The organism is Rhizobium sp. 01N424 (assembly GCF_056399485.1).
In genome coordinates, this window is sequence record NZ_JBFTRK010000002.1 from 334,848 (window position 1) to 390,009 (window position 55,162).

Annotated in this window: 55 protein-coding genes (1 of these 55 running past the window's edge); 31 read left to right on the forward strand and 24 right to left on the reverse strand. The window is 61.1% G+C overall.

What is annotated here, in order from left to right:
• Positions 1-1,506, reverse strand: partial view of a DNA primase gene (dnaG, locus tag AC1DNK_RS07355; protein ID WP_477940232.1) — the 5' portion only. The gene continues 492 nt to the left of window position 1, outside the view; only the first 1,506 of its 1,998 coding nucleotides appear in the window; it begins with the start codon at positions 1,504-1,506; its stop codon lies beyond the left edge, outside the window.
• Between the two features lie 130 nt (positions 1,507-1,636).
• On the opposite strand from dnaG, the gene AC1DNK_RS07360 reads away from it, so the two are divergent.
• The 3 genes from AC1DNK_RS07360 to AC1DNK_RS07370 all read left to right on the forward strand — a co-directional run bounded on the left by AC1DNK_RS07360 (position 1,637) and on the right by AC1DNK_RS07370 (position 3,701).
• Positions 1,637-1,963: a BrnT family toxin gene (locus AC1DNK_RS07360; RefSeq protein WP_477940233.1), complete on the forward strand. Its 327-nt coding sequence runs from the start codon at positions 1,637-1,639 to the stop codon at positions 1,961-1,963.
• Between the two features lie 13 nt (positions 1,964-1,976).
• Positions 1,977-2,270, forward strand: a complete 294-nt coding sequence (locus AC1DNK_RS07365) for a BrnA antitoxin family protein (protein ID WP_477940234.1) — start codon at positions 1,977-1,979, stop codon at positions 2,268-2,270.
• A 573-nt stretch (positions 2,271-2,843) separates the two neighbouring features.
• Positions 2,844-3,701 (forward strand): hypothetical protein, encoded by an 858-nt coding sequence (locus tag AC1DNK_RS07370; RefSeq protein WP_477940235.1) that lies wholly within the window; start codon positions 2,844-2,846, stop codon positions 3,699-3,701.
• 1 nt (position 3,702) lies between these two features.
• Here the strand turns inward: AC1DNK_RS07370 and AC1DNK_RS07375 are convergent, their stop codons facing one another.
• On the reverse strand, positions 3,703-4,155 hold the full coding sequence (locus AC1DNK_RS07375; protein ID WP_112537821.1) for a GatB/YqeY domain-containing protein: 453 nt from the start codon (positions 4,153-4,155) through the stop codon (positions 3,703-3,705).
• Between the two features lie 273 nt (positions 4,156-4,428).
• Between AC1DNK_RS07375 and carA the strand changes: the two genes are divergently transcribed.
• Positions 4,429-5,634, forward strand: coding sequence for a glutamine-hydrolyzing carbamoyl-phosphate synthase small subunit (gene carA, locus AC1DNK_RS07380; protein ID WP_477940902.1), 1,206 nt, complete (start codon positions 4,429-4,431; stop codon positions 5,632-5,634).
• An 80-nt stretch (positions 5,635-5,714) separates the two neighbouring features.
• Positions 5,715-6,746, forward strand: coding sequence for an acyltransferase family protein (locus tag AC1DNK_RS07385; protein ID WP_477940236.1), 1,032 nt, complete (start codon positions 5,715-5,717; stop codon positions 6,744-6,746).
• 86 nt (positions 6,747-6,832) lie between these two features.
• Here the strand turns inward: AC1DNK_RS07385 and AC1DNK_RS07390 are convergent, their stop codons facing one another.
• From AC1DNK_RS07390 to AC1DNK_RS07400, 3 genes are all read right to left on the reverse strand, one after another.
• Complete coding sequence (locus AC1DNK_RS07390) at positions 6,833-8,236, reverse strand: MATE family efflux transporter (protein ID WP_477940237.1); 1,404 nt, start codon at positions 8,234-8,236, stop codon at positions 6,833-6,835.
• Positions 8,237-8,380: 144 nt separating this feature from the next.
• On the reverse strand, positions 8,381-9,625 hold the full coding sequence (locus tag AC1DNK_RS07395) for a TCR/Tet family MFS transporter (protein WP_477940238.1): 1,245 nt from the start codon (positions 9,623-9,625) through the stop codon (positions 8,381-8,383).
• A gap of 155 nt (positions 9,626-9,780) precedes the next feature.
• Entirely contained in the window at positions 9,781-10,686 is a 906-nt protein-coding gene (locus AC1DNK_RS07400) for a LysR family transcriptional regulator (protein WP_477940239.1), read from the reverse strand.
• A gap of 98 nt (positions 10,687-10,784) precedes the next feature.
• Here AC1DNK_RS07400 and AC1DNK_RS07405 point away from each other — a divergent pair, with 98 nt between their 5' ends.
• Positions 10,785-11,780 carry an aldo/keto reductase gene (locus AC1DNK_RS07405; protein ID WP_477940240.1) on the forward strand — a complete coding sequence of 332 codons (996 nt, stop codon included), beginning with the start codon at positions 10,785-10,787 and terminating at the stop codon, positions 11,778-11,780.
• Positions 11,781-11,816: 36 nt separating this feature from the next.
• Here AC1DNK_RS07405 and ypfJ read toward each other — a convergent pair whose 3' ends face one another.
• Positions 11,817-12,740: a KPN_02809 family neutral zinc metallopeptidase gene (gene ypfJ, locus AC1DNK_RS07410; protein WP_112515789.1), complete on the reverse strand. Its 924-nt coding sequence runs from the start codon at positions 12,738-12,740 to the stop codon at positions 11,817-11,819.
• An 80-nt stretch (positions 12,741-12,820) separates the two neighbouring features.
• Positions 12,821-13,306, reverse strand: coding sequence for a DUF2306 domain-containing protein (locus tag AC1DNK_RS07415; protein WP_477940241.1), 486 nt, complete (start codon positions 13,304-13,306; stop codon positions 12,821-12,823).
• A 157-nt stretch (positions 13,307-13,463) separates the two neighbouring features.
• Between AC1DNK_RS07415 and AC1DNK_RS07420 the strand changes: the two genes are divergently transcribed.
• From AC1DNK_RS07420 to AC1DNK_RS07430, 3 genes are all read left to right on the forward strand, one after another.
• A complete protein-coding gene (locus AC1DNK_RS07420) occupies positions 13,464-14,489 on the forward strand; it encodes a zinc-dependent alcohol dehydrogenase family protein (RefSeq protein WP_477940242.1) in 1,026 nt (341 codons plus the stop codon).
• A gap of 173 nt (positions 14,490-14,662) precedes the next feature.
• Positions 14,663-18,151 carry a carbamoyl-phosphate synthase large subunit gene (carB, locus tag AC1DNK_RS07425; RefSeq protein ID WP_477940243.1) on the forward strand — a complete coding sequence of 1,163 codons (3,489 nt, stop codon included), beginning with the start codon at positions 14,663-14,665 and terminating at the stop codon, positions 18,149-18,151.
• A gap of 66 nt (positions 18,152-18,217) precedes the next feature.
• On the forward strand, positions 18,218-19,246 hold the full coding sequence (locus AC1DNK_RS07430; RefSeq protein ID WP_477940245.1) for an alpha/beta fold hydrolase: 1,029 nt from the start codon (positions 18,218-18,220) through the stop codon (positions 19,244-19,246).
• 33 nt (positions 19,247-19,279) lie between these two features.
• Here AC1DNK_RS07430 and AC1DNK_RS07435 read toward each other — a convergent pair whose 3' ends face one another.
• The 3 genes from AC1DNK_RS07435 to AC1DNK_RS07445 all read right to left on the reverse strand — a co-directional run bounded on the left by AC1DNK_RS07435 (position 19,280) and on the right by AC1DNK_RS07445 (position 22,513).
• Positions 19,280-19,717, reverse strand: a complete 438-nt coding sequence (locus AC1DNK_RS07435; RefSeq protein WP_477940247.1) for a VOC family protein — start codon at positions 19,715-19,717, stop codon at positions 19,280-19,282.
• Between the two features lie 88 nt (positions 19,718-19,805).
• Positions 19,806-21,281: a UdgX family uracil-DNA binding protein gene (locus AC1DNK_RS07440; RefSeq protein WP_477940248.1), complete on the reverse strand. Its 1,476-nt coding sequence runs from the start codon at positions 21,279-21,281 to the stop codon at positions 19,806-19,808.
• Positions 21,281-22,513 (reverse strand): putative DNA modification/repair radical SAM protein, encoded by a 1,233-nt coding sequence (locus tag AC1DNK_RS07445; RefSeq protein WP_477940903.1) that lies wholly within the window; start codon positions 22,511-22,513, stop codon positions 21,281-21,283. The genes AC1DNK_RS07440 and AC1DNK_RS07445 overlap by 1 nt, the downstream gene beginning before the upstream one ends.
• Before the next feature lie 241 nt (positions 22,514-22,754).
• On the opposite strand from AC1DNK_RS07445, the gene greA reads away from it, so the two are divergent.
• The gene (gene greA, locus AC1DNK_RS07450) at positions 22,755-23,231 is read left to right on the forward strand and encodes a transcription elongation factor GreA (RefSeq protein ID WP_112515781.1); all 477 of its coding nucleotides are present in this window, start codon (positions 22,755-22,757) and stop codon (positions 23,229-23,231) included.
• 30 nt (positions 23,232-23,261) lie between these two features.
• A complete protein-coding gene (locus AC1DNK_RS07455) occupies positions 23,262-24,311 on the forward strand; it encodes a glycosyltransferase family 4 protein (protein ID WP_477940905.1) in 1,050 nt (349 codons plus the stop codon).
• Positions 24,312-24,402: 91 nt separating this feature from the next.
• Here AC1DNK_RS07455 and AC1DNK_RS07460 read toward each other — a convergent pair whose 3' ends face one another.
• Entirely contained in the window at positions 24,403-25,377 is a 975-nt protein-coding gene (locus AC1DNK_RS07460; RefSeq protein WP_112515780.1) for a glycosyl transferase, read from the reverse strand.
• 116 nt (positions 25,378-25,493) lie between these two features.
• Between AC1DNK_RS07460 and AC1DNK_RS07465 the strand changes: the two genes are divergently transcribed.
• Complete coding sequence (locus AC1DNK_RS07465; RefSeq protein WP_477940249.1) at positions 25,494-26,543, forward strand: polysaccharide pyruvyl transferase family protein; 1,050 nt, start codon at positions 25,494-25,496, stop codon at positions 26,541-26,543.
• A 29-nt stretch (positions 26,544-26,572) separates the two neighbouring features.
• Here AC1DNK_RS07465 and AC1DNK_RS07470 read toward each other — a convergent pair whose 3' ends face one another.
• The 3 genes from AC1DNK_RS07470 to AC1DNK_RS07480 are packed head-to-tail and all read right to left on the reverse strand — an operon-like array spanning position 26,573 to position 28,581.
• Positions 26,573-27,223, reverse strand: coding sequence for a glycosyltransferase family 29 protein (locus AC1DNK_RS07470; protein WP_162702684.1), 651 nt, complete (start codon positions 27,221-27,223; stop codon positions 26,573-26,575).
• Between the two features lie 37 nt (positions 27,224-27,260).
• A complete protein-coding gene (locus AC1DNK_RS07475; RefSeq protein WP_477940250.1) occupies positions 27,261-28,106 on the reverse strand; it encodes a hypothetical protein in 846 nt (281 codons plus the stop codon).
• A gap of 10 nt (positions 28,107-28,116) precedes the next feature.
• Complete coding sequence (locus tag AC1DNK_RS07480; protein WP_112386306.1) at positions 28,117-28,581, reverse strand: Lrp/AsnC family transcriptional regulator; 465 nt, start codon at positions 28,579-28,581, stop codon at positions 28,117-28,119.
• A 235-nt stretch (positions 28,582-28,816) separates the two neighbouring features.
• On the opposite strand from AC1DNK_RS07480, the gene trxB reads away from it, so the two are divergent.
• The 6 genes from trxB (at position 28,817) to AC1DNK_RS07510 (ending at position 34,928) form a co-directional block, all read left to right on the forward strand.
• The gene (trxB, locus tag AC1DNK_RS07485) at positions 28,817-29,791 is read left to right on the forward strand and encodes a thioredoxin-disulfide reductase (RefSeq protein ID WP_112386305.1); all 975 of its coding nucleotides are present in this window, start codon (positions 28,817-28,819) and stop codon (positions 29,789-29,791) included.
• Positions 29,792-29,814: 23 nt separating this feature from the next.
• Positions 29,815-30,711: a LysR family transcriptional regulator VtlR gene (locus AC1DNK_RS07490; protein WP_112386304.1), complete on the forward strand. Its 897-nt coding sequence runs from the start codon at positions 29,815-29,817 to the stop codon at positions 30,709-30,711.
• 550 nt (positions 30,712-31,261) lie between these two features.
• Positions 31,262-31,555: an ArsR/SmtB family transcription factor gene (locus AC1DNK_RS07495; protein ID WP_477940252.1), complete on the forward strand. Its 294-nt coding sequence runs from the start codon at positions 31,262-31,264 to the stop codon at positions 31,553-31,555.
• A 2-nt stretch (positions 31,556-31,557) separates the two neighbouring features.
• Entirely contained in the window at positions 31,558-32,724 is a 1,167-nt protein-coding gene (locus AC1DNK_RS07500; RefSeq protein ID WP_112515775.1) for an MFS transporter, read from the forward strand.
• 27 nt (positions 32,725-32,751) lie between these two features.
• A complete protein-coding gene (locus AC1DNK_RS07505) occupies positions 32,752-33,876 on the forward strand; it encodes an alkene reductase (protein WP_477940254.1) in 1,125 nt (374 codons plus the stop codon).
• A gap of 254 nt (positions 33,877-34,130) precedes the next feature.
• A complete protein-coding gene (locus tag AC1DNK_RS07510) occupies positions 34,131-34,928 on the forward strand; it encodes an aminoglycoside phosphotransferase family protein (RefSeq protein ID WP_477940906.1) in 798 nt (265 codons plus the stop codon).
• On the opposite strand, the gene AC1DNK_RS07515 is transcribed toward AC1DNK_RS07510, so the two are convergent.
• Positions 34,925-35,929 carry an NAD(P)H-binding protein gene (locus AC1DNK_RS07515; RefSeq protein WP_477940256.1) on the reverse strand — a complete coding sequence of 335 codons (1,005 nt, stop codon included), beginning with the start codon at positions 35,927-35,929 and terminating at the stop codon, positions 34,925-34,927. The two genes, AC1DNK_RS07510 and AC1DNK_RS07515, sit on opposite strands and share 4 nt — an antisense overlap.
• An 87-nt stretch (positions 35,930-36,016) precedes the next feature.
• Here AC1DNK_RS07515 and AC1DNK_RS07520 point away from each other — a divergent pair, with 87 nt between their 5' ends.
• Positions 36,017-36,925 (forward strand): LysR family transcriptional regulator, encoded by a 909-nt coding sequence (locus AC1DNK_RS07520; RefSeq protein ID WP_477940257.1) that lies wholly within the window; start codon positions 36,017-36,019, stop codon positions 36,923-36,925.
• Between the two features lie 33 nt (positions 36,926-36,958).
• Here the strand turns inward: AC1DNK_RS07520 and AC1DNK_RS07525 are convergent, their stop codons facing one another.
• A complete protein-coding gene (locus AC1DNK_RS07525; protein WP_112537843.1) occupies positions 36,959-37,243 on the reverse strand; it encodes a DUF2188 domain-containing protein in 285 nt (94 codons plus the stop codon).
• Between the two features lie 224 nt (positions 37,244-37,467).
• On the opposite strand from AC1DNK_RS07525, the gene AC1DNK_RS07530 reads away from it, so the two are divergent.
• Positions 37,468-38,565, forward strand: a complete 1,098-nt coding sequence (locus AC1DNK_RS07530) for a calcium:cation antiporter (RefSeq protein ID WP_477940258.1) — start codon at positions 37,468-37,470, stop codon at positions 38,563-38,565.
• 170 nt (positions 38,566-38,735) lie between these two features.
• Here the strand turns inward: AC1DNK_RS07530 and AC1DNK_RS07535 are convergent, their stop codons facing one another.
• The 3 genes from AC1DNK_RS07535 to AC1DNK_RS07545 all read right to left on the reverse strand — a co-directional run bounded on the left by AC1DNK_RS07535 (position 38,736) and on the right by AC1DNK_RS07545 (position 40,684).
• A complete protein-coding gene (locus AC1DNK_RS07535) occupies positions 38,736-39,080 on the reverse strand; it encodes a HepT-like ribonuclease domain-containing protein (RefSeq protein ID WP_477940259.1) in 345 nt (114 codons plus the stop codon).
• Complete coding sequence (locus AC1DNK_RS07540) at positions 39,080-39,376, reverse strand: nucleotidyltransferase family protein (RefSeq protein ID WP_477940261.1); 297 nt, start codon at positions 39,374-39,376, stop codon at positions 39,080-39,082. Before AC1DNK_RS07540 ends, AC1DNK_RS07535 begins: the two co-directional genes overlap by 1 nt.
• Positions 39,377-39,481: 105 nt before the next feature.
• A complete protein-coding gene (locus AC1DNK_RS07545) occupies positions 39,482-40,684 on the reverse strand; it encodes a pyridoxal phosphate-dependent aminotransferase (RefSeq protein WP_477940262.1) in 1,203 nt (400 codons plus the stop codon).
• 364 nt (positions 40,685-41,048) lie between these two features.
• Between AC1DNK_RS07545 and AC1DNK_RS07550 the strand changes: the two genes are divergently transcribed.
• From AC1DNK_RS07550 to AC1DNK_RS07560, 3 genes are all read left to right on the forward strand, one after another.
• Positions 41,049-43,388, forward strand: coding sequence for a marine proteobacterial sortase target protein (locus tag AC1DNK_RS07550; RefSeq protein ID WP_477940263.1), 2,340 nt, complete (start codon positions 41,049-41,051; stop codon positions 43,386-43,388).
• The gene (locus tag AC1DNK_RS07555) at positions 43,388-44,155 is read left to right on the forward strand and encodes a class GN sortase (protein ID WP_477940265.1); all 768 of its coding nucleotides are present in this window, start codon (positions 43,388-43,390) and stop codon (positions 44,153-44,155) included. Before AC1DNK_RS07550 ends, AC1DNK_RS07555 begins: the two co-directional genes overlap by 1 nt.
• 67 nt (positions 44,156-44,222) lie before the next feature.
• A complete protein-coding gene (locus AC1DNK_RS07560; protein WP_477940907.1) occupies positions 44,223-45,365 on the forward strand; it encodes a PQQ-dependent sugar dehydrogenase in 1,143 nt (380 codons plus the stop codon).
• Here AC1DNK_RS07560 and AC1DNK_RS07565 read toward each other — a convergent pair.
• Entirely contained in the window at positions 45,362-45,781 is a 420-nt protein-coding gene (locus tag AC1DNK_RS07565; protein WP_477940266.1) for a DUF3052 domain-containing protein, read from the reverse strand. The genes AC1DNK_RS07560 and AC1DNK_RS07565 overlap by 4 nt on opposite strands.
• A gap of 155 nt (positions 45,782-45,936) precedes the next feature.
• Here AC1DNK_RS07565 and AC1DNK_RS07570 point away from each other — a divergent pair, with 155 nt between their 5' ends.
• From AC1DNK_RS07570 to AC1DNK_RS07580, 3 genes are all read left to right on the forward strand, one after another.
• The gene (locus tag AC1DNK_RS07570; protein WP_477940268.1) at positions 45,937-46,827 is read left to right on the forward strand and encodes a DMT family transporter; all 891 of its coding nucleotides are present in this window, start codon (positions 45,937-45,939) and stop codon (positions 46,825-46,827) included.
• Between the two features lie 482 nt (positions 46,828-47,309).
• A complete protein-coding gene (locus AC1DNK_RS07575; protein ID WP_003581120.1) occupies positions 47,310-47,525 on the forward strand; it encodes a cold-shock protein in 216 nt (71 codons plus the stop codon).
• 178 nt (positions 47,526-47,703) lie between these two features.
• Positions 47,704-48,120 carry a BA14K family protein gene (locus tag AC1DNK_RS07580; RefSeq protein ID WP_112386286.1) on the forward strand — a complete coding sequence of 139 codons (417 nt, stop codon included), beginning with the start codon at positions 47,704-47,706 and terminating at the stop codon, positions 48,118-48,120.
• A gap of 57 nt (positions 48,121-48,177) precedes the next feature.
• On the opposite strand, the gene AC1DNK_RS07585 is transcribed toward AC1DNK_RS07580, so the two are convergent.
• The gene (locus AC1DNK_RS07585) at positions 48,178-48,822 is read right to left on the reverse strand and encodes an MBL fold metallo-hydrolase (RefSeq protein WP_477940272.1); all 645 of its coding nucleotides are present in this window, start codon (positions 48,820-48,822) and stop codon (positions 48,178-48,180) included.
• A 257-nt stretch (positions 48,823-49,079) separates the two neighbouring features.
• On the opposite strand from AC1DNK_RS07585, the gene AC1DNK_RS07590 reads away from it, so the two are divergent.
• From AC1DNK_RS07590 to AC1DNK_RS07610, 5 genes are all read left to right on the forward strand, one after another.
• Positions 49,080-49,706 carry a DUF1236 domain-containing protein gene (locus AC1DNK_RS07590; protein WP_477940274.1) on the forward strand — a complete coding sequence of 209 codons (627 nt, stop codon included), beginning with the start codon at positions 49,080-49,082 and terminating at the stop codon, positions 49,704-49,706.
• Between the two features lie 427 nt (positions 49,707-50,133).
• A complete protein-coding gene (locus tag AC1DNK_RS07595; RefSeq protein ID WP_112386341.1) occupies positions 50,134-50,577 on the forward strand; it encodes a MarR family winged helix-turn-helix transcriptional regulator in 444 nt (147 codons plus the stop codon).
• A complete protein-coding gene (locus AC1DNK_RS07600) occupies positions 50,578-51,276 on the forward strand; it encodes a response regulator (protein ID WP_477940275.1) in 699 nt (232 codons plus the stop codon).
• Between the two features lie 28 nt (positions 51,277-51,304).
• Positions 51,305-52,681, forward strand: coding sequence for an ATP-binding protein (locus tag AC1DNK_RS07605; RefSeq protein ID WP_477940277.1), 1,377 nt, complete (start codon positions 51,305-51,307; stop codon positions 52,679-52,681).
• Between the two features lie 10 nt (positions 52,682-52,691).
• Positions 52,692-53,270 carry a DUF1349 domain-containing protein gene (locus tag AC1DNK_RS07610; protein WP_477940279.1) on the forward strand — a complete coding sequence of 193 codons (579 nt, stop codon included), beginning with the start codon at positions 52,692-52,694 and terminating at the stop codon, positions 53,268-53,270.
• Here AC1DNK_RS07610 and AC1DNK_RS07615 read toward each other — a convergent pair whose 3' ends face one another.
• From AC1DNK_RS07615 to AC1DNK_RS07625, 3 genes are read right to left on the reverse strand one after another with little or no spacing between them, the layout of a single operon-like run.
• Positions 53,271-53,612 carry a tRNA-binding protein gene (locus AC1DNK_RS07615; protein ID WP_112537855.1) on the reverse strand — a complete coding sequence of 114 codons (342 nt, stop codon included), beginning with the start codon at positions 53,610-53,612 and terminating at the stop codon, positions 53,271-53,273.
• 6 nt (positions 53,613-53,618) lie between these two features.
• Complete coding sequence (gene proC / locus AC1DNK_RS07620; RefSeq protein WP_477940282.1) at positions 53,619-54,437, reverse strand: pyrroline-5-carboxylate reductase; 819 nt, start codon at positions 54,435-54,437, stop codon at positions 53,619-53,621.
• Between the two features lie 6 nt (positions 54,438-54,443).
• Positions 54,444-54,944, reverse strand: coding sequence for a type III secretion system chaperone family protein (locus AC1DNK_RS07625; protein WP_310294402.1), 501 nt, complete (start codon positions 54,942-54,944; stop codon positions 54,444-54,446).
• Positions 54,945-55,162: the final 218 nt, after the last annotated feature.

The window sequence follows — 55,162 nt, forward strand, 5'->3', positions numbered from 1 at the left end:
ATTGATGACGGTCAGCGCCAGCACGCTTTCGCGCAGCGCCGGAATTTCCTGGTGGCCGCGCACCAGACCTGATCGCGTCAACCGCTCGGAGACCAGATTGACAGTCCGCGCACCACCCGCCGGCGGGCGGCCCTGGCCGTCCTTGCCGCGGAAATTTCCACCACCGCCACCGCGTTCGAAATTGCGGCGGTCGTCGCCCCTGTTCTGGAACTGCGGCTGGAAGAACCTGTTCAGCCGATCGCGGATATCCTGCTGATAGTGGCGGCGGACGTTCTCGTCGCCGATGACAGCCACCATCTGCTTCAGCCGCGCTTCGAGCTCGGCGCGCGCCTCGGGCGTATCGAAATTGCCGCCGCCGGCTTCCCGGCCCCAGAGCATTTCCGCCAGCGGCTTCGCCTGGCTCATCACCTTGTCGAACGGCGCCCTGCCCTCGTTGCGCACGAGATCGTCAGGATCCTTGCCATCGGGCAGCAGCGCGAAGCGCACGGTGCGGCCGGGCTTCAGATGCGGCAGGGCTAGATCGGCCGCGCGGTTGGCAGCACGGATACCGGCGCCGTCGCCATCGAAGCAGAGCACCGGCTGCGACGTCATCTTCCAGAGCAGATCGAGCTGGTTTTCGGTGAGCGCGGTGCCGAGCGGCGCCACGGCATTTTCGATACCCGCCTGATGCAGCGCAATCACGTCCATATAGCCTTCGACGGCAATCACCGTCGGCTCGCCGTCGGCACCCTGCAGCGAGCGGCGGGCACGGGCAAAATTATAGAGCACCTGCCCCTTGTGGAAGAGCTCGGTCTCATTGGAATTCAGATATTTCGCCGGCGCATCGGGCGACATCGCCCGGCCGCCGAAGGCGATCACCTTTTCCCGCGACGAGAGAATCGGAAACATGATTCGATCGCGGAACCGGTCGTAGCTGACGGGAATGTCGGATCCATGCACCACGAGACCGCAGGCCTCGATCTGCTCCTTGCCCACGCCCTTGCCCGACAGAAATTCCTTCAGCGCATTGCGGCTGTCTGGCGCGAACCCGAGTCTAAAAGTCTCGATCGTCCGTCCCGTCAGCCCGCGGTCGCGCAGATAGGCGCGCGCACGGGCGCCATTGGCGGTCTGCAGCTGATCCTGGAAGAACTGCGTCGCAAGCTCCATGACGTCGAGCAGCGACGTCCGCTCCTTTTCACGCTTCTCCATCGCCGGATCGGCAACCGGCATCGGCACGCCCGCCATGTCGGCGATCTGCTGCACCGCTTCGGGAAAGCTCAAGCCTTCGAGCTCGGTCAGGAACCGGAAATGATCGCCCGTCACCCCGCAGCCGAAGCAATGATAACGGCCCTTGCGATCCTCGCAGTGAAAGCTCGGCGATTTCTCGCCGTGGAACGGGCAGCAGGCCCAGTAGTCCCCGCGCGGCACATTGGTCTTGCGCTTGTCCCAGCTGACACGGCGGCCGATCACGTCCGAAATCTGGACGCGGTCGCGTATGTCATCGAGAAAGGAATTGGAAAAGCGCATCAGGACCTCGTGGCTGAGCGATCATATAAGCAGGTTTCACCCCCGCCGCCACGAACTTCGAGGGAATTACGCGCTATTCACAGGCTTGACGCCGAGATGATTGTATATACAATTGCATATACAGCGGCGCATGGGTGCCTGGAAGCAATGGAACTTCGGGTGCAGCGTGGAACCTATAGCCAAGCACTTCTCGTCGTTCGAATGGGATGAGAATAAGCGGCAGGCAAATATCCTCAAACATGGAATCGATTTTCCGGCAGCGGCGGCCGCATTGAACAAGCCGCATCTGGAAAAGACGTCCGACCGGCATGGAGAAGTTCGCACACTGGCAGTTTGCCTCGATTCGCAGCGACTGATCGCGATCGTTTATACGATGCGCGGTGAATGCTGCCGGATCATTTCTGCCCGTGCGGCACGCAACAATGAGCAAAGAGCGTATCGTCAGATATTCGGCTGAAGCCATCGAGAAAATGATCGGCGAGGGCAAGGATCGAACTGATCACGCCCGGGTCGGGGCCATGAGCGATGCGGAAATTGAGCGCGCCATGCGCGACGATCCCGATTGGGCCAATACTCTCGATATCGATTGGTCGACCGCAGAGATCGTTCAGCCGCCGGCCAAAAAGCCTCTCTCGATCCGGCTGGATCAGGATGTCGTCGATTTCTTTCAATCGAGCGGCAAGGGATATCAGACTCGCATTAACACTGTGCTGCGCCATTACGTCGATCAGCAGAAGATGAAGCAAGAAAAGCGTCAAAAATGACGATCAATAAAGCGTGACGCCATGCGGCAGGAGGGTGCGACAATTGTGCACGCAGGGCCGCTGTCACGCCAGTTTTCAAGCATTTCCAAAAACATATGAAAATATTGATGTTTTCATTATTTCAATGACTTATTTCTATCTGCGGCGGTGAAAACGCCTGATGGGAAGCGTGCTAATGAAAAGCCTTGGCGGGCATTCAGACTATCCACAACCCAATTATTATATTTTTGTAATTTGAATACTCCGCTGCGGCGCAATACCGTCTTCTCATCAAAGCGATCCCCGAGCGAGGCACCATCCCTACCCCCGGCGCCGCCTCGCAAGGGTGCCTTTGCAAATACACCGCCAGTGTGGGCCTAGCCCAGCGTCGCTGTCGGCAGCAAAGAGCAAGAAGGCAGGAGCGCCCCCAGCTCCTGCCTTCTTTAATTTCAGGCACAGCTGTCCCGGATTTTTGCAATTTAACCTTGCCGGTTAACTCACCTAACCATTTTTGGGACACTCCGTTCAAAACGGACATTGACTCGGGACGCTGAGAAGGCAAATGGAATAGCCGTCGCCTTGCCGAGTTCCCAGATGTCCTTGACCGCCGAAACACTTGCTATAGACGATCGCTTTTTTGGAGCAGTATTGATCTGCGCCAACGAGATGCTGACGATCTATAAGGAAAGCCCGAGAATCGCGTCCATTTTTGCTGCGCAGCAACGGTGGCTGATGGCGCATTCAGGCTTTGCATTGCATTACGGATTGCCGGGCGAGGAGAAAAAAGGCCTGTATTCCGGGCGTTTCGTGGATTTCGTCGTCAGCAACAAGATCGCCAGCCGCAACACGGCCGCCGCCTTCCTCCAGGAAATGCTCGTCTACCGTTTCCTGCGCCCCTCAAGCGGCCAGGCCGACCGGCGCACGCGCCTCGTCGAGCCGACGGAGACTGCCGAGCAGCACTTCTTCAAGTGGCTGCAGACACATCTTTTCATTCTCGACAACCTGGACGGTGGCAAGCGCGCCGAAAAGCTCAGCACCGAGCCGGCGCTCATTGCTAAAATTCAACCCCTGATTGCTCAGGCCATCATCGCCACCAAGGCGGTGCGTGATCCCGGCGCCACCTACAATCTATTCAACTGGGCAAATTCCGGCGGTCTTGTCATGGACTATCTGATGTCCCGCCTGCCGGCATTCGATGGCGCGGCCGAACGGATATCCATTGGCCCGGTATCGCTAAGCGACCTGCGCACCCAGTTCATGATTTCCAACACCCATCTGAAGCGCCTCCTCAGCCAGGCGGCGGAGATGGGAAGCGTCGGCTGGGACGAGCCGCCGCGCAAGGGCGACCTGTGGCTTTCGCGCGGCTTCATTCTCGAATACCGCGATTACCAGGCAGCCAAGTTCGCGGTCGTCGATGCGGCGGCCGAGACTGTGCTCGGCCGCGCCATCTGATTTACTTCAAGAGTTCCTTGACGGCGCCTGAAGCCTTGGCGAAATCCATCTGCCCGGCATAGCGCTCCTTGAGAGCCGCCATCACCTTGCCCATGTCCTTCGGTCCTTCGGCGCCGGTTTCCGCAATGATCGCCGAGATATTGGCGCGCACTTCGGCATCCGAAAGCTGTTTCGGCAGGAAATCCTGGATCACTGTGATTTCCGCGCGTTCCTTCGCGGCCAGCTCCGGGCGCGAATTCTCTTCGTAAATCTTCGCCGATTCGTCGCGCTGCTTCACCATCTTGGCGAGGATCTGCAGAATCTCGTCGTCGCTGGCTTCTTCCTTGCCGGCGCCGCGATTGGCGATATCACGATCCTTGGTGGCGGCCTGAATGAGACGGATCGTCGAAAGGCGCTCGGCATTCTTGGCTTTCATCGCCTCTTTGAGGGCGGTGGCGAGTTGATCGCGCAGCATTATTTCACTCCTGTTGAATGGCGCTACATAAACCACGCAAATGGGGAGGATCAAATAAATTGCGATATCAGCGCCAGAAACCGCAGGAAAAGCGTGTCCCGATACGTTAGAAAAGATTGACGGCAGGCGAGAGCGTGGCTATCTACCGCCACCTGCACCAAAATTCGTGATCAGGCCTGAGACGCGCGGCGGCGAGCTGCGCCCATACGCTTGCGAACACAAATGGCAGCCTGACGGCCCAAGACGTCGAGAGCAGCCGGAAACGGGATGATGATGACCGCGACAGCCCCCTGGACCATTGAAAAGCCGACCGCCCTGCTCGTTCTCGCAGATGGCACCGTGATCGAAGGAAAGGGCATCGGCGCGACCGGCAAGGTCCAGGCCGAGGTGGTCTTCAACACCGCATTGACCGGCTACGAGGAAATCCTCACCGACCCCTCCTATCTCGGCCAGATCGTCACCTTCACCTTCCCGCATATCGGCAATATCGGCACCAACGAAGAAGACATCGAAGACCTGACGCCGGCAGCACGCCACGGCGCGGTCGGCGTCATCTTCAAGGCTGACATCACCGAACCGTCCAACTACCGCGCCGCCAAACATCTCGACGCCTGGCTGAAAGCCCGCGGCATCATCGGCCTCTGCGGCATTGACACACGCGCACTAACCGCCTGGATCCGCGAGAACGGCTCGCCGAACGCCGTCATCGCCCATGATCCGAATGGCGTCTTCGATGTCGACACGCTGAAGGCCGAAGCCAAGGCCTGGAGCGGCCTCGAAGGTCTCGACCTCGCCAAGATCGCCTCTTCGGGCCAGTCCTCGCAATGGACGCAGACGCCCTGGATCTGGAACGAAGGCTATGGCGAACTCGGCGCTGCCGATGCCAAGTATCACGTCGTCTGCCTCGACTACGGCGTGAAGCGCAACATTCTGCGCCTCTTCGCCGGCCTCGATTGCAAGGTCACCGTCATGCCGGCGACGGCGAGCGCCGAAGACGTGCTTGCGGTCAACCCCGATGGCATCTTCCTGTCGAACGGCCCGGGCGACCCGGCCGCAACGGGCGCCTATGCCGTCCCGGTCATCCAGACGCTGATCAAGACCGACATCCCGGTCTTCGGCATCTGCCTCGGCCACCAGATGCTGGGTCTCGCGCTCGGCGCCAAGACCGAAAAGATGCACCAGGGCCATCACGGCGCCAACCATCCGGTCAAGGATCACACGACGGGCAAGGTCGAGATCGTCTCGATGAACCACGGCTTCGCGGTTGACACGAAGTCGCTGCCCGAAGGCGTTGAGGAGACTCACGTTTCACTGTTCGACGGCACCAATTGCGGCCTGCGTGTTTCCGGCAAGCAGATCTTCTCGGTGCAGCACCACCCGGAAGCCTCTCCCGGCCCGCAGGACAGCCACTACCTCTTCCGCCGCTTCATCAACATGGTGCGCGCCAAGAAGGGTGAAGAGGCGCTTGCTGAACGGTAAGAGCAGCCGCTATTTCTTAACAGCACCTTAAGTGCGGCGGTGTTACTCATCAGTCAGTTTATGCGTTGACTGGACAATGAATGAGAGAGCGCCGCCACATTGCAAGCCTTGACGGATTGCGCGGCATCACCGCGCTCGCCGTCGTAATGGCGCATGTCTATCTGGTCTTTCCAGCGCTCGGTCCGCTGCCTCTGCCTGATATCGGGAGCGGCGCCGTGGCGATCTTCTTTGCCATCAGCGGCTTCCTGATGGCCTATCTCTATGGCGACAGGCCATTCTCCAGAAAGAATACCGCCGATTTCCTCGTCAACCGCTTCGCCCGCATCTATCCGGTCTATCTCGCCGCCGTGCTGCTGGTCGTTGTCCTCTCGGCCGTTCCCGGTCTCGGTTATATCGATCCGATAACGGGACCCTTCCAGATCGTCCGTCATATCGTCATGCTCGGCTCGACCGGCGTTCTCTGGACGATCCCGCCCGAGATCCAGTTCTATCTGGTCTTCCCGTTCATCTGGATGTTTCTGGCCAATCCGGTGCGCTACCAGTGGATCGCTGTGCTGATCGGCTGCCTGCTGGCGATCGACGGTCTCCTCGGCTTTCCGGGAAGCGGCATCCTCTTGATATCGAAGCTGCCCTATTTCCTGCTCGGCGTCCTGGCCGGCTACCTGCACCCGCGCCTGCAAAGTGCGGCCCGCGGCATAACAGTCGGCGTCATGGCGATCCTCTTGCCGGCCTTTCTGCTCAGCCATCGCGCCCTATCGATCGAGGTCTCCGACACTCTCTGGGGCATGTCGACCGCGCTTGCCGCTGCTCTTTCCGTCCTGCTCGTCGCCCGCGAGCATCCGATTTCCGCCGCGCTGTTCGCCTCCCGCCCCTTCCGCTTTCTCGGAACGATCAGCTTTTCGCTCTATCTCCTGCATGTGCCCTGCCTGTTCCTGACGGCCAAGCTGCTCGCAGGCATGCCGCTCTGGCTCGTCATCCCCCTCGGATGTGCCGTCGCGCTCGCAGTCGCCACCGCGAGCTACCACGTTATCGAGGCGCCATGCCGCATCTTCCTCGTCAATCGCTGGAAGCGCCGCAATCCGCACAAGGCGGAGCTCTTGACCTCAACTTGACTTGACGAATGACAGCCGTGCAGGCGCACGCATCGGCATTGCCAGCCACGGACCGGTAACGGCCTGACGTTGACGAATGGCCGGGCTCAGGCGCCGGCCATTCTCCCCTCGCGGCGCACGAGAATATAGAAGCGGGCGCAGAGCATGGTCGCCGCTGCCGCAAGCCCGACCAGGAAGCCGAACCAGATGCCGACGCCGCCGAAGCCGAGCGGGAAGGCCAGCAGCCATGCCAGGAAGAAGCCGATCGGCCAATAGGCGATCAGGGCCAGGATCATCGGCACCCGCGCGTCCTTCAGCCCGCGCAGCAGGCCGCTGGCGATCGCCTGGATCCCGTCCACCAGCTGGAACAGCCCGGCGACAACGATCAGCGGACCCGCATAGGCGAGCACCGCGGCAGCTTCCGGGTGGCTCGTATCGAGGAACCAGCGCGCGAAAAACTCCGGCATGACGGCAAACAGGATACCGCCGAGCGCCGAAACCACGCAGGCGATGATCATCACAGTGATCGAGGCACGCACGACGGCCAGATGATCGCCCTGCCCGTGGGCGATGCCGATGCGAACCGTTGCCGCCTGGCTGAGGCCGAGCGGGATCATGAAGGCGATCGACGCCCATTGCAGCGCGATGCCGTGGGCGGCAAGCTCGATCGTACCGATGCGGCCCATCAACAGCGACGCTGCGGTAAACAGGCTGACTTCGGCCAGGATCGTGATGCTGATCGGCAGACCGAGACGCACAACGTCCCAGAGCGCATGCCAGTCCGGCCGCCAGAAGCGCACCAGGATCTCGTAGCGGCGCGTCTCTTCCTTCATCTGCACATAGGCGAGGATGAACAGGAAGCCCGCCGTCTGCACGGCAACGGAAACGATCGCCGCGCCTTCCAGACCCATCGCCGGAAAGCCGAAATGGCCGAGCACCAGGATGTAGGCAAAGATCGCGTTCAGCACCAGCATGGCGATCGTGACATTGAGCACCACGGCCGCCTTGCCGATGGCGCTCACCAGCGCCCGCATGACATTGTAGAGCAGGCCCGGCAGTACGGCGAAATGGCCGATCAGGATATAGCCATGTGCGAGCTTGGCGACCTCGGGCTTCTGCCCGGCCGCCAGCAGGATTTCCTCGGCATAGAAGAAGGCTGGCTGCATGACCAGCCAATAGGCGGTAACGACCCAGAGACCCATGCGCATCGAGCGGCGCACCGTGACGATATCGCCACGCCCATAGGCCTGCGCCACCATCGGAATGACGGCGATCGCAAATCCCGAGCCGAAGATCAGGATGGTGAAGAGAAACTGCGCTGACAGCACCATGGCCGCCAAGTTTTCGGCGCCGAGCTGGCCGACGATCATCACATCGGTCGTGTTGATGCCGAGCTGGGCGAGCTGCGCGCCGATGAAGGGTATGCCGAGCGCCAGCGTCGCACGGAAATGCGATCCCCAATGGTTGTCGGTGTGCGGCGCGAGCTTGTTCACGTCAACAGGCGTGTCCATGGCAAAAGTCCAATTGTTTTGAATCGTTTTCGGCCGCGGAATGGCGGCAAGTTATTACCGGGCCTTAGATCAAAGCCCGGCAAAGAGCTACCCTAAAACAGGCAAATGCTGAAATATTCATCACAGCATCACTGAATCTGATGGCTATTCTGCCAGAGCTTCGATCGCCTTTGGCCGCGACGGTCGCACCTTGATGAAGAACACCAGCGCCGCCACGAGAATGAAGAAAGCCGCCATCAGATAAGGGGCACCTGCAAAGGTAACCGGCGCATCCGGCTTGGTAAAATAGCCGAACAGCTGCGTGAAGATAACCGGGCCGATGATCGTGGTGATGCTGCTGAGGCTGGTCAGCGCCCCCTGCAGCTCACCCTGCGCCGAAGGCGGCACCTTGCCGGCCGCAATGCTGCGCAGCGGCGGATCAGCGACGTTCTCCATGACCGTCATGACGATGATCACATAGACCATCCAGCCCTCCCAAGCGAAGGCATAGCCCGTCAGGCCGACGACCGAAAAGCAGAGACCGATGACCGCCGTCTTCCACTCGCCGAGAACAGGAACGACCTTCGGCAGCACCAGCCCCATGACGATCGCCGCGCCGATGCCATAGATGCCGAGCGACAGGCCGATCTGGCCCTCACTCCAGCCATAGCGGTAGGTGCCGACGAAGGACCAGACGGCTGGATAAACCGAATGCGCCAGCCAGAACAGGAACATCACGGCGGCAACCCAGCCGATGCCGGGATAGTGGCGCATCTGTTTCAAGGCGCCGAGCGGGTTGGCACGCTTCCATTCGAAGGGGCGGCGATGCTTGGCATCCAAGGTCTCGGGCAGCAGGAAATAGGCGGCGGCGAAATTCAGGAACGACACCAGCGCCGCCCCGAAAAACGGCACGCGCGGACCGAATTCGCCGAGAAACCCGCCAATGACAGGGCCGATGGTAAAGCCGACGCCGAAGGCGATGCCGATCAGGCCGAAATTCTTCGCCCGATTCTCCTCCGTGCTGATATCGGCGATATAGGCCGAGCAGGTGGCGAAACTGCCGCCACTGAAGCCCGCCAGCGCCCGGCCGACAAACAGCATCCAGAAGCTGGTGGCGACCGCGCAAATGAAATTGTCGATGGCGAAGGTGAGCACCGAAATCAGCAGGATCGGCCTGCGTCCGAACCGGTCACTGAGATTGCCGAGCAGCGGCGCGAACAGAAACTGCATGATCGCATAGACGACGAGCAGCCAGCCGCCATCCAGCGCCGCGTCGCYGACGCTGCCGCCCGTCAACTCTTCCAGATAGGCGGGAAGAACCGGCATGATGATCGCGATGCCGATGACATCGAGAAACAGGATCATGAAAACCAGGAACAGGCCGCGGCTTACGAATTTGGGATCAAGCATGAGTCATCTCTCAACAGCTGCTGTTTTCTGGCAAGACGATCTCATCGCCGGGAATGTTAGATAGCCGAAGCAGAAAAATGAAACAATACGTGAACATTTCAAAGTTTTTGATGGCGAAGACAACGAAATTGATCGCGCCTGCGAACAAAACGGGATTATGAGCCCCTCCGCCCGTCGGCCTTGACGAAATCGACGAATGCGCGAAGTGCGGGCGGCATGTGCTTGCGGCTGGCATAATAGAGGAACGGCCCGGAGAATTCCGTCACCCATTCCTCGAGGATCGGCACCAGTTCGCCCCGTTCAAATCCGGGAAGCAGCACCTCTTCGAAGGTCCTGATGACGCCGAGGCCGGCGATTGCGGCCTCCACTTCCATCTCGATCGAGTTTGCGACCAGCGGTCCGGACACCGAGAGTGTCAACGTCTCCTCGCCGCGGTCGAACTCCCAGGCGAAATGCGCGCGGCTGCGAAAGCGATGGCGGATGCAGTCATGCTCCAAGAGGTCGCGCGGATGAGCGGGTGTGCCGCGCCGTTGCAGATAGGCAGGCGATGCAGCCGTGACGTAACGCTGGCGGCGCGGGCCAATCGGCACGGCGATCATGTCGCGCTCCAAGCGCTCATCGTAGCGGATACCCGCATCGAAGCCCGCCTCGACGACATCGACAAAGTCGTCCTCCGCAAGGATCTCCAGCTTGATCTCCGGGTAAAGCGCCAGGAACCGGCTGGCGATCTCAGGCAGGAAGAGCCGCGACACAATGGTCGGCACGTTCAGCCGCAAAGTGCCGGCCGGGCTGTCGCGGAAACTGTCGAGCTGCCCGAGCGCCGAGACAACCTCCCCCAGCGCCGGCGCCAGCCGTTCCAGGAGACGTTCGCCTGCCTCGGTCGGCGTGACGCTGCGGGTCGTGCGGTTGAGCAGCCGCACGCCGAGCCGCTCCTCCAGCCGCCTCAGAGAATCGCTGAGCGACGACGGCGAAACGCCGCGCTTGCGGGCCGCGGCACGGAAGCTCCGCTCCCTTGCAATCGCCGTGAAGGCATCCAGATCACTGAGGGGCAGATCATCCATTGTGCATTTTCCCGTACGGCTCATTCGCCACTATCCGGATTATCGCACACATCCGCAGCCGATAGAAAGAGTGCCGAACGCATCACAAGGAGAAGACAATGCAAACCTATCGCCTGGGAAAGACCGGCCCCGAAGTCTCCGCCATCGGCCTCGGCTGCATGGGCATGTCCGGCATGTACGGCCCGGCCGATCGGGCCGAAAGCATTGCGACGATCCACGGCGCATTGGATGCCGGGATCAACCTGCTCGATACCGGCGATTTCTATGGCATGGGCCACAACGAAATGCTGATCGGCGAGGCGCTGAAGGATCGCAAGCGCAAGGACCTCATCATCAGCGTCAAGACCGGCGCTCTGCGCGATCCGCTCGGCGCCTGGAATGGCTATGATTCCCGCCCGGCAGCGTTGAAGAATTTCATTGCGTATTCGCTGCAGCGGCTCGGCACCGACTATATCGACATCTACCGCCCTGCCCGTCTCGATCCGAACGTGCCGATCGAGGAAACCGTCGGTGCCATCGCCGACATGATCAAGGCCGGCTACGTCCGCCATATCGGCCTGTCCGAAGTCGGCGCGGATACCATCCGCCGCGCTGCAGCCGTTCACCCGATCGCCGACCTGCAGATCGAATACTCGCTGATCTCCCGCGGCATCGAGGATCAGATCCTGCCCACCTGCCGCGAACTCGGCATCTCGATCACCGCCTATGGCGTCCTGTCGCGCGGCCTGATCAGCGGCCATTGGCAGAAGGGACAGGATGGCGGCAAGGGCGATTTCCGGGCCGTCAGCCCGCGCTTCCAGGCTGCCAATATCGACCAGAACCTCGCCCTCGTCGAGGAACTGCGCAAGATCGCTGCGGAAAAGCAGGTCAGCGTCGCCCAGATCGCCATCGCCTGGGTCGCCGCGCAAGGCAGGAACATCGTCCCGCTGATCGGCGCCCGCCGCCGCGACCGGCTGACCGAAGCACTCGGCTCAAGCGCTGTTGAGCTCAGCGCGGACGACATCGCGGCAATCGAGCGCGCCGTGCCAAAGGACGCCGCTGCGGGCGCCCGTTATCCGGACGTGCAGCTGAAGCATATGGATAGTGAACGCTAATCGAATGGCTCCGCCGGAGAGGCGGAGCCTCCCGGCTCAGACCGGACCGCTAAAGGTGTCGCAGGCCGAAACCTTGCCGCTGTCGAAGCCCTGCTTGAACCATTTGACACGCTGCGCCGAGGTTCCGTGATTGAAGCTGTCGGGGACGACATAGCCCTGGCTGCGCTTCTGCAGCGTATCGTCGCCGATCTGCTGGGCAGCATTCAGCGCGTCCGCGATATCGTCAGGATTGATATAGCCCTTGCGCTGCTCGAACTTGGCGAAGACCCCGGCGAAGCAATCGGCCTGAAGCTCGACACGCACCGACATCTTGTTGGCATCGACCTCGCTCATCCGCTGGCGGGCCTCGTTGAATTTCGGCAGCACGCCCAGAATGTTCTGAACGTGATGGCCGACTTCGTGGGCAATGACATAGGCCTCTGCAAATTCGCCCTTGGCGCCGAACTGCTGGCTGAGCTGGCGGAAGAAATCGGTGTCGAGATAGACCTTGCGGTCGACGGGGCAGTAGAACGGGCCAGATGCGGCTGATGCAGCGCCGCAACCGGAGCGCGTCGAGCCCGAGAACAGCACCAGAGCCGGCTTTTCGTAAGTCTGGCCGGATGCCTGAAAGATACCAGTCCAGGTATCTTCGGTATCGGCAAGCACGGTGCGCACGAAGGCCGTCATGTCGTCATTGGCAGGCGTTCCATTGCCCTGCGACTGGCTCTGTTCGTAGCCCGAACCGCCATTCATTGTGCCGTCCATGACCTGCATCAGGTCGATGCCCATCGCCTTGAAGATGAAATAGATGACGACGAGGAAGATGATCGTGCCGATCGACAACCCGCCCCCTCCGCGGCGCATGCCGCCCGAGGGAAAGCTGAACCCGCCGCCACGGCCGAAGGGACTCTGCCCGCCGCTGGAAGGGTCTCCGCGGCGATCCTCGATATTGTCCGATTGACGGCGGCCCTTCCATTCCATCTCAACTCTCCCCGGCAGTGCCAAATTCACCTCTGCAGCCAACAGTTATATATCCGCCGCGACTGTGAATTCCAGCGGCTTCATGCCGTCGGCCGCATTCGCGAAGAGAGCATGATGGCTGCGGCGGCAGAGGTCACCACAAGCCCCGCGGCAAGCGCGACCATGTCGTGCCCGGAAAACACCACTGAGTTCATGATCCGCCCCGGCAGCAAGGTAAACAGCCCGGCAATGACGATGCCGCCGAAATAGATCGAGCGGACGATATGGCGATGCCTGACGACATCGTGGCGCCGGGCTGCAGCAATCGCCTGCCAGGCACCGAACAGTGTTGCGATCGACAGCAGGTGAATGGGGCTAAAACCGTAAAACATGTTGAGCTCGTGAATGAAGAAGGTGGAGAGCGCGGTGATCACCATCAGCCCCATCCAGATCTTGCCGAGCAACCGGTGCCGCGGCGTGCCCTTGGGCCGCGACAGCAGATAGGCGCCGAGCAAGGCGGCCGGCACGACCGTCGCAACATGAATCTGGATTGCAGGCTGCGCATCGAGCAAGGGTTCTAGGGTCATCTACTATCTCCTCGGGAACGCCGTGATCTTTCCGCCGGATGCGGCGCCGCGCAAGAGGCGAGTGCCAACTCTTTCGGCTCTTCCCGGGGCCTTGCCGTCAAGCCTTGACGCATCAGCCCATTTTTGCGCCTGATGGCGTCGGAGCGAGGAGAAAATCATGAAGGCCCTGCGTCTGGAAGCAACCGGCAGACTTGCCGTGGTGGAAGCCGAAAAGCCGGTTCCCGGCCCGAACGATATCCTGGTCAAGGTGGATGCCTGCGGCATCTGCGGCACCGACCGCCATCTTTTCCACGGCGAATTTCCCTCGACGCCGCCCGTCATCCTCGGACACGAATTCACCGGCATCGTCGAGGCGGTCGGTTCCGGCGTGAAGAATTTCCGGGCCGGCATGCGTGTCACCGGCGATCCGAACATTTCCTGCGGCCTTTGCCCGGAATGCCAGCGCGGCCGGGTCAACCTCTGCCGCAACCTGCGCGCCATCGGCATCCATCGCGATGGCGGCTTCGCCGATTATGTCTGCATGCCGGAAACGCAGGCCTACGCCCTGCCCACCGGTCTCGATCCTCTGCACGGCGCTTTCTGCGAGCCGCTGGCCTGCTGCATCCACGGCGTCGACATGGCCGGCATCACCACCGGCCAATCGGTCGTCGTGCTGGGCGGCGGCGTCATCGGGCTGCTGGTCGTCCAGCTCGCCCGCCTCGCCGGCGCAACACGCGTGGTGCTGGTGACCCGCAATGCCGAAAAACGCCGCCTCGCCGAAGACCTTGGCGCAACCGCGACAGTCGATCCGTCAGCCGGCGATGTCATTGAGTTGATATCGGGCAAGAACGGCATTCTCCCTGATGGTGCAGATGTAGTCATCGAATGCGCGGGGGTTCCGGAGACCATCGAGCAGGCGCCCCGCCTCGCCCGAAAAGGCGGCACCGCCGTCATCCTCGGCGTCATGCCGCAAGGCGCAACGGTTTCGATCGAACCCTTCGACCTGCTGGTCCGGGAAATCCGCCTGCTCGGATCCTTCGTCAACCCCTTCACCCACGCCCGCGCCGCCGATCTGATCGCCTCAGGTGCCATCAAGGTCGAGCCGCTGATTTCTCGCAGGATCGGCTTCGAGGGGGCCCTTAAGACCATCGCCAATCCGGCTCCATCAGGCGAGATCCGGGCTCTTGTCATACCCGGCCTTTGATACCCCTACCGACAACCTGCGGATTCCTGTCGATTCCTTGAATTATGGGGTTCCGTTTCGGTTTCGCTTTGCCTATAAGCCGCTTCTAGCCTGAAAAGACCCTCAATGCGCGACCCGACCCGGTGCCTCCCACCCTGGCCGGTTTTCTGCGCAGCTAGAAACGGATATCGCCCATGCCGAAGCGCCAAGACATCAAATCGATCCTCATCATCGGCGCAGGACCGATCGTCATCGGCCAGGCTTGCGAATTCGACTACTCGGGAACCCAGGCCTGCAAGGCTCTGAAGGAGGAAGGCTACCGCGTCATCCTCGTCAATTCCAACCCGGCAACGATCATGACCGACCCGGGTCTGGCGGACGCGACCTATGTCGAGCCGATCACCCCCGAAGTCGTTGCCAAGATCATCGCCAAGGAGCGCCCCGATGCGCTGCTGCCGACCATGGGCGGCCAGACGGCACTCAACACCGCGCTTTCCCTCAAGAGAATGGGCGTTCTCGACCGCTACAATGTCGAGATGATCGGCGCGAAACCCGCTGCCATCGACATGGCCGAAGACCGCGCCCTCTTCCGCGAAGCCATGGACCGTATCGGCCTGGAAACTCCGCGCTCGATGCTGGCCAATGCCACCGACATCAAGGATCTTGACCGCAAGACGCATGAGGCCGAGCGCAACAAGCTCAAGGAGAGCCTGTCGGGCGCCGATCTCGACAAGGCGCTCGACGCGCTTGAAAACCAGTGGAACCTCGGCGAGACGGACCGCAAGCAGCGCTATATCAGCCATGCCATGGCAATCGCCGCACAGGCCATCGACGTCGTCGGCCTGCCCGCCATCATCCGCCCGTCCTTCACTATGGGCGGCACCGGCGGCGGCATTGCCTATAACCGCTCGGAATTCTTCGAAATCATCGGCGGCGGCCTCGATGCCTCGCCGACGACAGAAGTCCTGATCGAGGAATCGGTTCTCGGCTGGAAGGAATATGAAATGGAAGTGGTCCGCGACAAGGCGGACAACTGCATCATCATCTGCTCGATCGAGAACATCGACCCGATGGGCGTCCATACCGGCGATTCGATCACCGTTGCCCCCGCCCTGACGCTGACCGACAAAGAATACCAGATGATGCGCAACGCCTCGATCGCGGTTCTGCGCGAGATCGGCGTCGAGACCGGCGGCTCTAACGTCCAGTTCGCCGTCAACCCGAAGGACGGCCGCCTCGTCGTCATCGAAATGAACCCGCGCGTCTCGCGCTCCTCGGCGCTCGCGTCGAAGGCCACCGGCTTCCCGATCGCCAAGGTCGCCGCCAAGCTTGCCGTCGGCTACACGCTCGACGAACTCGACAACGACATCACCGGCGGCGCGACACCGGCCTCCTTCGAACCGTCGATCGACTATGTCGTCACCAAGATCCCGCGCTTTGCCTTCGAGAAGTTCCCGGGCGCCTCGCCGGTTCTGACCACCGCCATGAAGTCGGTCGGCGAAGTCATGGCGATCGGCCGTACCTTTGCTGAATCGCTGCAGAAGGCGCTGCGCGGCCTTGAAACCGGCCTCACCGGCCTCGACGAAATCGAGATCCCGGGCGTCGAAGAAGGCGAATCCAGCCAGAACGCCATCCGCGCCGCCATCGGCACGCCGACGCCGGATCGTCTGCGCATGGTCGCCCAGGCGCTGCGCCAGGGCATGAGCCCTGAAGAAGTGCACGAAGGCTGCAAGATCGATCCGTGGTTCATCGCCCAGTTCAAGGCGATCGTCGATACCGAAGCCCGCATCCGCGAGCACGGCCTGCCGCAGGATGCCGCCAATCTCCGCAGCCTCAAGGCCATGGGCTTCTCCGACGCCCGCCTGGCAACCCTGTCGGGCAAGCGCCCGAAGGAAGTGGCGGAACTCCGCAACAGCCTGAACGTCCGCCCGGTCTTCAAGCGCATCGACACCTGCGCCGCCGAATTCGCCTCGCCGACCGCCTACATGTACTCGACCTACGAGACGCCTTTCGTCGGCGCCGCGCGCTCGGAAGCTGAAGTTTCCGACCGCAAGAAGGTCGTCATCCTCGGCGGTGGTCCGAACCGTATCGGCCAGGGCATCGAGTTCGATTATTGCTGCTGCCATGCCGCTTTCGCACTCCGCGATGCCGGCTATGAAGCGATCATGATCAACTGCAACCCGGAAACCGTCTCGACCGACTATGACACGTCCGATCGCCTCTATTTCGAACCGCTGACGGCCGAAGACGTGATCGAGATCCTGCGCGCTGAGCAGGAAAAGGGCGAAGTCGTCGGCGTCATCGTCCAGTTCGGCGGCCAGACGCCGCTGAAGCTCGCCGAAGCGCTCGAGAAGAACGGCATCCCGATCCTCGGCACCGCGCCCGATATGATCGACCTTGCCGAAGACCGCGACCGCTTCCAGAAGCTGCTGGTCAAGCTCGACCTGACGCAGCCGAACAACGGCATCGCCTACTCGGTCGAGCAGGCCCGCCTCGTCGCCACCGAAATCGGCTTCCCGCTGGTCGTGCGCCCGTCCTACGTTCTCGGCGGCCGTGCCATGCAGATCATCCATTCGGAATCGATGCTGCAGACCTATCTGCTGGATACCGTGCCGGAACTGGTGCCTGAGGACATCAAGCAGCGCTATCCGAACGACAAGACCGGCCAGATCAACACCCTGCTCGGCAAGAACCCGCTGCTCTTCGACAGCTACCTCTCGAACGCCATCGAAGTCGACGTCGACTGCCTCTCCGACGGCACCGACGCCTATGTCGCCGGCATCATGGAGCATATCGAGGAAGCCGGCATTCACTCCGGTGACTCCGCCTGCTCGCTGCCGCCGCGCACGCTCTCGACGGAAATGCTCGACGAGCTGGAGCGTCAGGCAAAGGCGATGGCTAAGGCGCTCAACGTCGTCGGCCTGATGAACGTCCAGTTCGCCATCAAGGACGGCACCGTCTACGTGCTCGAAGTCAACCCGCGCGCCTCGCGCACCGTGCCCTTCGTCGCCAAGACCATCGGCGCGCCGATCGCCAAGATCGCCGCGCGCGCCATGGCCGGTGAGAAGCTCGATGCGACCTTCGCCGCCTATGGCGAAAAGCCCGATCCGCGCAACCTCAAGCACATCGCCGTCAAGGAAGCCGTCTTCCCCTTCGCCCGCTTCCCGGGCGTCGACACGCTGCTCGGCCCGGAAATGCGCTCGACCGGCGAAGTCATCGGCCTCGACACCGATTTCGCGCTGGCCTTCGCCAAGTCGCAGCTCGGCGCCAGCGTCGAGCTGCCGCGTGACGGAACGGTGTTCGTCTCGGTGCGCGACGAGGACAAGCCGCGCGTTCTGCCGGCGATCCGCCTGCTGGTCGCCGAAGGCTTCAAGGTTCTGGCAACCGGCGGCACCGCCCGCTACCTCGCCGAACAGGGCATCACCGCGACCAAGATCAACAAGGTTCTGGAGGGACGCCCGCATATCGAGGACGCCATCCGCAACCGTCAGGTCCAGCTCGTCATCAACACGACCGACGGCAACAAGGCGATCTCGGACTCCAAGTCGCTCCGCCGCGCCACGCTGATGCAGAAGGTGCCCTATTACACGACGATGGCAGGCGCCGAAGCCGCAGCGCAGGCGATCAAGGCGCTGCGCGCAGGCAATCTCGAAGTCCGCCCGCTGCAGAGCTATTTCGCCTAATCGCGAAATTTTTAACCGGCTTTCTGCTATTCCTCGCCGCAGGCAACGCTGCGGCGGGGAAGCAAGATGAGAAGCATAGCCATCCGGATCGCCAGGATTCTCGCCGGCATTGCCGGAGCTATTATCGGCATCGCGCTTCTCGTATTCGCCGGCTTCTACGCCGCCTCGATCTGGCGTGAGAGCCTGCCGCCCGGCCGCGGTGGCGAGCCCGCCCAATATCTCCAGGCCGACGGCCTCGACCTCCACTACAAGCAATGGGGACCGGATAACGGTCAGCCGATCCTGCTCATCCCCGGCGCCATGGCCTGGTCGGAAACCTGGGCGCCGCTCGCTGAACTGCTGGGAAATAACGGCTTCCGCGTCATCGCCCCCGACCTGCCTCCCTTTGGCTATTCCGAACGCCCCTCTTCCGGCGATTACTCCCGTCAGGCACAGGCGCGGCGCATCCTGGCCTTTGCCGATGCCGCGGGGCTAAAGCAATTCGTGCTGCTCGGCCATTCCTTCGGCGGCGGCGCAACCATGGAAACCGCGCTGATCGCGCCGGACCGCATCTCCGGGCTTTTTCTCCTCGATGTCGCGCTCGGCCTTGACCGTCCGCCGTCAAAGCCGCCGCTCGCGCCGCTGTTTTCCGCCCCCGGCCTGCGCGAAGCGATCATGGCAGCCACCTTCACCAATCCGCTGATGATCGGCAAAGGGCTGCGCGATTTCGTCGCCGACGACGATGCCGTCGCCACACCGGAGCGGATCGAAGTCTACCGCCGCCCGCTCGTTGTCAAAGGCACGAGCCACGCGATCGCCGACTGGTTCGTCACCGGCCTCTTCGGCAACGAGGAAGCCTCCCGCGCCTTCCAGCCGGAGAACTACAGCAGCTTCCAGAAGCCGGCATTGCTGATCTGGGGCAAGGAAGACAGCGTCACGCCGCTGGCGCAAGGCGAGGAGATCGCCCATTTGCTGCCAAAGGCACAGCTCTCCATTCTCGACGGCGTCAACCACATTCCCCAGATCGAGGCGCCGGAGAAGACCGCCGGCCTGATCGCCGCGTTCATGACGTCGCTGCCGCTGACAGACACGAATGGCGCCGCTTCGAACCCGTAACAGCGGCGCTTAGATGCCATCGTTGATCTCGCCTTAGCCGAGTTCCTCGGCAAGCCCGATCAGCACCCCCTCAGGCCCACGGATGTAGCAAAGCAGATAGGCATCCTCATACCTGACGACGTCTCCCACCAGCTGCGCACCACATGCACGAAGCCGCTCGAGCGTCTCAGTGAGATCATCGACGGTGAACATGGCGCGGAGATAGCCGAAGGCGTTGACAGGCGCATTCCTGTGATCCGCCCTGACCTCAGGCCGGATGAAGCGCGAGAGTTCCAGCCGGCTGTGGCCATCCGGCGTACGCATCATGGCAATCTCGACATGCTGATCGCCGAGCCCCGTGACGCGCCCCGCCCACGCGCCTTCGATCGTGGCGCGCCCTTCGAGTTCCAGACCAAGTTTGCCAAAGAACGCGATCGCTCCCGTGAGATCGTCGACGACGATGCCGATGTTGTCCATCCGCTTCAGTGCCATGACTGCAGTCTCCCTTATCGTAAGGCAAAGGACGCTTTAGGCGCCCCGCAACCGACAGCTCTTGGGGCCTTTTTTTTGAATCAGATTGTCAGGCAGCGGAATCAGTTTTCGAAAGCGCCGCCATAAGCCTCTGTATTTCCACCATATCCCGCTGAAACAGCGCCGTCTGCTCCACCCTGTCGCGCTCATCGGGGAGTCGCAGCAGATAGGAAGGATGCACGGTGGTGAACAGCAGGCGTCCGTTCGCCATCCGCATCGCCTGCCCCCTGATGTCGGTCAGCTTGTGCTTCGTTTCCGTCAGCGAAGCGAGCGCCGTCGCGCCCATTGCCACGACGATTTTCGGCTTGATCAGATCGAGCTCCAGCTTCAGCCACCAGCGGCAATGCTGCACCTCGCCCATATTGGGGCGCTGGTGGATGCGCCGCTTGCCGCGCGGCTCATATTTGAAATGCTTGACGGCATTGGTGACATAGAGCGCCGATCGGTCGATCCCTGCCGCCTCGATCGCCTGATCGAACATCTTGCCGGCCGGCCCGACGAACGGGCGCCCCGTCAGATCCTCCTGATCGCCCGGCTGCTCGCCGACGAACACCACATCGGCATTCTCCGGCCCCTCGCCGAAGACCGTCTGCGTCGCCTTGGCATGCAGCGGACAGCGCGTGCAGACGGCGGCCTGCTCGCGCAGCGCCTCGAGCGTCCCGGCAGGCGCCGGTTCCGGCTGCGGCTGGTTGCGAGCCGCTTCCTGCAGGCGATCGTGAAAGGGCTGCGGCGTGCTCGCCTCGCGTTTGGCCATCTCGATCACCCGGCTCTCCGCATTGGCAATCAGCCCGGGAATGAGATCGGCCTCCGGCAGGTTCTTCCAGTATTTCTTCGGCATTTCCGCCTGCATCGCCTTCACCTTCAGCCGCGCCGGGTTGAAGATATTGGCGTAGTAAGTGCGCCACAGTTCGTCGGCATCGTCGGTGAGATCAGGCTTTTCGCAGGGCTCATGGCTGGTCGTCAGCTTCACGCCGTCCCACCCGGCCGAACCCTTCGGTGTCAGGATGATCCAGTCCATGTCGTTGAACCGCCGCTGGAAGAATGACGCCTTGCGCACGACGATATGATGATCCGGCTCGAACCAGGCGAGAAACTTCCGCCGCCCGTTCATCGAGATACCGCTGCCGACCTCCTTGAACCGCACGAAGGCGGTCATCTTGTGCGCGTCGCGGCGCACGCTCTTTTCCAAAAGGCGGGCTCGCGACACATCCTCGTCGGAAACGATATCAAGCAGCTTTTTGTCGGATTGCAGCCGCCAGAGCAGCCGGTAGAGCAGCGAGAAGCGCACCGGATCGCAATGGCAGATGACCGCGGATGCCAGATCGATGAAGGCCTGCGGCACCGTCATCGGCTTGCCACCGGCAGGCTGCGGCGGCAGCACGTCTTCCTCCCAGAACAGCTGCTTGTCGCCGCCCCTCTCCCGCCACTCAATATCCTCGGGTGGAATGCCTGCCAGTGCCAGCGACCGGGCGGCATCGCGCCACTCGAAAAAATCACCCTTGCCCTGCAGCGCCACCTTCAGCATCAGAGCAACTGCAGCTGTTCGGGTTTCGGTTCGAACATGGCGCGCAGATCCGGCCGCTCGATCAGCCGCCTCGGCGTCCATCCCTCGGCCGTCACGAAGGCCTGCACCTTCTTGATCGACACGCCGAGCCGCGACAAATCCTCGATGCGAAGCCTGCGGAAACGGCGGCCGGAGAGAATGCCCTTCACCGCCTTGGTGCCGAGCCCCGGCACGCGCATCAGCACCTCCTTGGCGGCCCGGTTGATATCGACAGGAAACTGCTCGCGGTGGCCAAGCGCCCAGGCAAGCTTCGGATCGAGATCGAGATCCAGCATACCGCCCTCCTGCGTGGCAGTGATCTCGTCGATCCCGAAACCGTAGAAGCGATAGAGCCAATCGGCCTGGTAGAGCCGGTGCTCGCGCATCAGCGGCGGCTTGATCAGCGGCAGGTTCTTCGATGAATCCGGGATCGGGCTGAAGGCGGAATAATAGACGCGGCGAAGCCCGTAGCTGCCGTAGAGCCGGGCGCTGGTGCCGAGAATCGTCGCATCGCTGGCGCCATCGGCGCCGACGATCATCTGCGTGCTCTGGCCGGCCGGCACGAAGCGCTTGCGCCGCTTCGTCTGCAGCGTCGGCTCGCCGGCTTCCTCGATCTTCAGCCGGAGATCGCCCATCGAGCGGCGGATGCCGGACGGCTTCTTTTCCGGGGCCAGACGGGTGATGCCGCTATCGGTCGGCAGCTCGATATTGAGCGACAGACGGTCGGCGTAAAGCCCCGCCTCCTCGATGAGCTTCGCAGACGCCTCCGGAATGGATTTCAGATGGATGTAGCCGCGGAAATTATGGGTGACGCGCAGCTCCCGCACCACCCGCACCATCTCCTCCATCGTGTGATCGGATGAGCGGATGATCCCCGACGACAGGAACAGGCCCTCGATATAATTGCGCCGGTAGAATTCCAGCGTCAGCCAGACCACCTCCTCAGGTGTGAAGCGCGCGCGCTCGACATTGCTGGACGAGCGGTTGATGCAGAAGGCGCAGTCATAGATGCAGAAATTGGTGAGCAGGATCTTCAAGAGCGAGATACAGCGTCCGTCAGGCGCATAGGCGTGGCAGATACCGGACCCCTCCGTCGAACCCAGGCCACCGCTCGCCCCCGAATCGCGCTTCGTGGTGCCACTGGAAGCGCAGGAGGCATCGTATTTCGCGGCATCCGAAAGGATCGCCAGTCTTTCTTTTAGCGTCTTCTTCATCGTTTTGTTCACTATATGTTCCATAGCTAAAAGTCAAGCGAACCACGGGCATTTGCCGGAAACGGCTGCGAATACAGCGCTAGGTTGGAGATCCCGATACGAATTTTATGGCAATCGGCATTTGCGATCTGCTATAAGCAAAGCAACTAGGATGGTTTGCACGGTTCCGAAGTTCTCTTCGGGACCTGTTTTCTTTTGTGTCTGTGCCTACCGGAAGACACGAAGATCAAAGGACGGGAAAATGGTAGATAAGGTACCGATGACGCAGGGTGGTTTCGTCAAGCTGCAGGAAGAACTGCGCTGGCGCCAGCAGGAAGAGCGTCCCCGCATCATCGAAGCGATCGCCGAAGCGCGTGCTCATGGCGACCTGTCGGAAAATGCCGAATATCACGCCGCCAAGGAAGCCCAGAGCCATAACGAAGGCCGTATCGGCGAGCTCGAGGACCTGACGGCACGCGCCGAAGTCATCGATCTCTCCAAGATGTCAGGCGACAAGATCAAGTTCGGCGCCAAGGTAAAGCTCGTCGATGAGGACACCGAGGAAGAAAAGACCTACCAGATCGTCGGCGATCAGGAAGCCGACGTGAAGGCTGGCCGCATCTCTATCTCCTCGCCCATCGCCCGCGCGCTGATTGGCAAGGAAGTCGGCGATTCCATCGAGGTCAACGCGCCAGGCGGCTCGAAGGCTTACGAAATCCTCCAGGTCTCCTGGGGCTGATCTTCCGTGGCCGCAGATCGCGACCCCGCCATCATCGATATCCGTGACGTCGAGATCATCGCGCCGAACTTCAAGCGGCGCCTGTCCGGCGTCACGTCGACGATCATTCAGTTGATTCCCGTGCAGCGGGCGCTCGGCCAGAAGATCGCCGCCCTCGGCCCCGGCCTGCCCGCAAGCCTGCCGCATATCCGCTTCCGCGACCTCGTCCATCTCTGGACGCCGCCAGCAGGCAGGAAACACCGCGTCTGGCACGCGCGGCGCAATGTCGAGATGCTGCCGGCGATCATCATGCGCGATCTCTTGCGCATGAAGCTGAAGATCGTCTTCACCTCGGCTTCCCAGCGCAAGCATACCGGCTGGACCAAATGGCTGATCTCGAAGATGGACGCGGTGATCGCCACCAGCGGCAAGACCTCGGCCTATCTGGAAGTCGCGAACACCGTCATCCTTCACGGCATCGACACTGCCCGCTTCTCTCCGCCTGCTGACAAGGCGGCGGCAAAGGCAGCCGTCGGCCTCGACCCCACGAAGAAGATTGCCGGCTGCTTCGGCCGTGTGCGGCATCAGAAAGGCACCGACCTCTTCGTCGACACCATGATCCGCCTCCTCCCGGAGCGCCCCGACTGGATCGCCATCATCGCCGGCCGCGCCACCGCCAAGCATATCGATTTCGAAAACAGCCTGAAAACCCGCGTCACCGCAGCAGGCCTTACAGACCGCATCCTTTTCGTCGGCGAGCACACCGATATCAACGAGTGGTACCGCGCCCTCGACCTCTTCATCGCCCCCCAGCGCTGGGAAGGCTTTGGTCTGACGCCGCTGGAAGCAATGGCATCGGGCGTGCCTGTCATCGCCACGGATGTCGGGGCGTTTCCGGAGCTGCTGGTGAATAGCGGCGATGGCCCGGAGGCCATGATTGCACGCGACAGCCTCGAGGCGATGGCAAGCGCGGCAGCGCTCTACATGCATGATATGCCGCTGCGCGAAACGCTGGCCCAAAAAGGGCTTTCCCACGTTCTTGAAGATTTCCAGATCGACATGGAAGCCAAGCGCATCGCCGCCGTCTACCGCTCCGTTTGACGCAAATTACTGGCCGCGCTTGAAAAACTCGAATCGGCGCGGTAGACCGCCCAGAGCACGGCTTAGCGTCTGAATTCGCGAACGATACGCATCATTCACTATGTTCGACGGCCAAATCATCCTTCTGCGCGGAAGCCCAGGCATAGCGTGAATCATACGGCAGGCCGCATTCAGACAGTGCGGAAATCGGCGAGAAATTCAGTACTTCAGTCCCTTGAGCGATACAGACGCCGACCCCAAGCACGACGTGGGCGAGAATACGCCGTTTCGCATGCGCTATTCCTGACTTCGCGATGCTACCAATTCTCTCGTAGAAGCGCGGCCCGTTCGCATTGGAAATATCGACGCCAAAGAACCCGATGGTCGCCGGTTTGCAGTAAGCGGCAAACTGAAACGCGCTAACTGCCACCGAACCACCTTGAAAGACTCCTTTGGATGGATCGGATGAAAATCCGGCCTCGTCGGCATGGACCCGTACGAAGTCCAGGTCAGCCAACTGAGAATATTCCCGCCGCTTGCCGCCGTAAGGTTTGCGAATGTTGTCGATCAGGATCACGGTCTTGTCAGCAAGCCAGTCGTCATTGATTTCGCATATGGCGCGGATAACCGCCGTCGAAAACAGGCAGGTACTTCCCGCCCCAATCTTTTCGGCCATAAGCTGGAAATGCCTCCAGACAAAGCGCTCATCCTCTATCGCGACCGCCAGGGGCGCATCGATCCCTTCCGTCAACAGGCTGATCGCCCCGTTCAGCAGGATAGCCGTGCGCGGACCAATAAGGGACAAATCGTTCGACCGCAGAGAAGGGCCCGAGCCGATGATGAAAATTTCCTGACTTGCAGAGTTCTTCAAGACAGCGGGGTGCAACAAGGGCGAAATGCTATTCCCGCGATAGACGATCGTTCCTGTCTCAAATGGCTGCTGTGGAATGGTCAAAGACAGGCCGGGCAGCCAGTCCTGCGTATGCGCTCCGCTTCTACCCCACAGAACGTACATAAGAATTCTAAAGATGGACCGGCGCCACGGCCGTTCGGATCCCAGCACAATAAGGCCTTCCTTGCCCACCATTTACTTCTGCCACTTGAACAGGAAATCGCAAACGTACCGGCGGACGTCAAGCATGCAAAAGTTGATAGGTATTCTGCGAGAGGGTAAACGCTTTAAAAGCATCGATAGTTCAACGGATGGCGACCTGGGAAGGCACCGTATTGTCAATAAATGCAGTTATTTTGAACGATACGCGCGGCGACAATCATTTCGGTTGTTTCCGTGTGATGCGAACCATCGAAGACAATCTCGTCAGTCGCAGAATCAACATCGCCGCGCGGAGCGTTGTCCGCAACGACTGGGAACACGACAAGCCGCTTTTGCGTGCCATAGCTGAATGCGACCTCATCATCATCAATGGCGAGGGCACGCTGCATCATGGAGCGCGCGCCGGCGAACGCTTGCTGCGGATAGCCACCCATCCAGCGCGCGGCCAAAAGCCGGTCGCCCTGATCAATGCGCTCTACCAGGAGAACCCACCGGAATGGGCTCAATATCTTGAGCGCATAGATTTGATATCGACCCGTGATTCCTGGAGCGCCGAGGCCGCATCCGCTGCCGCTGGCCGAAAGATCGATTTCCTGCCGGACCTCTCGCTTTGCAGCGGCCCCATCAGCCCCAATGCCACAGTTGCGCGCGATATGCTTCTTGTTGGAGACTCAGTGTCTCGAGAGGTATCGAAAGCCCTGCTTGATCTGGCTGCATCCCGCCCTGACGCGCGTTTGCTGCCAATCCTCAAGACCATCAAGGCCAGCAAACCAAATTTCCCGGCACCGCTGAAAATGTTACGCGAGGCCTACATTCGCCTCCATGCTGAAGCTTTCAGGCTGCAGATGCGCAATGTCTGGTTTAACAAGAACGAGGCCGGTTTCATCAATGCGCTTCAGCATGGCTACCTGCATGTGACAGGCCGTTTTCATGCCGTATGCCTCTGCATTCTGTCAGACACGCCCTTCCTGGCTCTGGAATCCAACTCCTGGAAGACAAAAGCCCTGCTCAAAGATCTTGGCCTAGATGACAGCCGCCTGACCGAAATCGGCCAGCTTCAGGAGCGTCTAAGAAAGCCGGAAGAGTTTACCTACACATCGGAAGAAGAAAAAACGATCGCCGGTGCGCTCCACAGGGCCAGCATCGATGCTTCCAGCCTTTTCGACCGCATTCAGGCTCTGGCTGACGATCGCCGCTGACGAAATTGCGCCGCCTGCGCCCTCAATCTTCAAGCATTGATATTCAGCGAGAATCGGTGATCGGAAGCCAGAAGCTTCCGGACATAGCTTTCCTCTGTGCCGTAGTCGTGCGGTGTCTCGCTGCTGTTATGCTCGTTGGACAATGACAGGCTCCGGTAGAAGTCAAAGCCATACAGCGACACCGCCAGGCAGGGCGAACGTTCGAGCAGATCGATCAGCATCAGCCCTGTCGTCGGCCTATTGCCAACTTTAGCGCAGAGTGCCTTGTGGCTCGCAGGCGGGTAAAGGAAAAAATTCGGCCATTTCAATATCCAGCCCGGTAGCGCGTTGCGTGGCGGCGACATCCACAACAGGTGGCTGGCTCCCTTTTGCGCCATGATCCGGCGATTGAGTTCTATGCTGGTCGCAATCCAGTCTGCTCTTGCCCCGTGAGAACGCTTGTCAGGCATAGGCGCCTGATTGCAGCGAATGACGAGGTCGTGACTATCGATCGACGCGCCGAAATTACTATCGGACAGGCTACGCGCGTTGCCCACCAAGGCGACGGACTTGAACCGGAGGGCGTCGAACATATCGGCCTCGCTCAACGGCGACACATAGGTCAGGCCAAACAGCCGGCGAAACTTTCCGACCACGCGGCCTCGCCTCTTCTCCAGTTTAGCGCTGAAGCGATTGACCAACCGCTGAAAGGTTCCTCTGCTCACAGATGCGCCCCGATCATCTAAGCGCTGATGCATCGGTCACCAGCGCATAGACGAGCCGCGCCAGATACATGTTCTTGGGCCGCAGAAACTTTCTAAAATAAGGGATGTCAGACAGATCCCGCTCATCCATCGCACGCTTTTCACGCTGCGAAAGCTCATGAAACTCGTAGGTCCCCCGGTAAAACGGCAGAAGCGAACGCTTCTTCTTGCCGCCGCGATATGAGACCGGAAACGGCACATGCATCATGATCGGGGCGAAGGGAAACAGCCGGACGCATCCCAAACGGCTCAACATTTTCTTGTTATCGGCCTCGCTGTCGCGAAATTCCCATTTGAGCGAGTTCAACACAGATAGCCGGATGATGCCTACGTCAGCATAGGAGCGGCGCGGGTCGCCTGCAGGAAACGCGTAAGCGCGCTGCGGCTCCACTATTTCATATTCGTATCCCTTCCGCAGGAACCGGGGATCGACCTGCAGAACCATTTTATCGCTGTTGAACAGATCGTAATATTGCTGGCAAATAGCCTCATCCATCGGCCGCACGAACTGCATGTCGTCCTGGATCAGGAAGATATACTCGTAGCCCTGAGCACCTGCCAGCTCGCACATTCTTTGAATGTTGTTGTATAAGTGGCCGTGGCGGCGCCCTTCTTTGGCACCTTCCGATGTCAGGCAATACCGGAACGAACCGCGATGCCTGTCGATGACCGCCCTCGTCTCTTCGTCCTCGCTCTGATCATCGATGATCGCCAGATCGAAGCCCGGGCACATCTTGAGCGTCGACAAGATACACCGCTCCAAGGTCTGCCCCATATTGTAGGAGAAGATGCAAAGCAGCGTATTTTCGGCAGTGAGCATAGCCTGCCCCTTAAACCTCAACCAGCCCCAACCGCTTCACCTGACGGATCGTCAGCATGGTCCTGACTGTATCGACATGCTCATTCGCCGTCAGCACCTCGATGACGAAGTCCTGAAACCGCGTCAAATTTTCCGCCACGCAATGCAGCAGGAAGTCGCTGTCGCCGGAGACCATCCAGGCCTGGCGGACCAGCGGCCAGTTGGAGGTCGCGGCGGCGAAGGCTTTCAGGTTGGCTTCGGATTGGTGCTTCAGGCCGACCATGCAGAAGGCGACGAGGTCGAAGCCGAGCTTCGGGCTGTTCAGCATCGCGTGGTAGCCCTCGATGATGCCGGCTTCCTCAAGCTTGCGTACGCGGCGAAGGCAGGGCGGCGCCGAGATGCCGACCCGGTCGGCGAGCTCGACATTGGTCATGCGGCCGTCCGCCTGCAGCTCTCTCAGAATCTTTATGTCGATGACATCGAGTTCGGCACGCACAGAGCCTCAGCCTTTCTTTAATTCGGTCGCGCCAGCTTCTATATAAAGTGCCGTAATAGGCAAGAATGTTTCGCCGTCGCGGTGGATTCTTGCACAGCAGATCGCAATGCCTTGTTGGTAATGCAAGGCTGCCCTTGAATAAAAGCACTGGACGTTCATAAATGAGCGAGGAACGCGAAACGGCCTCATTCGCTCTCTAGCCGCAGCGTCCCCGCCAGTCGAAAGGAATTCAGACATGTCCGCCCGCCACACGAAGGTGCTCATCATCGGCTCCGGCCCTGCCGGCTATACGGCTGCCGTCTATGCGGCGCGTGCGATGCTGAAGCCGGTGCTGATCGCAGGCATGGAGCAAGGCGGCCAGCTGATGATCACGACCGACGTCGAGAATTATCCAGGCTTTGCCGATCCGATCCAGGGCCCGTGGCTGATGGAGCAGATGCTGCAGCAGGCCAAGCATGTCGGCGCCGAAATCGTCAACGACCTCGTCACCGAAGTCGAGATGAACCAGCGCCCCTTCGTCGCCCGCACCGACAGCGGCCAGGTCTGGACCGCCGATACGCTGATCATCGCCACCGGTGCCAAGGCCAAGTGGCTCGGCATCGAGAGCGAGCAGCATTTCCAGGGCTTCGGCGTTTCGGCCTGCGCCACCTGCGATGGTTTCTTCTACCGCAACAAGGACGTCATCGTCGTTGGCGGCGGCAACAGCGCGGTCGAGGAAGCCCTCTATCTATCGAACATCGCCAAGTCGGTGACGGTCGTGCACCGCCGCGACAGCTTCCGCTCGGAAAAGATCCTGCAGGAGCGCCTGTTCGCCAAGGAAAACGTCAAGATTCTCTGGAATACCGAGATCGCCGAAATCACCGGCACCCCGGCCAAGCCGCCGATGCCGCCGTCGGTTTCGGGCGTCAGGCTGCGCGATACGCGCACCGGCGCAATCTCCGATACCGTTATCGACGGCGTCTTCGTGGCGATCGGCCACGCGCCGGCCACCGAACTCTTCAAGGGCAAGCTGAAGCTCAAGGACAACGGCTATCTCTGGACTGCCCCCGATTCCACCGCAACCAGCATAGAGGGTGTCTATGCTGCCGGCGACGTGACGGATGATACCTTCCGGCAGGCGATCACCGCCGCCGGTCTCGGCTGCATGGCCGCGCTCGAGGCCGAGCGATATCTGACGGGCCACATGCCCGTCGCCGTGGCCGCGGAGTAAGATCGGCTATGAGGGGTGGGGGAATGCCATTGGATTGGGACAAGCTGCGTATTTTTCACGCAGCTGCCGAAGCGGGTTCATTCACGCATGCGGCCGATAAACTGCATCTGTCTCAATCCGCCATCAGCCGCCAGGTCAGCGCGCTGGAGCAGGATGTCGGCACCAAGCTGTTTCACCGCCACGCGCGCGGCCTGATCCTGACGGAACAGGGCGAGCTTCTGTATCGCACCGCTCACGACGTGCTGCTGAAGCTCGAAACCGTGAAGATGCAGCTCACCGAGACGACGGAAACGCCGTCCGGCAAGCTGCGCGTCACGACGACGGTCGGTCTCGGCCAGGGCTGGCTGACGGACAAGATCCAGGAGTTCATGCAGCTCTATCCGGATGTCCAGATCCAGCTGATCCTCGACAACGAGGAAGTCGACGTGAACATGCGCCACGCCGATTGCGCCATTCGCCTGCGCCAGCCGCAGCAATCCGATCTGATCCAGCGCAAGCTGTTCACCGTGCATATGCACGTCTATGCAGCCCCCTCCTACATCAACCGTTACGGCGAGCCGCAGACGGTGGAGGATCTCGACAACCACCGCATCATCACCTTCGGCGAACCGGCGCCAAATTATCTGCTCGACGTCAACTGGCTGGAGATCGCCGGCCGCTCGTCGGACAACAAGCGCATTCCGCATCTGCAGATCAACAGCCAGACCTCGATCAAGCGCGCCTGCCTGCTTGGCATGGGCGTCGCCTGCATGCCGGATTATATCGTCGGCCGCGACCCCGGCCTGATCCAGCTGGCGATCAATGCGGACGTGCCGTCTTTCGATACCTATTTCTGCTATCCCGATGAAATCAAGAACGCCGCGAAGCTCAAGGCCTTCCGCGATTTCATCGTCACCAAGGCCAGAAACTGGAACTTCTAGGCGGCGTTTCCCGGAATAAATTGCCGACTATGCAACTCACGCATGACTGACATGCACAAAAGGGGGTTGCCGTTTGCCCATTTAAACACCATATCGCACATAGCTGATGCACATGGCGGCTTTTCCTCCCAGTTCCGCCGCATTAGCTGTTCCCCTCTGGAGGTTTTTGACCTTCACACCTTAAAAGGGCCCCGAGCTTTCGGTGGCCCTCTTTTTTTGCCCCAAATTCGCTGCATCGCAGCATAATTTGTGCAGCGCATAGCAGGCATGCACAAAAGTGCATTGCAACCTGCCCAATAAACCACCATATCGCACGTAGCTGATGCATTTCGTGGTTCTCTCCCAGTGCCACCGCATTAGCTGTTCCCCTCTGGAGGTTTATTGACCTTCACACCTTTAAAGGGCCCCGGCTTTCCGGTGGCCCTCTTTTTTTTTGCTTAAAATTTAATCAGAAAAATATCTCGCAAGAGCTCACACCGTCGTGACTTGCATATCGTAGACTGTCGATCCATATATCGAGAAACTTCGATTTACGGATCGGCATGGAACGATGGACAAGGACGAAATCCTCAAGGCGCTTTCTCATCCGACACGGATGGAAATCCTCAACTGGCTGAAAAATCCCGAGGCGCATTTCACCTCTCAGGAGCATCCGCTGGAAATGGGCGTCTGCGCCAGCCAGTTCGAACGCTGCGGCCTGTCGCAATCCACCGTCTCCTCGCATCTCGGCACCCTGCATCGTGCCGGCCTGGTGACCACCCGCAGGGTTGGCCAGTGGATTTTCTATAAGCGAAACGAAGAAACGATCGCCGACTTCCTCAAGCAGCTCTCCCGGGATCTCTGATCATGCCCCTCGCCCTCCTCGTCCTTGCCCTGAGCTCTTTTGCGATCGGCACCACGGAATTCGTCATCATGGGCCTGTTGCCGGAGGTCGCAGCCGATCTCTCCGTCAACATTCCCCAGGCAGGCTGGCTCGTCACCGGCTATGCGCTGGCTGTCGCCGTCGGCGCGCCGCTGATGGCCGTCTCGACCGCCAAACTGAAGCGGCGCACGGCGCTGATCGCGCTGATGGCAATCTTCATCGCCGGAAATCTGCTCTGCGCCATCGCCCCGAACTATTGGGTGCTGATGTTCGCGCGCGTCGTCACCGCGCTCTGCCACGGCGCCTTCTTCGGTATCGGCTCTGTCGTCGCCGCCGGCCTCGTCAGCGAAGACCGCAAGGCCCGCGCTGTGGCGCTGATGTTCACCGGCCTGACGCTGGCAAACGTGCTTGGCGTGCCGATCGGCACCGCCATCGGCCAGGCCTATGGCTGGCGCTCCACCTTTGCCGTGGTCACCGTCGTCGGCATCGTCACCATCCTCGGCCTGATCGCCATCCTGCCGAAGGACAAGAACGAAACGCAGGGCAGCCTGCTCGCCGAAATCTCGGCGCTCCGCAACGGCCGCCTCTGGCTGGCGCTGTCGACCACCGTGTTCTTCTCGGCCTCGATGTTCGCGCTCTTCACCTATATCGCCCCGCTGCTGCGGGACGTCACCGGCCTGTCGCCGAAGGGCGTCACCTGGACGCTGTTCCTGATCGGCCTCGGCCTCACCGTCGGCAATCTGCTGGGTGGCAAGCTCGCCGACTGGAAGCTCGGCGTAACGCTTGCCGGCGTCTTCGCCGCAATCGCCGTCACCTCGATCGTCTTCAGCTATACCAGCCGCTTCTTCATCCCGGCCGAAATCACCCTGCTCGTCTGGGCGATCGCCACCTTTGCCGCTGTTCCCGCCCTGCAGGTCGGTGTCGTCAGCTTCGGCAAGGATGCCCCAAACCTGGTCTCGACCATCAATATCGGCGCCTTCAACACCGGCAATGCGCTCGGTGCGTGGGCCGGCGGCATGGTGATCGAGAGCGGCTTCGAACTGACCCGCGTCCCCCTGGCCGCAGCGCTCATGGCCTTTATCGGCCTCGGCGCCACGGCACTCACCTATCTCTCCGCCAAGGGCAAGACAGCCCCCGCCCCGGCCGAGTGATCTCCCGCCAGAAAAGGAAATACCTTTATGACCAAGCTTTTTGAACCGACACAGGTTGGCGATATCGCCGTCAAGAACCGCATCGTCATGGCGCCGCTGACGCGCAACCGCTCGCCGGGTGCCGTTCCGAACGACCTGAATGTCGAGTATTACCGCCAGCGCGCCACCGCCGGCCTGATCATCACTGAGGCAACCCCGATCACCCATCAGGGCCAGGGCTATGCCGACGTTCCCGGCCTCTACACGAAGGAAGCGCTCGACGGCTGGAAGCGTGTCACCGCTGCCGTTCACGCTGAAGGCGGCAAGATCGTCGTGCAGATGTGGCATGTCGGCCGTATCTCGCACACCACGCTGCAGCCAAACGGCGGCAAGCCGGTCTCCTCCACAAACCGCGCCGCCAAGGGCAAGACCTATCTCGTCAACGCCGACGGCACCGGTTCGTTTGCCGAGACCTCAGAGCCCCGCGCGCTGGAAACCTCCGAGATCCCCGGCATCATCGAGGATTACCGCAAGGCCGCACGCGCAGCCATCGATGCCGGCTTCGACGGCGTCGAAATCCATGGTGCCAACGGCTACCTGCTCGACCAGTTCATGCGCGACGGCATCAACGACCGCACCGACCAGTATGGCGGCTCGATCGAAAACCGCACCAAGCTGACCTTCGAAGTGGTCGACGCCGTGACCAAGGAAATCGGTGCTGGCCGCACCGCGATCCGCCTGTCGCCGGTCACGCCGTCCAACGACAGCTACGATTCCAACCCGCAGGCGCTGTTCACCCGTGTGGTCGAACGCCTGGCGAAGTATGATCTCGCCTATATCCACATCGTCGAGGGCCAGACCGGCGGCGAGCGCGACTACAAGCAGCGCGACAACCCGTCCTTCGACTACAAGGCGCTGTGCCAGGCCTACGAAAAGGCCGGCGGCAAGGCCGACTGGATGGTCAACAACGGCTACGACCGCGCAACGGCCATCGACGCCGTCGAAACCGGCCGCGCCGACCTCGTCGCCTTCGGCAAGCCCTTCATCGCCAACCCCGATCTGGTGAAGCGCCTGGAAAAGAACCTGCCGCTCAACACCCCGGATCAGGCCACCTTCTACGGCGGCGGCCAGAAGGGCTATATCGACTATCCGCTGGCCGACAAGGTCGCGTAAGCCTGCAAAATGGCAGTTGGAGATCCCGCCCTCGTGGCGGGATTTCTCTTTTGGACCCGCCTCCACGCTTTCCCTCATTCCTGTGCTCGTCACAGAAATCCAGCGCCGCGCGTCTGCGCGGCAGAAGACTCCTTAAGGCTGTCATTCACGGCGCAGACGCGCCGCGGCTGGATTTCTGCGACAAGCACAGAAATGAGGGCGTGCGGGAGCTGGAACTCTTCAAACGCACGTCCCGGCCCACTACCTTCACCCTCATGTTCGAACCCTACCTCTCCCGCTGGGCGCTCACCCCGGACGGCACGCCGATCGTCACCCACAGCAGCAATCTCCTGCCCGTCATCTGGCGCGGCAAACCGGCGATGCTGAAAATGTCCGACGACGAGGCCGAGCGTGCCGGCGGGGCCGTGCTCGACTGGTGGGATGGCGACGGAGCCGCCAAGGTCTATGCGCATGACGCGCACGCCGTCCTCATGGAGCGATCCCTCAGCACCCGCTCGCTGCTCACCATGGCCCGAACAGGCGCCGACGACGAGGCGACACGGATCATGTGCCGCACCGCCAACAGGCTGCATGCGCCGCGGGCAAAGCCCCTGCCCGCATTGATCCCGCTGGATCGATGGTTTCGCGACCTTGCACCCGCCGCCGCCCGCCATGGCGGAACGCTCGCTGATTGCGACCGGATCGCCCGCGCATTGCTGGCAGCGCCGCAGGGCGAAGCAGTCCTCCACGGCGATATCCATCACAGCAACATTCTGGATTTCGGCGAAGATGGCTGGCTTGCGATCGACCCGAAGGGCCTCCATGGCGAGCGCGGCTTCGACTTCGCAAACACCTTCGCCAACGAGGATCTGGAGATCATTGCCACACCCGGCCGGCTGCAGCGCCAGTTGCCCATCGTCGCCGAAGAGACAGGCATCGATCCACGCCGTCTGCTGCAATGGATCGCCGCCTATTCCGGTCTTTCCGCTGCCTGGTTCCTGGGCGACGGCTCGACGGAGAGTGCCGAGCTGCAGCTGACCATCGCCCGCATTGCCATCGCCGAACTCGGCTAGCGCACCACGGCCGCGCGGCCATCGCTCAGCAGCCCCGCCGGCCTCGGCAGGCAGCCGAGCGCCATCAACGAGGCCCGCACGGCGTCGTCAACAGGCGTCTGCGGCTCACGGCCAAGCTCTGCGACCAGCTTCTCGTTCGACATCCGGATCGGCTCCTTCCAGAGATAGCGCATCTCTTTGACCTCCCGCATAACGGTGACGAAGGGCGCCGCAAGCGGCACGATCCACCACGGAAAGGCGCCGATCTTCGCCCGCCCGCCGGAGACACGGCGGATTGCCTCAACCATCTGCCTGCCGTCGCGGTCCCAGAAACCGTCCATGTGATAGACGGCGAATGTAGACAACGAGGATGCCCTTTCGATGAGTTCAGCCATCGTTTCGGCGACATCGGGAAGGTAAGCCCATTGATGGCCGATGCCTTTGGGCGGCGGGTTCTTCAGGGTCTTCACCGGCTTTCCGGGCGCGACGATCTGCGAAAACCAGCTGTTGCCGGTCGCACCCGGCCCGAAGAAATCGCCGGCACGGACGACGATGACGCCGGTCCCCTCGCTTGCCGCACGCTTCAGCCGCCGCTCCATCTCGGCACGGATCGCGCCCTTGCGGGTGACGGGGTTTTGCGGGCTATCTTCCCGCAGGATGGGAAAGGCATCCGGGCCAAAATTATACACCGTTCCCGGCAGCACGATCCGCGCGCCAACAGCCCGCGCCGCGGCGATCGTATTGCCGAGCATCGGCAGCACCAGCTTTTCCCAATCGCGATAGCCGGGCGGATTGACGCCGTGGACGATGACGCTGGCGCCATCGGCGGCGGCGGCAACATCAGCAGCATTCATCGCATCGCCCTGCACCCACTCGAATACCGGCTGGCTTTTCGATGCCTTGGTCGCATCACGATTAAGCGCCCGAATATGCCATCCGCGTCCAGCGAGGTTCCGCGCCACTGAGCCGCCGATGCCGCCTGTCGCACCAAGCACGAGCGCAATCTTCCGATCTTCAGTCATATCGATCTCCTTTGATGGAGATGATTGTCCCGCAGATCACACATAAACGAAATTGACGAAATAAATGTATCATCTATACATAAATTCATGATCGAAGAGCCAAGCTGGGATTTCTACCGCACCTTTCTAACCGTGCTCCGCCACGGATCGCTCTCGGCTGCCGCCCGCGAACTCGGCCTGACACAGCCAACCGTCGGCCGCCATATCGACGCGCTGGAGCAGGCTGTCGGCACGCAGCTGTTTACCCGCTCGCAGAGCGGATTGCTGCCGACCGAGGCCGCCCGCGCATTGGCACCCTTCGCCGAGACCATGGCGTCAAGCTCGTCGGCGCTATTGCGGGCCGCATCAGGTCACCGTAACAGGATCGAGGGAACGGTGCGCATCAGCGCCAGCGAGGTGATTGCCGTCGAGGTGCTCCCGCCGATCCTTGCATCCCTGCAGGACCGCCACCCGGCGCTCGAGATCGAGCTGTCCGCATCGGATGACGTCGAGGACCTGCTGAACCGCGAGGCCGACATCGCCGTGAGGATGATGGAGCCGCAGCAGGACGCCCTTGTCGTCAGGCGCATCGGCGACATCCCGATTGCCTGCTACGCGCACCGCGCCTATCTGGCGCGCCACGGAACACCCGAAACGCTTGAGGATATCAGGGATCACCAGCTGATCGGCTTCGACCGGCAAACAGCCTATGTGCGGACGATGGTGCAGCGCTTTCCCGCGGCAGGCGGTATTGCTTTTGCGTTCCGCACCGATAGCTACCTGGCGCAACTCGCCGCCATCAGAAGCGGCTGCGGCATCGGCATGTGCCAAACCGGTCTCGGCGACGCCGACCCGAACCTCGTGCGCGTCCTTCCTGGTATCATGGACATGCATATCGGCACCTGGGTGGCGATGCACGAGAACCTGAAGACCTCGCCGCGCTGCCGCGCTGCCTTTGATGCCCTGGTCGAAGGGTTGAAAATCTATCTGGACAATTGCGTGAGCACGCGCGCCTGACGGCGCACGATCGAAGGACGGATTTCCGGTGTCTCAGGCGCCGGGAGAGGCTTCCGCCCCGCGGCGGCCGGCAAGAAGGCCATCCACCACTTCGGTTTCCGGACGGTCGCCGCCCTCGGCATATTCCTCGTGCCACTTGCCCTTGTCGTCCTGCCAGCTGATCTCGGCGGAATCGCCGCCGACCTGCTGCTCGGCAGCAACGATACGGGCCGCCTCGAGCGCCTCGGCATGCGACGGGAAGGCTTCGGAATAGACGCCGCCGAGCCTGTAGGCCCAGCCTCCGTCATGCGGGACAACCTCATAAACCACCTTGACCATGCACCTCTCCTTTTTCTCGTGGGCGCGGCAAAGAACTTCCGGGAATGATCCGGCCGGTCGCGGCGGCAAAATAAGACGAGGGCACGCCGCGATTGTGTCCGGCAAACCGATGAGGCAGTATTCCATTAAATCCGCATTAGCGCAAATTGCGCCCTCGAAGCACCATCTTGATTAAAGAAATCATCGGCTTAGATTGATCGCATGAATCAAATCCGGAGCCAGGCGTGACACTGATTTCACGATTGCGGGACGAGAAATTTCTGATTGTCGCGTTCCTTGCCGCCATCGCCGGCTACGCGCTCGAACATAGCGTCATGGCGATGGGCCGCGGTGCCGCGCTGATCGCCGCAGCAGCCCTTGTCGGCACCATCGTTCTCGCCTCGATCCGGGTGGCGCACCATGCCGAAATCCTCGCCGTCAAGGTTGGCGATCCCTATGGCACGATGATCCTGACGCTGTCGGCGGTGCTGGTCGAAGTCATCATCCTCGCCATCATGATGTCAGGCGAAAGCTCGCCGACGCTGGTGCGCGACACGATCTATTCGGCGCTGATGCTGGATATCAACGGCATCCTCGGCCTTGCCGCCCTGCTCGGCGGCTTGAAGCATGGCGAACAGCCCTATAACGACAACTCGGGCAAGACCTATGGCGTAATGATCCTAACGGCCATCGGCATCTCGATGATCGTCCCGGAATTCGTTCCGGAAGCCAAATGGCACTATTACTCGGCCTTCACCATCGTCGCGATGATCGCGCTCTATGGGCTCTTCCTGCGCATGCAGGTCGGCCAGCACAGCTATTTCTTCAGCTACAGCTATCCCCGCGTCGAGCGGAAAGCCGGATCAACCGACGAGCATCACAGCGACGAACCGGCCTCCGCCTCGATCATCACAATCCTGGTCGGCGTCGTCATCATCGGCGGGCTTGCCGAATTCATGTCCGCCTTCATGACTGAGGGCCTGCGCGACACCGGCGCCCCGATCGCCCTGACCGCCATCGTCGTCGCCGCCATCTCCGCCGCGCCTGAGATCCTGACGGCGTTGCGCGCCGCGCTTAAGAACCGCATGCAGGCAACGGTCAACATCGCCATGGGTGCCTCGCTCTCGACGGTGATCCTGACCGTTCCGGTTATGGAAGCCATCGCGCTCTACACCGGCCAGCCCTTCGTCATGGCGATGACGCCCGTCCAGACCGTGATGGTCGCCATCACCCTGATCGCCGCCGCCATCAACCTCAACGACGGCGAAACCAACGCCATCGAGGGCATGACGCATTTCATCCTGTTCTCAACATTTCTGATGCTAACGGCGCTGGGACTGTGATCGTCAGAGGCGCGCGGCGAGAGGCCAAATGTCTCGCGAACGCGCTGGATGTTAACATCAGCAGATTCTCGACTTAGCACCGGGCGAGCAGCAGCCGACTAAAAGGATCGCGGGTATTCAGCTCCGGTTCGGCCGGTGTAGCGCGCGAGCGATATCGCAAAATGAGCCTGTCAGCCTTCGGTGCGGTCAAGCAATCTGATTGCTGCTTCTCGTAACGGCCAGAGGTTATTGGCAACGACGGTCCAGACAATGTCATCGGCGATGCGATGATATTCATGTCTGAGAACATTTCCGATACCCCGGATCTGCTTCCAGGGGATATCGGGCTCCGAGGCGACGAGGTCGTCGGGCAAATGGCGGCTCGCTTCCGAGATGATTTCCAGCGCCCGCTGGATCGCGAGCCGTAGAAGCCAGTCGCCCTTGAAATCGTCGAGAGATTTGCCTGACGTCGCTGCCAGCACACCGTCGATTGTCTCGATAATCTCAGTGATGACAGGCTTGAGTTTTCTCGGCATCAAAAGACCCGGATAGCGCTTTGCTCGATGTCCGCCTTGAGCATCGGATGCAGGCTGTCGCGTGTCGTCACGTCTACTTCGACATTCAGCTCGTCTTCGAGAAACTGCTTGATGGCGACCAGATCGATCAGGGAAAAATGCGAGCCGCTATCGTAGTCGATGAAGATGTCGAGGTCGCTATTGCTGCCGAGCTCATCGCGTGCGGCGGAGCCGAAGAGATAAAGCCCCGTCGCGCCCATGCCGCGTACGGCATCGGAATATTCGCGCAGACTTTCGAGCACGTCTTTTCGATCCATGAGCGAAAACTATCACATCACCGGATCGATCTCCACCGGCRCCCGCCCAAACAAAAAAGCCCGCCGTCTCCGGCGGGCTTTTGTCATTCCGATTATTGACGTCGCTTACTTGCAAGCGCCGCAGAAGCGCTGGATGCGGCGGCAGGCTTCTTCCAGCAGGTCTTCCGACGTCGCATAGGAAATGCGGAAGTTCGGGCCGAGGCCGAAGGCCGAGCCGTGGACGACGGCGACGCCTTCGGATTCCAGCAGTTCTGTGACGAAGTCTTCGTCGTTCTCGATCACCTTGCCCGAGGGCGCAGTCTTGCCGATCAGGCCCTTGCAGGACGGATAAACGTAGAACGCGCCTTCCGGAACCGGGCAGGAAATGCCCTTGGCCTGGTTCAGCATCGAGACGACCAGATCGCGGCGTCCCTCGAAGATCTTCTTGTTGGTCCCTATGAATTCCTGCGGACCGTTCAGCGCCTCGACGGCAGCCCACTGGGCGATCGAGGTCGTGCCCGAGGTCTGCTGGCCCTGGATCATGTCCATCGCCTTGATCAGCTGCAGCGGGCCGGCTGCGTAGCCGATGCGCCAGCCGGTCATGGCATAGGCCTTGGAGACGCCGTTCATCGTCAGCGTCCGGTCATAGAGCTTCGGCTCGACTTCGACAGGCGTCGCGAACTTGAAGTCGCCATAGGTCAGGTGCTCGTACATGTCGTCGGTCAAAATCCAGACATGCGGATGCTTGACGAGGACGTCGGTCAGCGCCTTCAGCTCGTCATGCGTATAGGCAGCGCCCGACGGGTTGGACGGCGAGTTGAACATGAACCACTTGGTCTTCGGCGTGATCGCCTTTTCGAGATCGGCGGCCTGGAGCTTGAAGTTGTTCTCCTGGGTCGTCGCGACGAAGACCGGCGTGCCGCCGCAAAGTGCGACGATTTCAGGGTAGGAAACCCAGTAAGGCGTCGGGATGACGACTTCGTCGCCGGCGTTCAGCGTCGCCATGAAGGCGTTGAAGAGAATGTGCTTGCCGCCGGTGCCAACGATCGTCTGTTCCCAGGTATAGTCGAGATTGTTCTCGCGCTTGAACTTGGCGGCAATCGCCTTGCGCAATTCCGGGATACCGGAGATCGGCGTGTACTTCGTCTCGCCGCGCTTGATGGCGTCGATCGCTGCGTCCTTGATATTATCAGGCGTATCGAAATCCGGTTCACCAGCGCCGAGCCCGATCACGTCGCGTCCTTTGGCTTTCAGCTCGCGCGCTTTCTGAGCGACGGCGATGGTGGCTGAAGGCTTCACACGGGAAAGAGCATCGGCAAGAAAGGCCATGATATCGGTCCTATACGGTTGAAACGGGCAGAAGACCGGGACCGGAGTTCTGCGCTAAGGTCTATGTCCAATGTGCGCAGGCATTTCAAGCGCAAAGGCGCGATGACGCCGATGATTCTTATTGATCGATTGCCGCACCCTGAGAGATCGTTTGTGACGCCCGGTTGAATCTGTTTGCGAAGCTCTTGAACCAATCTCTGCGCTGGTCCGGATTTACCCCTTAAAAACAGAAACTTCCCCGTTTCGGGCCTTTGCCGCAAATAAGCCGCAACAAATGCCGCGGCATGCCGCAATTCCGTCGTGAGCCCGCCGGGATCGGAGCCTCAATCTTGCACATCCGAAGTTGGTTATTGAGGGTATGCCAATGTTTCTGGAAGACGAGTTTGCGACGGAGCGGCTCCGCGTCCGCCGTGTAGCCATTTCATTCCTGATTGCGTTCACCGCATTTTTTGCATCGATCATGATGACAGCAGGCCTTGTGTCCGTTGCCCGCGCCGAAGAAGCAGCGGCACCGAAGGCGGCGCAACTGGCCGGTCTGGTTCGCCCGAACGACGTCAACAGCGGCTCGCTGCTCTTTCCGTCGAAGGATCCGGGCTTCTTCATCGAGGCGCCGCGGCTGAAGACCGATGTCGAGATGGATGTCTCCGGCCCGGTCGCCCGCGTCAAGGTCACCCAGCGCTTCCAGAATCCCAGCAAGGGATGGGTCGAGGGCACCTATGTCTTCCCGCTGCCGGAAAATTCCGCCGTCGATGAGTTGAAGATGCAGATCGGCGATCGCTTCATCGAGGGCCAGATCAAGCCGCGCCAGGAAGCCCGCGAAATCTACGAGCAGGCGAAAGCCGAGGGCAAGAAGGCAGCGCTTCTGGAGCAGCAGCGCCCGAACATCTTCACCAACCAGGTCGCCAATATCGGCCCCGGCGAAACCATCGTCGTGCAGATCGAGTATCAGCAGGCCGTTCACCAGTCCGGCGGCGAATTCTCGCTGCGCTTCCCGATGGTCGTCGCCCCCCGCTACAATCCTGCTCCCGTCGTCCAGACCGTCGAGTTCAACAATGGCGCTGGCTTCGCCGTGCCGACTAACCCGGTTCCGAACCGCGACAAGATCGAGGCACCTGTCCTCGACCCGCGCGAGAACGCCAAGATCAACCCTGTCGCGCTGACCGTGAACCTAAAAGCCGGCTTCCCGCTCGGCGACGTCAAATCCGCCTTCCACGATGTCGATATCAAGCAGGACGGCGACCAGAACCGCGTCATCAGCCTGAAGGGCGAGTCCGTTCCGGCCGACAAGGATTTCGAGCTGACCTGGAAGGCAGCACCTGGCAAGACGCCGAGCGCCGGCCTGTTCCGCGAAGTGCTGGATGGCAAGACCTATCTGCTTGCCTTCGTCACCCCGCCCGCAACGCCGGATGCATCGGCGGCACCTTTGAAGCGCGAAGTCATCTTCGTCATCGACAATTCCGGCTCGATGTCCGGAGAATCGATCGCCCAGGCGAAGGAAAGCCTGGCTCTGGCGATCTCCAAGCTCGGTGCGGACGACCGTTTCAACGTCATCCGCTTCGACGACACGATGACCGATTATTTCGGCGGCCTTGTCGGCGCAACGCCCGACAATCGCGAGAAGGCGATCGCCTATGTGCGCGGCCTGACCGCCGACGGCGGCACCGAGATGCTGCCGGCGCTCGAAGACGCCTTGCGGAATCAGGGATCGGTCGCCAATGGCGCGCTTCGCCAGGTCGTCTTCCTCACGGATGGCGCGATCGGCAACGAGCAGCAGCTATTCATGGAGATCACCAACAACCGCAGCGATGCCCGCGTCTTCACCGTCGGCATCGGCTCGGCCCCGAACTCCTATTTCATGACCAAGGCCGCCGAGCTTGGCCGCGGCACTTTCACCCATATCGGCTCCACCGATCAGGTCGCCACCCGCATGGGCGAGCTCTTCGCCAAGCTGCAGAACCCGGCGATGACCGATATCGCCGCGACCTTCGAAGGCACGCAGGCGAGCGACATCACCCCGAACCCGATGCCCGATCTCTATACCGGCGAGCCGGTTGCCCTGACGGCGGAACTGCCAACAGATAAACCCGCAGGCAAGCTGCAGATCACCGGCAAGACCGGCGCCCAGCCCTGGCGCGTCGAGATGGACATCGCCAATGCCGCCGATGGCAAGGGCCTTTCCAAGCTCTGGGCCCGCCGCAAGATCGATGATCTCGAAGCCCGCGCCTATGAGCGGCAGGATCCGGCCGCGCTCGACAAGGATGTCGAGGCGATCGCCATGGCGCATCATCTCGTCTCCCGCGTCACCAGCCTCGTTGCCATCGACGTCACGCCATCGCGCCCTGACGGCCAGCCGGTTACCTCGACCAAGCTGCCGCTGAACCTGCCCGATGGCTGGGACTTCGAGAAGGTGATGGGTGAACCCGCAGCCCCTGCTCCATCAGGCAGCGCACCGGATCACGCCATGGCCAAGCCGCAGATGGAATTCGCGGCCCTCGCCAACCAGATGGCCGCCGCTCCGACCCCGGCCGCCGCCAATCTGATCGCGCAGCGTTCCGCCTCGGTAAAGCTGCCGCAGACGGCAACGCTCGCCGACCAGCAGATCATGCAGGGCCTGACCATGCTGTTGGCAGCACTCGCCGCGGCCGGTGGCTTTGCCATCTGGCGCCGCCGCCTGCGCGGCCTCGTCATCCCGGGAGGCCGCTGATGGCGAATATGCAGAGAGGCAGCTGGAACGAGGAAACGGGCGAATTCGCGCCCCTTCCGAGCTATCTGGAAATGATGATGGCGAATGCCGCCGCTACGGCGTTCGATGTGGAACAGCCGCGCAGGAGCTTTTTCTCCCGGCTCTCGCCGATGGAAAAGGTCGTCGCCTTCGGCATTCTCGGCCTTGGCCTTTATGGTATGGCACTGGTCAGCAGCGGCTTCTATCTGAAGGGCAAGGCGGAGCTTTCGCAGGTCCTTCTGAAGCGCGCCTTCGCCGCCGAGCTGCGGGGCGAAGATGCCAAGCCGTGGCCCTGGGCCGATTTCACCACCGAAGCCGAAGTCAGCGCCCCGCGTCTCGGCAAGACGGCGATCGTGCTGTCTGGCGCATCCGGCGAAGCGCTGGCCTTCGGCCCGGCCTGGCTCAGCAATACGCCGCAGCCGGGCGACGAGGGCACATCGGTGATCGCTGCCCACAGGGACACCCACTTCCGCTGGCTGAAAGACGTGAAGCCCGGCGACGACATCGAAATCAAGCGCCGTGACGGCACCTTGCTGACCTTCAAGACCACCGACGCCCGCGTCGCCCGCTGGGATGAGAGCGGCATCGATGCGGCGGCAAACGGCCGTCACCTGGTGCTGACCACCTGCTGGCCCTTCGACGCCACCGAGCGCGGCCCGATGCGCTACATCGTCGAGGCCGACCTGGTCGATACGATCCAGACCGGCACCGTTCAAACCGGCAACACAAAGCCGTTATCCGGCACCTAGCGAGGTTGAAGCGATCGCCCCCGCGCGCCACCTAACCGGCTGGATGGTAAAACGGGAGATCATGAACATGCTCAAGGGATTGCGCATCGCTTTGACGGCAGGTGCCGCATTTGCAGTGGCAGGCGCTGCATATGCAGCCGACAGGGTGCAGACCAAGGACGTCGCGGTCAGCGTCGATACGCTGGCAACCGGGCTTGATCATCCCTGGGCTGTCGAGGTCATGCCCGATGGCGCTTATCTCGTCACCGAACGTCCCGGCAATATCCGGATCATCCGCGATGGCAAGGTCTCCGAACCGCTTGCCGGCGTGCCCGAGGTCAGCGCCCGCGGCCAGGGTGGCCTGATGGATGTGGCGCTCTCTCCCGATTTTGCCCAAAGCCGCATTTTCTATTTCACTGCCGCGACTGCCAATGCCGGGGGATCCGGCACCGAAGCCTTTTCCGCAAAGCTCTCGGCCGACGAAAGCAGGCTCGAGGACGTGAAGCCGATCTTCACCATGGCGAAATTCACCGGCGGCAACATCCAGTATGGCTCGCGCATCGCCATCGCTGGTGATGGCAGCCTGTTCATCAGCGTCGGCGACCGCGGCAGCCGCGACCGTTCCCAGGACTTCAAGGATGACGCCGGCTCGATCATCCATGTGAACGCCGATGGCAGCATCCCCGCGGACAATCCTTTCCGCGACGGCGCCAAGGCACGGCCCGAGATCTGGTCGAAGGGTCACCGTAACCCGCAGGGCATCACTTTCGATGCCGCCGACGGCAACCTCTACACCGTCGAGCACGGCGCTCGCGGCGGCGACGAGATCAATCTCATCGCGCCGGGCAAGAATTACGGCTGGCCCGTCATCACCTATGGCGTCGATTATTCGGGCGCCAAGATCGGCGAAGGCACGGCCAAGGAAGGACTGGAACAGCCCCTCCACTATTGGGATCCATCCATTGCCCCCGGCGCCATCGCCGTCTATCGCGGCAAGATGTTTCCCGAATGGGATGGAGACATGTTGGTCGCCGCGCTGAAATTCCAGCTGTTGTCGCGCATGCAACGCGATGGCAGCGGCAAGTTCGTTGGCGAGGAGCGCATGTTCGAAGGCCAATACGGCCGCATCCGCGATATCACCGTCGCACCCGATGGAGCATTGCTGATGGTGACGGACGAGAGCGACGGCGCCTTGCTGCGCGTCTCGCGCGCTGCAAACCAGGACGGCTAACCGCCCCTAAGCTCGCTGCGGACAACGAATTTCAAGCCCGAGCATATCTCGTCGATGGCGCAGACTTTCACATCGACGAGACCGGTCGGCAGCAGCACCTCCCGCAGCACATCTTCAGCAATATCGGTCGGCAGCTTCGATGCCTTCTTGGGCCAAGATATCCAGATCATCCCGTCAGGTTGCACCAGCTGCCGCAATCGCGGCGCCAATGCTTCCAGCGCTGCACGCCGGGTCTCGAAGATATGGATGTAGTCGAAGCGTGCCTCCTCTTCAGGCGCCACTACTTCGACCCGGCTGAAATCCGTGAAGCCGTTAAGCGCTGAGACGCTTTGGGGCACGCCGATCAGCAGCGCTGCCTGCCCTGCCTTCAGTCCCAGCTTCTTTTCGAGCGGCGTTCCCGAATAGCCGGCGCTCATCGGCTTAGCCGTGCCGGCTGATGGCAAAACGTCCTGCCGTTATGCTCTGTCATGCGATCACCCTTGAGACCGAACTCTCCGTTTATTCCGGCTTGCTGAAACAAAAGGCAACTGCTAACCACGGTTTCATCACTCTCCCCGCATCGAGGAATGCCATGACTCGCGTCCAAGCGAACCTGTTGCTGTTGCTTGCGGCCGCCATCTGGGGCGGCGGGTTTGTCGCGCAATCGACGGCGATGGAAGCCATCGGCCCGTTCTGGTTCATTGGCCTGCGTTTCGCAGTCGCCACCGCCGCCGTCCTGCCTTTCGTCTTTCTGGAAAGCCGCAAGGCGAAGGTAAAAACCAGCAAGCGGCAGCTCGGCATCTATCTTGCGATCGGACTGGCCCTCTTCGGCGGCGCCTCGACCCAGCAGATCGGCTTGCAGACCACATCGGTCACCAATTCGAGCTTCATCACCGGCCTCTACGTCGTCTTCGTCCCGGTCATCGCGGTACTTTTCCTGCGCCGCCCGCCGCACTGGATCATCTGGCCGGCAGCGGCCATGGCGATCGCCGGCATCTTTCTTCTATCGGGCGGCCATCTCTCGGCACTCACGGTCGGAGACGGATTGACGGTCATCTGCGCCGGCTTCTGGGCCATCCAGATCACCCTTGCCGGCATCACCGTCAAGGAGACCGGCCGGCCGCTGGCGCTCTCGGCATCGCAGTTTGCCGTCACCGCGGTCTGCGCCCTCATCGCCGCCGCCGTCATCGAGCCGATCAGCCTCGACGCCATCCGCGGCGCAGCACCCGAGATCCTCTATGTCGGCATCTTCTCGTCGGGCGTCGCCTTCGTGCTGCAGGTCATCGGCCAGCGCTACACGACGCCGTCGCAGGCGGCGATCTTCCTGTCTTCGGAAGCGCTGTTCGGCTCGTCGCTGGCCGCCCTCATCCTCGGCGAAACCATTCCGCCTGTCGGCTATATCGGATGCGCGCTGATGTTTACCGCTATGCTTGTGGTCGAAATCGTCCCGGAATTGACCCGCCGCCGCACCCAGCCTGCCTGAAACCGCATCCACTACGCGCACACGGCTTGATTCGAAAATTTTTTTCGAATGCTCCGATAACCCGCTAGCGTTGTGTTTTTGGGAAAATCTCCTCACAAAATATATTGCAGACGATACAAAACGTTAATCATGCGCGCGCGGGGAGCGATTTTTTGCGTTTTGGCGCAAATAGGATACCCGGCGGGACTGTGCTTCCGACAACACGTTAAAAAACTTTTGCTTGCCAATTCTCAATAATCGCAGCAATCTCGGGGCGTTCGGGCATTTTGCGAGCATGGGAAGTCCTTAAGAAAGTGCGCGCCGGAAACGCTAATATTCCGGTCAGCCAGTCTCAATAAGATGGGGAATAATCCCACCACGAGACAGGCCGAGGTAGAGGGGACCTTTTTCTCGAAATTCAAGAACTGCCTGCCAACGCTCCGGAAGGGGCTTAATTGATGCTGCCCGTGTGGATGGCGGGCAGAGAGAAAAGGACCTGACGCATGGCCGAGACTGGGACTGTGAAATTCTTCAATACTGACAAGGGCTTCGGCTTCATTAAGCCGGACAGGGGTGGCGCGGACATCTTCGTCCACATCTCTGCCGTTCAGGCTTCCGGCCTGGCCGGTCTGACTGAAAATCAGAAAGTGAGCTTCGACACGGAGCCGGACCGCCGTGGCAAGGGACCGAAGGCCGTCAATCTTCAGATTTCCGGCTAAATCCCGAAACAACGCGATCTATTCGAGTGGAAGCCCGGCAGAGATGCCGGGTTTTGTTATTCAGCATCCGTTCAGATAACCGCCACTATCGTCTCATCCTAACGGCGCAGGAACCCGCTGCCGCTTTGAAGAGTTTATAGACAGCACTTCTCGCTGTCTTGGAAAGTAGGACAAGGTCATGAACAAGATCGCAAAGACACTTATTCTGACGGCCGCAGCCGCCGCTCTCAGCCTTTCCGCTGTCAGCGAAGCCTCCGCCGACAGCTGGCGCCGTCACCACAACAACGACGCCCTCGTTGGCGGTGCTGTGGGCCTCGCAACCGGCCTGATCGTTGGCTCGGCAATCGCCAACTCGAACCAGCCGCGCTACTATTACGACGAGCCGCGCTATGCCGAACCGGTCTACGAGCCGGAATATGACGCGCCGGTCTATCGTGCGCCGCCGCCGCGCTACTACCAGCCGGTCCGCGCTGGCCTTGAGCCCTGGACGCCGCAGTGGCAGCGTTATTGCTCGTACCGTTACCGCAGCTTCGACCCGGGCACCGGCACCTTCATCGGCAACGATGGCCGCGAACATTTCTGCACCGCTGGCTGAGTTCGCAAGCTGTAGCGAATAACGAAGCGCCGCTCATCGAGCGGCGCTTTTGTTTTGTCAGATGCTCTGCAGAAATGGATTGCTGCGCCGCTCGTCGCCGATCCGGCTCCCTGGCCCATGACCGCAGATGAAGCCGACGTCATCGCCCAGTGGCAGCACCTTCTCGCGAATGGACTGAAGCAGCTGCTCGTGATCGCCGCCCGGAAGATCAGTGCGGCCGATCGAGCCGTTGAACAGCACGTCGCCGAGATGGGCGAAGTTTTGCGCGCGGTTGAAATAGATGACATGCCCGGGCGCATGGCCCGGCGTGTGATAGACCTCAAATTCGTGGCTGCCGAAAGACACCTTGCCGCCATCTTCGAGCCAGCGATCAGGCTCGACATTCTTCAGCCCCGTTATGCCGTATTTCTGCTGCTGCGTTTCGATCCGCTGCAGTAGCGGCAGGTCATCCTTGTGCGGACCGACGATATCGATACCGAGCGCCGCTTTCAGATCCTTCGCTCCGCCGGCATGGTCGAGATGGCCATGCGTCAGCCAGATTTCCTTGATCTTGAAGCCGTTCTCCTTGATCACCTCCAGGATCGCCGGAACGTCGCCGCCCGGATCGACGATCACGCCCTCCTTGGTATCGGGGTCGAAAAGAACCGTGCAGTTCTGCTGGAAGGGTGTCACCGGAATGATGCCGGCCTGGAGCATGCCCATGTGTGCCTCTCTTGTTTCAGGCCCTAGCTATAGCCGGAAAGCCGTCCGTTGAAAGCAGCTTTTGCCCAAGCCTCACGCGGCCGCGACAGGCCGTAACAACAGTTCACAGCGCAAGAGCAGGTTAAAAATCCAGCGATAACTTGGACACATCAATGACTTATGGAAATATCGCCCGAAGGTGGAATTAATAGAGCGGCCGGTTTTGGAACCGGAAAGTGAACGGTGCGTTTCCAGCCCAGCAAAAAGGAGAAATGGAAATGACCATGACGAGAAACCTTTTCCTGGCAGGCGCCGTGCTTGCCGCAAGCGCTGGCTTTGCCAATGCGGAAATGGCCGCCACGGCCATCAACGATCTCAACGTCCGCGCCGGCCCCGGCCCCCAATACCCATCTGTCGGCATCGCAACCCGCGGTTCTGCCGCCTATCTCGATGGCTGTATCGAAGGTAGCCGCTGGTGCCGCGTCGATGTGAACGGTGTTCGCGGCTGGGTCTATGCCGATTATCTGCAGGTCGAGCGCGAAGGCACGCCTGTCGTCGTACAGCAGAACCAGACAACGCTTGGCGTCCCCGTCGTTACCTACGAAAGCACGTCGAGCGTGGTTGCCACAGATCCGCAGCCTGTCGATCCGCAGCCCGGTGACGAACTGATTGGTCCGGTCGGATCGGTCGAGGAAGTCACGCCTCCGGAGATGGTCCGCACCTATATCGACACCAATCCCGGTCAGACTGTAGAGCTTGGCGGTCAGGTGGTCGTCGGTGCCGAAGTGCCCGATGACGTGACGTTCCAGGAAATTCCGGACTATCAGTACCGCTATACGCGGATCAACGACCGGCCCGTCCTGGTTGATCCCGGCACGCGCCGCATCGTCTACGTCTATCAGTAAGACCGGCCGGACGTTCCGCAATGAAACAGAAAAGGCGTCCGCCTGGCCGCCTTTTTGTATTTCTGTGGACAAGTTACTCCGTAAAGGTTGCCGCAGGTGTGAACAGGAGAGTGCAGCTGCAGTCTATCCTCCGGCGGCGCATGCCATCCCTTGTTGATTGTTGTCCCATTTGCGTTTTATCGACTGACGCCGCCGGGAAAATATGCCTTGTATTGGGAAGCGGAGATCGGCCGGCTTCAAAAGAGGCGGGTCGAGGCCGATACTCTGCAAAGTCCGGGGGAACTGTCGGCAGCATAGATTTGCATCGGATAATGCTGAGCAGTTGTCTGCGCGCATTTCCCGGAACGCATTGGATGAGAAAGGAAATGACGTGCCGGCAAGACAGACAGGCCCGAAAGCAGGCAAGCCTGAACCGTTGGCCACGCCGATGGAAAACACCGGCATCATCGACTTCGAGATCATCGAGCTGTTCTTCTTCGCCTACCGCGATTTCGTCTCCGATCCGGACGCGATCCTCGAAACCAGCGGCTTCGGACGGGCGCATCACCGGGTGGTACACTTTGTTAACCGTGAACCCGGCATGACCGTTGCCGATCTTCTGGATACATTGAAGATTACCAAGCAGAGCCTCGCTCGAGTGCTCAAACAGCTGATCGATTCTGGATACATCAGGCAAGTCGCAGGCCCGGAAGACCGGCGCCAGCGCAAACTCTATCCGACAAAGACGGGGCGCGAACTGGCGCTTGCTCTGGCGGAGCCGCAATCGCGCCGCATTGAGAGGGCATTCGACAATGCTTCTCTTGAGACGCGCGAGAGCGTGAAGGCATTTCTGAGGGGCATGCGGGACAGGCAAACATCGAAAGCGGACTGAATGACGGGAAAGACAATCATTTCAGATGATGCGGCGCATTTGCTTGTCGTCGACGACGACACACGCATCCGGGCGCTGCTGAACCGTTACCTGACCGAGAACGGCTTCAGGGTAACCGTGGCGGCAGATGGCGCCGAGGCGCAGCGCAAGCTTGCCGGCCTCGACTTCGACCTGATCATCATGGACGTGATGATGCCGGGAGAGTCGGGCATCGACGTCACCCGCGGATTGCGGACGATCAAGAACGTTCCGATCATCATGCTGACAGCGCTGGCAGAGTCGGACAATCGCATCGCCGGGCTTGAGGCCGGCGCCGACGATTATCTGTCGAAACCTTTCGATCCGCGCGAGTTGGTGCTGCGCGTCAACAACATCCTTCGCCGCAACGCATCGGATGCGCCGAAGATCGAGCAGATCATGTTCGGCCCCTATACCTTCTCGCTGACTCGCAAGGAGCTGAAGAAGGCGGCCGAAGTCATCCGCCTGACCGATCGCGAGCAGGAAATCATGCTGCTCTTCGCCAAGCGCGCCGGCGACACCATTCCGCGCCACGAGCTGATCGGCGACGATGTCGAGGTTGGAGAACGAACCATCGACGTGCAGATCAACCGTCTGCGCCGCAAGATCGAGGACGATCCGGCGAACCCTGTCTGGCTGCAGACGGTTCGTGGTATAGGATACAGGCTGAGTATCGATTGAAGCTCCGGACGTCAGGATCGCAACTGAGATGGTGACTTTCGAAAGCCTGCGGCGCGAAGAGCGCTTGCCCGCCACCGGCTGGAAGTGGTTCGCGCGCTTTCTGCGCCGCCGCCTCCCCACGGGCATCTACGTCCGCTCGTTGCTGATCATCATCATGCCGATGTTGCTGTTGCAGTCGGTGGTCGCCGCCGTGTTCATGGAACGCCACTGGCAGATGGTGACGCAGCGGCTGTCGATGGCCGTCACCCAGGATATGGCCGCGATCATCCAGATCATCGATACCTATCCGCAGGACGCCGACTATACCGCGATCACGCGGATCGCCCGCGAGCAGATGAAGCTGCAGATTTCCGTCGAGCCTGATGGCGATCTGCCCCCGCCGCGCGAAAAACCGTTCTTCTCGATCCTTGACGGCATCCTGTCCGATGAGCTCACCGACCAGATCAAACGGCCCTTTTGGCTCGATACGCTCGGCGATTCCAATCTCGTCGAAATCCGCATCAAGCTGGACGGCAAGATCCTGCGGGTTCTGACCAAGCGCAATCAGACATACGCCTCGAACACTCACATCTTCATCGTCTGGATGGTCGGCGCCTCCCTGGTGCTGATCGGCGTCTCCATCCTCTTCCTGCGCGGCCAGATTCGGCCGATCCAGGCGTTGGCCGCCGCCGCGGAAAGCTTCGGCAAGGGCCAGAAGGCCGAGAACTTCTATCCGCGCGGCGCCGACGAGGTCCGCCGCGCCGGCCTCGCCTTCATCCTGATGCGCGAGCGCATAGAGCGGCAGATGGAGCAGCGCACCGCCATGCTGACGGGCGTCAGCCACGACCTGCGCACCATCCTCACCCGCTTCAAGCTGCAGCTGGCGCTCGCTGGAAACAATCCCGACCTGCAGGGCATGGCCGACGACGTCAACGACATGCAGTCGATGCTCGAGGCCTACATGGCTTTCGCCCGCACGGAGGTGGAGGAAGATGTCGGCGAGCTGAAGCTCAGCGAGATCATGGAACGGATCGAGGCCGACTTCTCGCTCCACGAAAAGGCCCTCACCTATTCAATCGAAGGCGACGACGAGATTTCCGTCCGCCCCAACGCCTTCACCCGGCTGGTCATGAACCTCGCCTCGAATGCACGCCGCTACGCCAGCTCCTTGAATATCGAGGCCAAGCACAGCGCCAAGTGGCTGACGCTGACCTTCGACGACGACGGCCCCGGCATTCCCGAGAAGAACCGCGAAGACGTCTTCAAGCCGTTCTTCCGCCTCGACGAAGCCCGCAACCTCGACGATTCAGGCACCGGCCTCGGCCTCGCCATCGCCCGCGACATCGCCCGCAGTCACGGCGGCAACGTGACGCTCGGCGACAGCCCGTTGGGTGGCCTGCGCGCCATCATCCGCGTTCCCGCGTGAGTGCCCCACAATGACCGCTTTCAATGAGATGACCTGGCTCAACCCACCTGTTTCAGCGGATGTCCGCGACGGCGCGCTGCAGGTGCGTTCCGGCGAGAAGACAGATTTCTGGCAAGGCACCTATTACGGGTTCCACCGCGACGACGGGCATTTCCTGCATCAGCTACACAAGGGCGATTTCACCGCCGAGGTGAGCTTCTCCGGCCGCTACGAGGCGCTTTATGACCAGGCGGGACTGATGATCCGCGCCGATGAGAAGCGCTGGATGAAATGCGGGATCGAATATACCGACGGCGCGATGCATTTCAGCACCGTCGTCACCAACACTCATTCCGACTGGTCCGCCTTCCGCATCGACCACGCCTTCGACGTTATGTCCGTCCGCGTCACCCGCAACGGCGACGCGCTGTTCATTCAGTACCGCACGGATGTCATGACCGAATGGCGCATGGCGCGCCTCGCCTGGTTCGACCCATCGATAGAAGAGCTGCAGGTCGGCCCCGCCTTCTGTTCACCGCAACGCGGCGGCTTCGAGGCAACATTCCATTCCTTCACGCTGACCGACCCGGTCTCGCGCGATATCCATTGATTACATCAGCTTCTTGCCGTTCGGCACCGGCTTGTCCGTTGCCGCCAGCACGATCGCGCCCGCTTCGTCTTCAAAGCCAAGCGTCAGCACTTCCGAGCGGAACGGACCGATCTGGCGTGGCGGGAAGTTGACGACGCCGAGCACCTGGCGGCCGACGAGGTTGTCGAGATCGTAGTGCACGGTGATCTGTGCCGAGGATTTTTTGACGCCGATCTCGGGGCCGAAATCGATCAGCAGCTTGATCGCCGGCTTGCGCGCCTCGGGAAATGGCGAGGCTTCGATGACGGTGCCGACACGGATGTCGACGCGCTCGAAATCGGCATAGGTGATCTCGTCAGCCATATTGGGTCAGCCTGCCAGTTCCTGCGCACGCGTGCGCGCCGCCTCGAGAGCTTCGTCGAACAGCGGCTGCATTCCCTTCTCCGCCATCAGCACAGCAAGAGCCGCGGCAGTGGTGCCGCCCGGAGACGTAACATTCTGGCGAAGCTTGGAAGCGTCGTCGGGGGACTGGTGGAGAAGTTCACCAGCCCCCGCGACCGTTTCCCGTGCAAGACGCATGGCCAGGTCCGCCTGCAGGCCAAGTTTACGGCCTGCCTCAGCCATGCACTCGACGAGATAAAACACGTAAGCAGGGCCGCTGCCCGACAAGGCCGTAACGGAATCGATGTCGGACTCGGCCGGAACCCACTCAACTGGACCGGATACGCGAAGAAGAGAATGGACGCGATCGCGCTGATCGGCGCTGACCTTGGAATTGGCGAAAGCGCCGGTGACGCCGCGGCCGACCATGGCGGGCGTATTCGGCATGGCGCGAACCATGGCCGCTTCGCCGAGATGCTTTTCCAGGAAGCCGAGCGTCTTGCCAGCAGCGACCGAAACCACGACCGTGTTCGGCCCGACCGTCTTCTTCACTGGCGGCAGAACCGCTTCCATCACCTGCGGCTTGACCGCGATGAACAGGACGCCGGCCTTCAGACCATCCGGAGCCGCCGTCACATGCGTGGCACCGGCATCGGAGATCGTCTTCATCATCGCCGGCGACGGGCCAGGATCGACGACGACCACGGACGAACCCGGCACGCCGTTCTTCAGCCAGCCGGAGAGCATCGCGCCCCCCATATTGCCGGCGCCGATGAGAACGATGGGATCAGAAGACAGGCTGGACATGAGGAATTACGCTTCGCCGACAGTTTCGAACAGAACGGCTTCCATCGCCTTGGCGGCATCGAGGCCGGACCAGATGACGAACTGGAATGCCTGATAATAGACTTCGCAGGTATCGAGCGCGCTGGAAAGCAGCACTTCGACCTGACGGTTGGTGGGTTCCGCGCCACCGGCCAGCAGCAGCGACTGACGGAAGATCACGACGTCTTCCTGGCGCCACAGGTCGAAATGGCCCATCAGCACCTGACCGTTGATCGCCGCGAGCAGCTTGGTGACCTCGTTGACCCGATTTTCCGGCACCTTGATATCAAAGGCGCAGCCGAGATGCAGGGCTTCGAACTCCTCCATCCAGGAAAAGGAGATGTGGTAATCGGCCCACTTCCCCTCGACCGTCATCGCGATCTCGTCCTCGCCTGACCGTTCAAATGCCCAGTCATTATTGGCGGCGACGTACTCGATCATATCGACCGGGTTCGACTGACGCTCGAATTCCAATTCCATCAGGCTCATGCAGCACCTTCTTGACCGGGAATGAATGCGACTGACTTGGGTCTACAAAACACAAGCAAAGCACACGCAAATACCGGAACACCATTTCGATGACCCTTGAACCGCAACCCAGACTTAACGCAGGAAACCTGCCTGGAGCTTACCGCCGTCCGGTTCGAATCATCATTTAAAATCAGTGTATAATCAGACCGGCGACAAGCCAGCCCCCGACCGGGCTA

Coding starts and splice junctions, on each gene's coding strand:
- AC1DNK_RS07525 (WP_112537843.1), bottom strand. CDS start 37,243: ATGGTCAAGGTGGTTTATGAGGTTGTCCCGCATGACGGAGGCTGGGCC.
- AC1DNK_RS07515 (WP_477940256.1), bottom strand. CDS start 35,929: ATGACTGAAGATCGGAAGATTGCGCTCGTGCTTGGTGCGACAGGCGGC.
- AC1DNK_RS07420 (WP_477940242.1), top strand. CDS start 13,464: ATGAAGGCCCTGCGTCTGGAAGCAACCGGCAGACTTGCCGTGGTGGAA.
- AC1DNK_RS07520 (WP_477940257.1), top strand. CDS start 36,017: ATGATCGAAGAGCCAAGCTGGGATTTCTACCGCACCTTTCTAACCGTG.
- AC1DNK_RS07390 (WP_477940237.1), bottom strand. CDS start 8,236: ATGGACACGCCTGTTGACGTGAACAAGCTCGCGCCGCACACCGACAAC.
- AC1DNK_RS07440 (WP_477940248.1), bottom strand. CDS start 21,281: ATGCTGAAGGTGGCGCTGCAGGGCAAGGGTGATTTTTTCGAGTGGCGC.
- greA (WP_112515781.1), top strand. CDS start 22,755: ATGGTAGATAAGGTACCGATGACGCAGGGTGGTTTCGTCAAGCTGCAG.
- AC1DNK_RS07460 (WP_112515780.1), bottom strand. CDS start 25,377: ATGGTGGGCAAGGAAGGCCTTATTGTGCTGGGATCCGAACGGCCGTGG.
- AC1DNK_RS07535 (WP_477940259.1), bottom strand. CDS start 39,080: ATGCCGAGAAAACTCAAGCCTGTCATCACTGAGATTATCGAGACAATC.
- AC1DNK_RS07510 (WP_477940906.1), top strand. CDS start 34,131: ATGTTCGAACCCTACCTCTCCCGCTGGGCGCTCACCCCGGACGGCACG.
- AC1DNK_RS07365 (WP_477940234.1), top strand. CDS start 1,977: ATGATCGGCGAGGGCAAGGATCGAACTGATCACGCCCGGGTCGGGGCC.
- AC1DNK_RS07555 (WP_477940265.1), top strand. CDS start 43,388: ATGGCGAATATGCAGAGAGGCAGCTGGAACGAGGAAACGGGCGAATTC.
- AC1DNK_RS07500 (WP_112515775.1), top strand. CDS start 31,558: ATGCCCCTCGCCCTCCTCGTCCTTGCCCTGAGCTCTTTTGCGATCGGC.
- AC1DNK_RS07580 (WP_112386286.1), top strand. CDS start 47,704: ATGAACAAGATCGCAAAGACACTTATTCTGACGGCCGCAGCCGCCGCT.
- AC1DNK_RS07550 (WP_477940263.1), top strand. CDS start 41,049: ATGTTTCTGGAAGACGAGTTTGCGACGGAGCGGCTCCGCGTCCGCCGT.
- carB (WP_477940243.1), top strand. CDS start 14,663: ATGCCGAAGCGCCAAGACATCAAATCGATCCTCATCATCGGCGCAGGA.
- AC1DNK_RS07540 (WP_477940261.1), bottom strand. CDS start 39,376: ATGGATCGAAAAGACGTGCTCGAAAGTCTGCGCGAATATTCCGATGCC.
- carA (WP_477940902.1), top strand. CDS start 4,429: ATGACCGCGACAGCCCCCTGGACCATTGAAAAGCCGACCGCCCTGCTC.
- AC1DNK_RS07575 (WP_003581120.1), top strand. CDS start 47,310: ATGGCCGAGACTGGGACTGTGAAATTCTTCAATACTGACAAGGGCTTC.
- AC1DNK_RS07585 (WP_477940272.1), bottom strand. CDS start 48,822: ATGGGCATGCTCCAGGCCGGCATCATTCCGGTGACACCCTTCCAGCAG.
- AC1DNK_RS07595 (WP_112386341.1), top strand. CDS start 50,134: ATGGAAAACACCGGCATCATCGACTTCGAGATCATCGAGCTGTTCTTC.
- AC1DNK_RS07605 (WP_477940277.1), top strand. CDS start 51,305: ATGGTGACTTTCGAAAGCCTGCGGCGCGAAGAGCGCTTGCCCGCCACC.
- AC1DNK_RS07415 (WP_477940241.1), bottom strand. CDS start 13,306: ATGACCCTAGAACCCTTGCTCGATGCGCAGCCTGCAATCCAGATTCAT.
- AC1DNK_RS07545 (WP_477940262.1), bottom strand. CDS start 40,684: ATGGCCTTTCTTGCCGATGCTCTTTCCCGTGTGAAGCCTTCAGCCACC.
- trxB (WP_112386305.1), top strand. CDS start 28,817: ATGTCCGCCCGCCACACGAAGGTGCTCATCATCGGCTCCGGCCCTGCC.
- AC1DNK_RS07490 (WP_112386304.1), top strand. CDS start 29,815: ATGCCATTGGATTGGGACAAGCTGCGTATTTTTCACGCAGCTGCCGAA.
- AC1DNK_RS07590 (WP_477940274.1), top strand. CDS start 49,080: ATGACCATGACGAGAAACCTTTTCCTGGCAGGCGCCGTGCTTGCCGCA.
- AC1DNK_RS07360 (WP_477940233.1), top strand. CDS start 1,637: ATGGGTGCCTGGAAGCAATGGAACTTCGGGTGCAGCGTGGAACCTATA.
- AC1DNK_RS07385 (WP_477940236.1), top strand. CDS start 5,715: ATGAGAGAGCGCCGCCACATTGCAAGCCTTGACGGATTGCGCGGCATC.
- AC1DNK_RS07610 (WP_477940279.1), top strand. CDS start 52,692: ATGACCGCTTTCAATGAGATGACCTGGCTCAACCCACCTGTTTCAGCG.
- AC1DNK_RS07615 (WP_112537855.1), bottom strand. CDS start 53,612: ATGGCTGACGAGATCACCTATGCCGATTTCGAGCGCGTCGACATCCGT.
- AC1DNK_RS07625 (WP_310294402.1), bottom strand. CDS start 54,944: ATGAGCCTGATGGAATTGGAATTCGAGCGTCAGTCGAACCCGGTCGAT.
- AC1DNK_RS07465 (WP_477940249.1), top strand. CDS start 25,494: ATGGCGACCTGGGAAGGCACCGTATTGTCAATAAATGCAGTTATTTTG.
- AC1DNK_RS07435 (WP_477940247.1), bottom strand. CDS start 19,717: ATGGCACTGAAGCGGATGGACAACATCGGCATCGTCGTCGACGATCTC.
- AC1DNK_RS07430 (WP_477940245.1), top strand. CDS start 18,218: ATGAGAAGCATAGCCATCCGGATCGCCAGGATTCTCGCCGGCATTGCC.
- AC1DNK_RS07475 (WP_477940250.1), bottom strand. CDS start 28,106: ATGCTCACTGCCGAAAATACGCTGCTTTGCATCTTCTCCTACAATATG.
- AC1DNK_RS07400 (WP_477940239.1), bottom strand. CDS start 10,686: ATGGATGATCTGCCCCTCAGTGATCTGGATGCCTTCACGGCGATTGCA.
- AC1DNK_RS07565 (WP_477940266.1), bottom strand. CDS start 45,781: ATGAGCGCCGGCTATTCGGGAACGCCGCTCGAAAAGAAGCTGGGACTG.
- ypfJ (WP_112515789.1), bottom strand. CDS start 12,740: ATGGAATGGAAGGGCCGCCGTCAATCGGACAATATCGAGGATCGCCGC.
- AC1DNK_RS07445 (WP_477940903.1), bottom strand. CDS start 22,513: ATGAAGAAGACGCTAAAAGAAAGACTGGCGATCCTTTCGGATGCCGCG.
- proC (WP_477940282.1), bottom strand. CDS start 54,437: ATGTCCAGCCTGTCTTCTGATCCCATCGTTCTCATCGGCGCCGGCAAT.
- AC1DNK_RS07375 (WP_112537821.1), bottom strand. CDS start 4,155: ATGCTGCGCGATCAACTCGCCACCGCCCTCAAAGAGGCGATGAAAGCC.
- AC1DNK_RS07505 (WP_477940254.1), top strand. CDS start 32,752: ATGACCAAGCTTTTTGAACCGACACAGGTTGGCGATATCGCCGTCAAG.
- AC1DNK_RS07495 (WP_477940252.1), top strand. CDS start 31,262: ATGGACAAGGACGAAATCCTCAAGGCGCTTTCTCATCCGACACGGATG.
- AC1DNK_RS07570 (WP_477940268.1), top strand. CDS start 45,937: ATGACTCGCGTCCAAGCGAACCTGTTGCTGTTGCTTGCGGCCGCCATC.
- AC1DNK_RS07405 (WP_477940240.1), top strand. CDS start 10,785: ATGCAAACCTATCGCCTGGGAAAGACCGGCCCCGAAGTCTCCGCCATC.
- AC1DNK_RS07560 (WP_477940907.1), top strand. CDS start 44,223: ATGCTCAAGGGATTGCGCATCGCTTTGACGGCAGGTGCCGCATTTGCA.
- AC1DNK_RS07370 (WP_477940235.1), top strand. CDS start 2,844: ATGTCCTTGACCGCCGAAACACTTGCTATAGACGATCGCTTTTTTGGA.
- AC1DNK_RS07600 (WP_477940275.1), top strand. CDS start 50,578: ATGACGGGAAAGACAATCATTTCAGATGATGCGGCGCATTTGCTTGTC.